Consider the following 56519-nt stretch of genomic DNA (forward strand, 5'->3'; position numbering starts at 1 on the left):
CACTAGTCGGCAGGCGGGACGACATCAACGGCGCAGAGGCTGGTGCTTCTGTCTCTTCTCTTCCCTTCTCTTCCCTCGGTTTTCACTGAGTGCGCGCAGCGCAGCCGTAGGCGTCCTACCGATGGCGGGGTTAGGAGGAGCCACCAAGTAATCCGGGTTCGCTCGTCTGACGTGTCTATCCTGATCATCTACGCGGCAGGCAGTGTGGCTATGCCCTGTACCGTCTTCACCACCACGGGCCGTTCGTCGACCACGAAAACGCGTTTTTGGTTACTTTTGTCGCGAGACAAAAGTAACTCGCCGGCTACGCCGGCGAAACAGCCGCGCCTGCCAAGAGCGATAACTCCCACTCAATCAAAACCCTGCCGGCTACGCCGGCGAAACAGCCACGCCCGCCAAGAGCGATAACTCCCACTCAATCAAAACCCTGCCGGCCACGCCGGCGAACCAGCAGCGCCCGCCAAGAGCAAAAACTCCCACTCAATCAAAACCCTGCCGGCCACGCCAGCGAACCAGCAGCGCCTGCCAGGAGCAAAAAACTCAGCCCACTCCGGCAAGCCCCTCCAATCCCCCTCTACTCCACAATCGCCGGATGCACCCCCGGCGGCCCCCCCAATGCCTGCCGGTACGAAGGCGGCTGCACCCCCTCCGCATCAACAATCCCATACCCCATCGCCGCTTCCGCCACGATCAGCACCTGGCCCGACTTTTCCATCAGGCCAGGATCGCGATACAGCGCGTCAATGACCTTCCCGGTGAACTCCGGAGTCTCCGCCACCGGCGCAAACGACGCGTACTTGTCCGGATGCTGCTCCCACACCCGCAGCGTGCGCGCGGTGCGCAGCGGCCCCATCCACAACGAAACCGCCGCAACCCCATGTGGACGCAGGTCAACCGCCATGTCATGCGCGAATTTGTCTATCCCCGCCTTCTGCGCACCATAAGCCGGCCCGTGCATATAGCAATTGGCACCGAAGGAAGACGTAAAGACAATCAACCCCCGCCCGCGCGCTGCCATCATCGGCGCTGCATGCCAGCTCGCCACGTAGCCTGAACGCAAGCCTACGTCCAGAATCCCGGTCATCTCCAGCGGCTTCTGCCAGAACGGCCCCGGCATGATGAGTTCGTCATGCAGGAAGGTGGCGTTGTTGACGAGGATGTCGATCTGCCCCGCCTCCTCGCGCACGCGCGCAAACAGCTGTGCCACCTGCGCATCGTCCCGATGGTCGCACGCGACCGCGATGCCGCGGCCGCCCAGCGCATCGATCTCGCGTGCCGTGGCGTGGATAGTGCCGGGCAGCGACGCGCTGCCTTCCTGCTCGGTGCGCCCGGTCACGTACACCGTGGCGCCGGCCGCGCCAAGCGCCAGCGCGATGCCCTTGCCGGCCCCGCGCGATCCGCCCGTGACGACCGCGACGATGGCCTGTTCCGCCTGCTTCATGTCTGTCTCCTGTATCAGTGATGAGCGGGCGACATTCGGACTGCCCGCGCTCGCTAAAGCTTGGGGCGGCCGTCGCCCGGGTACATCCTTCGTTCGGACTAAGCGGTACCACGGGCGGCTACTCCACGCGGACGATGGCCGCCGGCGCGGCAAGGCTGACGATGTCTGCCATCCCAACGGCCGGCCAGGCGCTCAGCAATGGCGCCGCCGGTCATAACCAAGGAGTGAGCCTGGCCATGTCCGAACTGGAACACAAGCAAGCCATTCACGCGCTGACCTGCCGCTATGCGCAGGCGGTGGACCGGCGCGATTTCCCAAGCCTGGCGGAACTGTTTACGCCCGATGCCCGGCTGACCGGGCCGGGCTTCCGCCTGGACGGACCGCAGGCGATTGCCGGCGGCATGTCGGCAATCGGCCAGTACAGCGCCACGCAGCACCACGTGCACCAGCAACTGGTGACGCTCGATGGCGATACCGCGACCGGCGAGACTTACTGCGTCGCCAACCACCTGTATGAGCAGGACGGCGTGCAGCGCAAGCTCGACTGGGGCATCCGCTACCAGGACCGTTTCGAGCGGTCGCTGGGGCAGTGGCGCATCGCATCGCGCGAACTGGTGGTGGACTGGACGCAGGACCTGCCGCTGCGGGGGGCATGATGACGAACGCTCGTGTACTGGAAGGCAAGACAGCCCTCGTCACCGGCGGTGCCGGTGGCATCGGCGCGGCCAGCGCGCTGGCGCTTCTGCGCGATGGCGCGGCGGTGGTGCTGATGGGCCGGCGCCGCGAAGCGCTGGAAGCGGCACGGCGCGACCTGCTCGCGCAAGTGTCCGGCGCCACGATCGCCATCAGCGCCGGCGACGCTTGCCGCGAGGACGACGTGCAGGCTGCGCTCCGCCAGGCGTGGGCGCTCGAGCGCCGCCTCGACATCGTCGTGGCGACCGTCGGCGGCGGCGGCTTTCGTCCCATGCTGATGCATGACTCGGCGTCACTGATGGCGGAGCTGGAGCTCAATATCGCCAGCGCGTTCCTGGCCGTGCGCCACGCCTCGCCGCTGATGGCGCCGCATGGCGGCTCGATCGTCTGCATCTCGTCGAACGCGGCGCGCATGACCTGCCGCTGGCTGTCGGTGTACTGCGCCGCCAAGGCGGGCCTCGAAGCCTTCGTGCGCGGCGCGGCCGAGGAACTGGCCGGATGCGGCATCCGCGTCAATGCGGTGCGCCCCGGGCTGACCCGCTCCGGAGCCACCGGGCCGATGTTCGACAATCCGGCCATCCTCGACAAGTTCGTGGCCCAGATGCCCCTGGGCCGCGCCGGCGAGCCGGACGATATCGCCAGTGCCGTGCGCTACCTGGCCGGGCCGGAATCGGGCTGGGTCACCGGCCAGAGCCTCGCCGTCGATGGCGGCAGCGAGCTGCGCGGCAATCCCATCCTCGATGAAACCGTGGCGGCGATATATGGCGAAGCGGCACTGCGCGCGGTGCTGGCCGGCACGATTCCCGACGCGGCGTGAAGCAGGCTATCCAAGGAGAGAAACGATGAATCAGGTCAAGGGCAAGGTCGCGCTGATCACCGGCGCGGCCAGTGGGGTGGGGCGCGCCGATGCGCTACTGCTGGCGGCGGAAGGCGCGCGCGTGGTACTCGGCGATGTCGACGAGGACGCCGGGCGCGCGCTCGCGCGCGAGATCGGCGATGCGGCACTGTTCGTCCGCCACGACATCGCCAGTGAAGATGACTGGCGCCAGGCGCTGGCCGCCACGCTGGACCGCTTCGGCCGGCTCGACGTGCTGGTCAACAATGCGGCCATCTGTCCGCTGGGATCGGTCGAGGAGACCTCGCTCGACTGCTGGCGGCAGGTCTTGCGCGTCAATGCCGACGGCTATTTCCTCGGCTGCAAGTTTGGCGTGCAGGCGATGAAGGGCAATCCGGGCGGCGGCTCCATCATCGTGATGTCGTCGGTGGCGGCGCTGGGCGGCTTGCCGATGATGTGCGCGTACAGCGGCGCGAAAGGTGCCGTGACAGCGCTCACGCGCAGCGTGGCCGTGCACTGCAAGCGCAATGGCTACCGCATCCGCTGCAATTCCATCCACCCCGATGGCATCTGGACGCCGATGACGCAGGCACTGGTGCCCGACCTGGACCCGGTGGCGCTGGGTATCGGCACGGACCCGATGGCGCGCATGTGCGAGCCGGAGGATGTGGCCAACCTGGTGCTGTTCCTGGCATCGGATGCGTCGCGCTTCATCAATGGCGCGGAACTGCGCATCGATAACGCGCAGTTGATCTCCGGGCTGTAAGGCCGGGTGCGGCGGCCCGCTTGCGCGGACCGCCGCTGTGCCCGCTTACTGGTACTGCGCCACGATCTCGCTCACCGTGCGCAGGATGTCGCGGCGGCGATAGCCGAGCAGGGCGGTCTCGGCCGCGTCCGGCTCGTAGTAGAGCGTGTTGCCACGGCCGAAGCAGATCGCCGAATCAGGCAGCAACGGATGCTCCTGGTCGATGACCGGCGGCACCGGACGGCCCGCATCCCGAAAGAACGCGCCGAAGTAGTCCTGGAAGCTCAGGTTCTCGTCGCCGACGAGATAGGCCTTGCCGTTCTCGCCGCGCAACAAGGCACCTTCGATCGCCTCCGACAGCGACATGGCCGAGATGAAATTGACGCCGCCCGGCGGCGCGAAGTCCGGCATCGGCGCAAAGCCGCCCCTGGCGTAGTCGGTATAAGCCTTGAACATCGGGACCGTCAGGCCCGGCACCGTGCCCACGACGAACGGGGCATTGACGCTGCTGACGCGGAACGCATCCGTCGCCAGCGCCCGCACGCCTTCGTCGGCCAGCTTGCGCGAGCGGATGTACGGGTTGTCCTCGACCAGGCGCGGTGCCGCCTGCGGATAGAAGCTGCCGACATGCACTGCGACGCGGATGCCGGCATCGCGCGCGGCGCGGAAGAAGCGCGGCACGCCTTCGACGTTGGCGCGCTCCCAGTGTGCGGCTTCGTCGCCGCCGGGCGGCACGTGGCGCACATCGTTGCCGGCGGCGAATACCAGCGCATCGAAGGCACCGAGCTGCGCCGCGAGGAGGTCATTGGCGATGTAGTCGCAGCGCAGGAAGTCCAGTTCGCCCAGCGGGGTGCCGGACGCGGGGCGGTTGCGGCCGGCGACGGTGACTTCGTGTCCGCGGCTGCGCAGGTGCAGGGCCGCGTGGCCCCCGATCATGCCGGCGCCGCCGACGATCAGAATCTTCATGCTTGTCTCCTTGGTGGGATGGTGTGGCCGCGTGGCGGCCATCAGAGGTTCATGCCGTTGCCGCCGATGACCGGCATGTTGGTCCACGCGCCCTTGGGGTCGCGGTACCAGCCTGCGGCGGCCAGCGCGCCGCCGTTGACATGCAGCGCCGTGCCGGTGATCCACGCGGCGCGCGGGCTGGCCAGGAACAGGATGCCGTCGGCAATGTCCCGTGCCGTGCCGAAGCGGCCCAGCGGGATCCAGCGCGGGATATGGTGCTGATGCTCCGCTGCGACCATCTGCGACACGGGAACTTGCGGGGTTTCGGTGGTCTCGGGGGCGATCAGGTTGACGCGGATGCCCGCCGGCGCCAGCTCCAGCGCCAGGCTCTGCGTGAAGCCGGTAATGGCGGCCTTGAAGGCACCGTAGACGCTGCAGTAAGGAATGCCGCGGAACGCTTCGATCGACGACACGCTGACGATGCTGCCGTCCGCACTGCGTCGCAGCAGCGGCAGCATGGCGCGCGTGACGGTGAAGACGTGGCCGAGGTTGGCGGCGTAGAGACTGGCGATCTCGTCGTCGGTGTAGTGCTCGAACGGCTTGGCGATGCGCAGGAAATCGCCGACGTTGTTGACCAGCACGTCGAGCCGCCCGAAGCGCTGCTCGATCTGCGTGGCGGCATTGCGTATGGTGCCGGCATCGGCGGCGTCGCCCTGTACCACCAGCACGTCCGCGCCGGCCTTGCCCAGCAGCGTGTGGGCATGGTCGGCGCGCTGCGCGTCGATCTCGATGATCGCCACGCGCGCGCCCTGATCCAGAAAGGCTTGCGCGGTGGCGAGCCCGATGCCGGCGCCGCCGCCAGTGACCAGCACGGTCTTGTCGGTGAAATCCATCTCGGTTGCTCTCCTTCGGTTGCACTGCGGGAATGCGGGCATTTGATCCGCGGAGGCTGGGACGGACATCGTCCGATTGCAGGTCAGGGAAAACACCGAGGACCGTCCATGGTCGGGCAGCGTCCCTATAATCTGCGCTGCCCCCAGGTGCCGCAGAGCGCCGGCGGGTACACACGTGGTGTGGAATCAGGAGACAAAGTATGTTGATGGCGACCGTTGGGGCGCAGGAAATGGCGTCGCCCTTGCTTGCGCAGTCGGGCTTGAGCGTCACGCAATTCGGCGCGCTGCTGGCCGCGGTCTATGAAGGGCCGATGGAACCCGTGCCCTGGGGGCACGCGCTTGAAATGCTGCGCAAGCAACTTGACGCCAGCTATGTGAGCTTTATCCTGCGCTCGCCCGCCAGTGACCGCAGCGGCCTGGCGGTGCATGCTTCGGAGCACGGTACCTCGCTGGAGGCGGAGGCGTCGTACAACAGCTACTACTACGCGATCGATCCCTTTATCAACCTGCCCACCGACCGGGCGGTGACGGTAGACGAGGCGCTGGGAGCCGGCAACTGGTGCCGCAGCGAGATCTACCGCCAGTTCCTGCAGCCGCTCGGCGTCCGCTACCTGCTGGGCGCGGATATCCGCACCGACGATGGCGTGGAGTGCCGCCTGCGCATCTGCCGCCAGGTCGACGCAGAGGATTTCTCCGAAGTCGACAAGGCGACCTGCGGGGCCATCCTGCCGCACCTGAAGCGCGCGATCCGGCTGCATTCCCGGCTCGATGTGGTCGAATCGGAGCGCTCGCTCTATGCGGGCGCGATCGACCGCATGCTGGTGGGCATGGTGATCCTCGACGCCGCGGGCAAGATACTCAAGAAGAATGCGGAGGCCGACGAGATCCTGGCGGATAACGACGGCATCCGCCTGAACGGGAACACCTTCGAGATTGCCTACGCTCAGGAAAGCCGCAAGTTCCAGTACCTGCTGCGCCGCGCGCAACTGGGACACCACGGCACCGAACCGGCGCTGGCGGAAGCCATGTCGATCACCCGACCGTCGGGGCGCGGCAAGCTAGGCGTGCTGATCCGCACCATTCCGCTGAGCGAATGGTCGGAGGAGAACCGGCACCGGCCCGCCTGCGCGGTCTTTATCCGCGATCCCGAGCGCAAGTCGCGCGCCTCGCACGAGGTGGTGCGCAAGCTGTTCGACCTCACGCCCGCCGAAACCGCGCTGGCACTGGTGCTTGCCGACGGCATGACGCTCGAAGAAGCCGCCGAGGCACTTGGCACCAGCAAGAACACGGCACGTGCCCACCTGCGCTCGATCTTCTCCAAGACGGGAGTGACGCGGCAGGCCACGCTGGTGCGCATGCTGCTGAGCAGTGTCGTGACGCTCGGCTGAACGCCGCCGCGCGGTACCACGGCAGGCCGATCGGCGGATGAGCGCTGCCGTCCGCGCGCCCGGCAGGCGAGGAGCATTGCATGCGTCCGCCTCGTCACGGAACCCCCGCCGATCGGCGATACACGCTTCCCGGCCGCGCCAGGCGAGCGCGCGCCCGGCATTGCGCGACTGGCCTTCCTGAGGCGGCCGCCCCACCCCAGCGCAACGTCCAGACCATGATAGGGGGCCGCCAGCGCCTCATCGACGTCGACAGGATCCTCGCGGTTCCGGCCAGCCGGTACCTCGTCCGCCGCGCCAGCGCCTGAATCCGGCACCGGATCGGCTAGTCCCACTGGACGATGTGCCGGGTAGCCGTGCACGGAAGAATAGGTCTCATCAGCCAGCAGTGGCAACGAACCTGAGGAGACCCGCATGTTGGATATCCGTGCGCTTGGCTACATCGTGGTCGAGTCCACCGACCTGGGGCAATGGCGGCAGTATGCGGAGCAGGTGCTCGGCATGACCTGCTCCGGCGCCCCCGGCGGTGCCCTGTACGTGAAGATGGACGAGCGCGACTACCGCTACCTGTTGGTGCCGGGCGCGCGCGACCGCTACCTGGCATCCGGGTGGGAACTGGCCGACGAGCTGGCCTACCGGCACGCGCTCGAGACGCTGCGCCAGGCCAGCGTGGAAGTCGTGCATGCCAGCGCCGCGGAAGTGGCGCAGCGCCGCGTGCAGGCCATGGCATGGTTCACCGATCCGTCGGGCAACCGCCACGAGATCTCCTGGGGCATGCGTTCGGACTTCCTGCGCTTTGTCTCGCCGGTCGGCGTGCCCCGCTTCATCACCGATCCGATGGGCGCGGGCCATGCCGTGCTGCCGGCACCGGCATTCGACGAGACCTACGCCTTCCTGCGTGACGTGATGGGTTTCGGCCTGTCCGACATCTTCCGCGTGCGCTTTACCAGCGATCCCAACGAGCCGGAAAAGCGCATCCATTTCATGCACTGCGCCAACGGCCGCCACCATAGCCTGGCGATCTTCGAGATGCCTTCCGAGGCCGGCTGCATCCACGTGATGGCCGAAGTGCCGGACATGGCCGAGGTAGGCCGTGCGCTTGATCGCGTGCAGCAGCACGGCGTGAAGCTGTCCGCCACGCTGGGCCAGCACTGCAACGACCGCATGACCTCGTTCTACATGAAGACCCCCGGGGGCTTCGACCTCGAATACGGCCATGGCGGCCTGGTGGTGGACTGGGGCCACCACGCCGCCTACGAAGCCACGCGCGTGAGCCTGTGGGGACACGACTTCAGCATCGGATACCGCTAAAGAGCGCCAAACACCGCTACAACGCCATGACCAAGACTATCGACAAGACCATGAGCGCGGCCGACGTGGTCGGCCAGCTCCACGATGGCATGACCATCGGTATCGGCGGCTGGGGCCCGCGCCGCAAGCCGATGGCGCTGGTGCGCGAGATCCTGCGCTCGCCGCTGAAAGACCTGACCGTGGTCGGCTACGGCGGCCCCGAAGTGGGCATGCTGTGCGCGGCCGGCAAGGTGCGCCGTCTGGTATTCGGCTTCGTCTCGCTCGACGTGAATCCGCTCGAGCCCTACTTCCGCCAGGCGCGCGAGCGCGGCCTGCTGGAGGTAACCGAACTCGATGAAGGCATGCTGCAACTCGGCCTGCGCGCGGCTGCCGCGCGCCTGCCGTTCCTGCCGACGCGCTCCGCGCTGGGCACCGACGTGCTGGCGAAGAACCCGCAGCTGAAAACGGTGCGCTCGCCCTATGCCGACGGCGAGGTGCTGGTGGCGATGCCCGCCATCGCGCTCGACGCCGCGCTGCTGCATGTGAACGAGAGCGACGTGCTTGGCAATACCCGCATCGACGGCCCCGATCCGTTCTTCGACGAATGGTTCGCGCGCGCTGCGCAGCGCTGCTACGTGAGCTGCGAAACGCTGCACCCCCGCCTCGAGGAAGTAGACCTTGCACACGCTCGCAACAACCCGTTCGAACGCTCGCTGGTGACGGGCGTGGTGCACGCGCCCGCCGGTGCCCATCCCACTTCCTGCGCGCCCGCGTATGGCTGGGACCTGCCCGCGCTGAAGGCGTACTGCGCCAGTGCCGAGGCCGACGACGGTTTCCGCAAGTATCGCGATGAGGTGGTGGGCGCCAGCGAGGCGGCCTACCTGGAGCGCATCGGCGGCCTCGGCCACGTGCATGACCTGCCGCTGCCCGTCCTTTGAACCGCCGTTTGAACCCGCCAACCCAAGGAGCGACCGTGAGCGCCACTTATGAATTCACCCGCGCGGAGCTGATGATCGCCGCCGCCGCCCGCGCCTGGACCGACGACGGCGAAGTGCTGGCCACCGGTATCGGCACCGGCCCGCGCATCGCCGCCGGCCTGGCGCGGCTTGCGCACAACCCGGGCCTGCTGATGACCGACGGCGAAGCCTATTTGGTCGAGACGCCGGTGCCGCTGGGCCCGCGCGAGCCCGGCTACAAGGTACGCGCCAGCGGCTGGATGGGCTATTCGCGCGTGTTCGACTGCCTGTGGGGCGGCCGCCGCCACGCGCTGGTGATGCCGACCCAGATCGACCGCTTCGGCCAGGCCAATATCTCGTGCCTGGGCGGCACGCATGCGCAGCCCAAGACCCAGCTGCTGGGCGCGCGCGGCTTTCCCGGCAACAGCATCAACCACGCCAATTCCTTCTTCGTGCCCGGGCACAGCACGCGCGCGTTCGTCGGCGGCGAAGTCGACATGGTCTGCAGCGCCGGCTACAACCCGGCGCGCCAGATCGAAGGCATGCGCAGCTTCGTCGACCTGCGCGTGATCGTCACCGACCTGTGCGTGATGGACTTCGGCGGACCTGACCATGCGATCCGCGTGCGCTCGCTGCACCCGGGCGTGAGCCTCGAGCAGGTGCAGGCGGCCACCGGCTTTGCGCTGGCCAATGCCGCCGGCGAAGCCTTGCCGCAAACCGCGCCGCCGACGGCCGAGGAACTGCGGCTGATCGCTCTGCTCGATCCGCACAACCTGCGCGCCACGATCGTGCGCGGCAACCCTTCCGGACGCGCCTGAGACCGACATGACAACGCCAGCCATCGAACCCACCGAAGCCGTTGCCCTGGGGCCCAACGCCGAGGTGCTCTACAGCGTCGCGGACGGCATCGCCACCGTGACCATGAACCGGCCGCAGTACCACAACGCGCAGAACTCGAAGATGACGTATGCGCTGGACGAGGCCTACCGGCGCGCTGCCGCCGACGACGCGGTCAAGGTGATCGTGCTGCGGGGCGCCGGCAAGCATTTCTCGGCCGGGCACGACATCGGCACGCCGGGGCGCGACATCAACGAATCGTTCGAGCGTGCCTCGCTCTGGTATGACCACGTCAACAAGCCCGGCGGCGAGTTCCTTTATGCACGCGAGCAGGAGGTCTACCTGGGCATGTGCCGGCGCTGGCGCGAACTGCCCAAGCCCACGATCGCGATGGTGCACGGCGCATGCGTTGCCGGCGGGCTGATGCTGGCCTGGGTGTGCGACCTGATCGTGGCCTCGGACGATGCCTTCTTCGCCGATCCCGTGGTGCGCATGGGTATTCCCGGCGTGGAGTACTTCGCGCATCCATACGAGCTGCACCCGCGCATCGCCAAGGAATTCCTGTTCCTGGGCGAGCGCATGGGCGCCGAGCGCGCCGAGCGCATGGGCATGGTCAACCGCGTGGTGCCGCGTGAAGCGCTGGAGGAGTCGGTCTACGGCATGGCAGCCAAGGTCGCGCAGATGCCGCGGCTGGGCCTGACGCTGACCAAGCAGGCGATCAACCATGTGGAAGACCTGCAGGGCAAGCGCACGGCGATGGACGCGGTGTTTGCCTGGCACCACTTCGCCCATGCGCACAACGAACTGGTCAGCGGCGACAAGCTCGGCGGCTATGACGCGCGTGCTATGGCGGCCTCGCAACGCACCGGCGGCGAGGACAAGGCATGAGTAACACGAGCCTGCACACCGTGCTGTGCGACCTGCTGGGCTGCCGCTATCCCATCGTCCAGACGGCGATGGGCTGGGTGGCGGACGCGAAGCTGGTCGCGGCCAGCGCCAACGCCGGAGCGTTCGGCTTCCTGGCCGGCGCAACGATCCCGCCCGGCGAGGTCGAGCGCGAGATCCTGCGGGTCCGCGCGCTCAGCGACCGGCCGTTTGGCATCAACTTCCACATGTTCCAGACCAACGCGGACGAAGTCATCGAGATGGCGATCCGTCACCGGCTGCGCGCGGTCAGCTACGGCCGTGGGCCGGACGCGAAGATGGTCGGCCGGCTCAAGGCGGCGGGCATCGTTTGCATGCCGACGGTCGGCGCAGCGAAGCACGCGGCCAAGGCGGTCGAACTGGGCGCGGATGTGGTTACGGTGCAAGGCGGCGAGGGCGGCGGGCATACCGGCGGCACGCCGACGACCTTGCTGCTGCCACAGGTGCTGGACAGCGTCAGCGTCCCCGTGGTGGCGGCTGGCGGTTTCTACGACGGCCGCGGGCTGGCCGCGGCGCTGGCATACGGCGCGGCCGGCGTGGCCATGGGCACGCGTTTCCTGATGTCGGCCGAGTCGCCGGTGCCGGCGCAGACGCTGGAGCGCTACGTCAAGGTGCGCGACCCGGGCCAGATCCGCGTGTCGCTGGCCATCGACGGGCTGCCGCAGCGGATGATCGACAACCCCTTGCTGCTTGAACTGGAGAAGGCAGGTCCCTTGCGGCGCACCTGGCTGGCGCTCGCGGCCGCGCGCAAATGGCAGGCGCGCACCGGTATGCGCAGCGCGCAGATGCTGGCCACCGCCTGGCGCGCCATGCGCGAGCAGGACTACAGCGCCGCGCAGACGCTGATGGCCGCCAACGCGCCGGTGCTGATCCAGCGCGCGATGGTGGAGGGCTGCCCGGACGAGGGCGTGCTGCCCAGCGGCCAGGCTGCCGCCGCCATCGGCTCGATCGAATCGTGCGAGCAGATCGTGTCCGGCATTGCCGCGCAGGCGCAGGCACGGCTTGCGGCGCTGGCGGGGACCGCACTGGCTGCAGCGGCCTGATCTAGAGACAGAGGAAACCATGCAAACGAATCACAAGACCGGGCCTTTCCGTATCGACACCGCCGATGGCATTGCCGAACTGGTGATCGACCATCCGCCCGTCAACGCGCTCGACAACGCCGGCTGGCACGCGCTGGCCGCCGCCATCGACCGCCTCGGCGCCGACCCCGCCGTGCGCGTGATCGTGCTGCGCGGCGAAGGCCGTGGCTTTTGCGCGGGCGTCGACATCAAGGAGCTGTCGGCGCACCCGGAGCGCATCGTTGACGTCAACGCCGGCAACTACGCCACCTTCCGCGCTGTGCACCGCAATCCCAAGCCAGTGATCGTGGCCGTGCACGGCTTCGTGCTGGGCGGCGGCATCGGCATCTGCGGCGCGGCCGACATCATCGTGGCGTCGGAGTGCGCGCGCTTTGGCGTGCCCGAGATCGACCGTGGAGCGATGGGCGGCGGCGCGCACCTGCAGCGCATGTTCGGCGTGCAGAAGGTCAGGGCGATGTACTTCACCGGCGAGATGATCGATGCCGCCGAGGCCTACCGCCTTGGCGCGGTCGAGCGAGTGGTGTCCCGCGCTGGGCTGCGCGACGCCGCCATGACCCTGGCCCGCCAGATTGCGGCCAAGAGCCCGGCCATGCTGCAGCTGGCCAAGGAAGCGCTCAACGGCGTGGAAGACGGCAACCTCGAGGACAAGTACCGCTGGGAGCAGGGCTTCACGCTGCAGGCCTATATGAGCGCGGACTCCGGCGAGGCACGCGCCGCCTTCGTCGAAGGCCGCGAAGCTGCGTTCGCGGGTTCTGCACAAGGGGCGCGCAATGCAGCTTGAATACACCGACGCCCAGCGCACGTTCCGCGCCGAGGTGCGCGACTGGATGGCCGCGCACGTGCCGCGCACGCCGCTGGCCAGCTTCGATACCGAGGAGGGCTTTGCCCAGCACCGCGCGTGGGAAGCCACGCTCAACCAGGGACGCTGGAGCATGGTCACGTGGCCGGCCGAACTGGGCGGCCGCGGGTGCGACCTGATCGAGTGGCTGATCTTCGAGGAAGAGTACTGGCGCGCCGGCGCGCCGATGCGCGTCAACCAGAACGGCATCTTCCTGCTCGGGCCCACGCTGATGGAGTTCGGCACCGAGGCGCAGAAGGCGCGCTTCCTGCCGCGCATGGCCTCGGGCGAGCATATCTGGGCGCAGGGCTGGTCCGAGCCGAACGCCGGCTCCGACATGGCCGCGATCCGCTGCAGCGCGATCCGCGATGGCGATGACTATGTGATCAACGGCCAGAAGATCTGGTCGACGCGCGCGGTGTGGGCGGACTGGCTGTTCGGGCTGTTCCGCACCGATCCGACCTCGACGCGCCACCACGGGCTCACCTTCGTGCTGGTGCCGCTGAATACGCCGGGCATCACCGTGCGCCCGATCCGCCAGCTCAACGGGCAGACCGGCTTTGCCGAGATCTTCTTCGACGACGTGCGCGTGCCGGTGGAGAACCGCCTGGCCGCCGAAGGTGCGGGCTGGCAGGTGGCGATGGCGACGGCCGGATTCGAGCGCGGCCTGATGCTGCGTTCGCCTGCGCGCTTCCAGGAAACCGCGCGTGCGCTGGTCAAGCTGTACCAGGCCAACCGCGAGGCGGCGGACCGCGACCCCTCGCTGCGCGACGCGGTGTTGCGCGCATGGATGGACGCCGAGGCCTACACGCTGTCCACCTACGCCACCGCCAGCCGGCTGGTGCGCGGCGGCCATATCGGCGCGGAGTCGAGCACGAACAAGGTGTTCTGGTCCGAACTGGACATCCATATGCACGACACCGCGCTGGCCATCCTCGGGCAGGCGGCGGAAGTCGCGCCCGCTGGCCAGCCGCCTGGTTCGCTCGGGCACTGGCTGGACGGGTTCCTGTTCTCGCAGGCCGGGCCGATCTATGCAGGCACCAACGAGATCCAGCGCAATATCGTCGCCGAGCGCCTGCTCGGCATGCCGCGCGCATAGCGAAGCATCAGGGCACCCGGGGGAAACACGATGGATTTCACACTGACTGAAGACCAGGAACAGTTCGCCGAGGCGATCCGGCGCTTCCTGATGACAGAGATGACGCCGGAACTGACGCGCGAACTCTGGAACACCGACACGGGCCGCTCCGATGCGCTGTGGCGCCAGCTTGCCGACCAGGGACTGGCCGGCCTGATGGTGCCGCAGGAGCAGGGTGGACTGGCGCTGGGAGAGGTGGAGTGGGCGCCGCTGGCGCAGGCATGCGGCTATTTCGCACTGCCCGAGCCCTTGCTCGACACCGCGCTGGTGGCGGCCGGGCTGCTGCGCGATGCCCTGGCCGTCGCTCCACATGCGTCGGCGCGCGAGCGCTGCGCGACGTTGCTTGAGCGCATTGCCTCGGGCGATGCCCGCGTGGCGGTCGCGCATCCGCAGGAGCGGCTGGTGGCCGACGCCCATGTCGCCGACGCCATCCTGTGCGCTCACGAAGGCGCTGTCCACCTGCTGCGGCAGGACCAGGTCACGCTGACGGCGCGTACCGCGCTCGATCCTTCGCGCCGGCTGTTCGAGCTGGCGTGGACGCCGACCGCGGAGACGGAACTGATCCCCGCCGGCACCGGCCTGTGGGACATGGCGCTGAACCGCGGTGCGCTCGGCGTGGCCGCGCAGCAGCTGGGGCTGACGCAGCGCATGCTCGACCTGGCGATCGACTACAGCGCGCAGCGCAAGCAGTTCGGCAAAGCCATCGGCGGCTACCAGGCAGTCAAGCATTTGCTGGCCGACGTGGCGATCCAGCTTGAGTTCGCCAAGCCGGTGCTGCTGCGCGCCGCGGCCGCGCTCGCGCATGGCCTGCCCGATGCGGGCTTGCACGTTTCACATGCCCGCGTAGCGGCTGCGCGCTGTGCGTGGACCGCGGCGCGCCAGGCTATCCAGGTGCATGGCGCGATGGGCTACACCTGGGAACTGGACCTGCAGATCTTCACCAAGCGGGCCTGGGCGCTGGCGGGAAGCTGGGGCGACCGCGCTTTCCACAAGGCACGCGTGGGCGCGCACATCCTGGATGGCGCATACGACATCGGCGCCGGAGCGACCTTCGCCTGAATCCAAAGAGAGCAATGAACATGAAAGACGCCTATATCGTTGATGCCCTGCGCACGCCCACCGGGCGCCGCAAGGGCGGACTGTCGCACATGCACGGGGCCGACCTGGGCGGCTTCGTGCTGGCCGAGCTGGTGCGCCGCAACGGCATTCCGGCAGAGGATTACGACGACGTGGTGTTCGGCTGCGTCGACACCATCGGGCCGTTGGCTGGCAATATCGCGCGCAGCGCATGGCTGGCCGCTGGATTGCCGCTGACCGTGCCGGGCGTGACCGTGGACCGCCAGTGCGGCTCCTCACAACAGGCCGTGCATTTTGCTGCGCAGGCGGTGATGAGCGGCACGCAGGACGTGGTGATCGCCGGCGGCGTGCAGACCATGACGCAGATCCCGATCTCGTCGGCCATGCTGGCCGGGCAGGCACTGGGCTTTGCCGACCCGTTCTCGGGCAGCAAGGGCTGGCAGGCGCGCTTCGGCGATGCGCCGGTATCGCAGTTCCACGCCGCGCAGCGCATTGCCGACCACTGGAAGCTGTCGCGCGAGGCCATGGAAGCCTATGCGCTGGAAAGCCACCAGCGCGCGGCCGCGGCGATCGAAGGCGGCCGCTTCACGCGCGAGATCGTGCCGTGCGAAGGCGTGACGAAGGACGAGACGCCGCGCCCCGATACCACGCTGGCGAAGATGGCCACGCTGGAACCGCTGATGCCGGGCAGTGCGCTGACGGCGGCGGTGTCCAGCCAGACCGCCGATGCGGCTGCCGCGCTGCTGATCGTCTCGGAGGATGCGCTCAAGCGCTACCAGCTCACGCCGCGCGCGCGCATCGCGCATATGAGCGTGCTGGGCGACGACCCGCTGTGGATGCTGACCGCGCCGATTCCGGCGACGAAGCGCGCGCTGGAACGCAGCGGCCTGCGCCTGTCGGACATCGACGTGGTCGAGATCAACGAGGCCTTTGCCTCGGTGGCGATGGCGTGGCTGGCCGAGACCGGCTACGCGCCCGAGCGCACCAACCCCAACGGCGGCGCCATCGCGCTGGGCCACCCGCTCGGCGCCACCGGCGCGCGCCTGATGACCACGCTGCTGCACGAACTGGAACGCACCGGTGGCCGCTATGGCCTGCAGACCATGTGCGAAGGCGGCGGCCTGGCCAACGTCACCATCATCGAACGGCTGTAAGGAGAGCGCCATGGGAATCTGCGACGGACGCACCGTCATCATCACCGGCGCCGGCGGCGGGCTGGGCCGTGCCTATGCGCTGGCATTCGGCGCCGAGGGCGCCAATGTCGTCGTCAACGACATCCGGCGCGAAGCGGCCGAGGCGGTCTGCGCGGAAGTCCGCGCGGCCGGCGGCACCGCGCTGGCCAGCGATGACGACATCACGCAACTGGCCACCGCGCAGCGCATCGTCGATGCCGCGGTCGAAGCCTTCGGCGAGGTACACGTGCTGGTCAACAACGCCGGCATCTGTCGCGACCGCATGTTCCTCAGCCTCACCGAGGCCGACTGGGACGATGTGATGCGCGTCCACCTGCGCGGCCACTTCTGCCTGGCCAACCTGCTGGCCAAACGGTGGCGCGACGCGGCCAAGGCCGGGCGCGCCGTCGACGCGCGCATTATCAACACCAGTTCGGGCGCCGGCCTGCAAGGTTCGGTCGGGCAGTCCAACTACGCCACGGCCAAGGCGGGCATTGCCGCGCTGACGCTGGTGCAGGCAGCGGAACTGGGCCGCTACGGCATTACCGCCAACGCGCTGGCGCCGGCCGCGCGCACCGGCATGACCGAGCAGGTCTTCGCCGACATGATGAAGGCGCCGGAGGGCGGCTTCGACTACTACGATCCGGCCAACGTCGCGCCGCTGGTGGTGTGGCTGGGCAGTGCGGACTCGGCGCAGGTCACCGGGCGCATGTTCGAGGCGGCCGGCGGCATGGTGTCCATGGCCGACGGCTGGCGCACCGGGCCGAAGGCCGACAAGGGCGCACGCTGGCAGCCGGCGGAAGTCGGCGCGGCGGTGGCCGGACTGCTGGCGCAGGCGCAGCCGCCCCAGCCGGTCTACGGAACCTGAGCGCGACGGCCATGGATTTCTCCATTTCTGTCGAACAGCAGATGGTCCGCGACAGCGCGCGCGACTACCTCGCCACGCATAGCGATTCGGCGGCGGTGCGGCGCGTGACCGAGGCCGGGCCGGCACACGACGACGCGCTGTGGCGCGCGATCGCGGGCGAACTCGGCTGGTGCGGCATCGCGCTCCCGGAAGCCGTGGGCGGTGCTGGCCTGGGCGCGCCCGGGCTGGTGCTGCTGCAGGAGCAACTGGGCCAGCGCCTGGCCTGCGTGCCGTTCTGGTCCACGGCCTGCGTCGCGGCGCCGTGGCTGCAGGGCAGCGTCGCGCACAGCGCGCCATGGCTGGAACGGCTGGCGGTTGGCGAGTGCCGTGCCGCCGCCGTGCTGCCGGGCGACGGCGGATGGCACTACGACGGGGTTGCCATCACTGCGCAGGCAAGCGCGGACGGATTCGCACTGGGCGGCGGCGCCGCGCAGGTCGCCGACGCCGCTGGCGCCGACTGGCTGCTGGTGCCGGCCCGGCTTGAAGACGGCACACCCGCGCTGTTCCTGCTGGAACCTGGCGCGCTGGCGGAAGATGCGCGATTCACACTGGCCGCGCTCGACACGCTCGACCGTACGCGCCCGCTGGCCTCGATGCGGCTGGACGGCCTGGCCGTACCGGCAAGTGCCTGCCTGGCACGTGGCGACGCCGCGGCGCAAGGCCTGGCGCAGGCGTGGTGGCACGGCAAGCTGATGCTGGCGGCGGAGCAGCTCGGCGCGGCCCAGCAGTGCCTGGACCTGACCGTCGCCTACGCATCGGAGCGCATCCAGTTCGGCCGCGCCATCGCCTCGTTCCAGGCGGTCAAGCACCGCTGCGCGCAGATGATGGTGCTGGTCGAGGCGGCGCGCTCGGCAGTGTATGGCGCGGCGCAGGCATGGGAAGCCGCTGACATGGCGGATGCCCGGATTGAAATCGCCGCCGCCGCCGTCGCCGCCGACGAAGCGCTGCGCTTCGGCGCGCAGGAGGCCATCCAGCTGCATGGCGGCGTCGGCTTCACCTGGGAATACGACCCCCAGCTCTATTTCAAGCGGGCGCAGGCCGCCAGCCACTGGCTGGGCGGTGCGGGTGCCGCGCTCGCCTACCTGGCCGATTTCGTCGATACGCCGATAGCGGCTCGCAAGACTGGAGGACAGCATGACCTCGCATGAAGAGTCGGCATTCCGCGCCGAGGTGGCCCAATGGATGGCCACCAACCTGGCCGGTGAATTCGCCTGCCTGAAACACCGCGGCGGTCCCGGCGATGAAGATGCCTTCCCCGAGCTGCGCAAGGCGTGGGAACGGCGCCTGGCCGAAGGCGGCTGGACCGGCCTGGGGTGGCCGCGCGCGCATGGCGGACGTGATCTGCCGGTGATGCAGCAGGTGATCTTCCACGAGGAATACGCGCGCGCCGGCGGCCCGGGCCGCATGGGCCATATCGGCGAGGGCCTGATCGGTCCGACGCTGATCGCCTTCGGCACCGAGGACCAGAAGGCGCGCCTGCTGCCCGGCATCCGCAACGGCACCACGTTCTGGTGCCAGGGCTATTCGGAACCCGGCGCGGGCTCGGACCTGGCCAATGTGCGCACGCGCGCGGTACGCGATGCCGCCAGCGGCGACTGGCTGGTCAGCGGCCAGAAGGTGTGGACGTCCCTCGCACACGATTCGGACTGGATCTTCGTGCTGGCGCGCTGCGAGCCTGGCTCGCGCGGCAGCAAGGGGCTGGTCTTCCTGATGCTGCCGCTGGACCAGCCCGGCATCGAGATCCGCCCGATCCGGCAGATGGGCGGTGGCGCCGAGTTCAACGAGGTGTTCTTCGACGGCGCGCGCGCCGCGGGCGCCGACGTGCTGGGCGAGCCCGGCGACGGGTGGCGCATCGCCATGGCGCTGCTGGGCTTCGAACGCGGCATTTCCACGCTGGGCCAGCAGATGCAGTTCACGCATGAGCTGGAGTGGGTGGCGCAGACCGCGCGCGACAACGGCAGCAGCCGCGACGCACTGGTGCGCCAGCGCATCGCGCGCGCCTGGGCCGGACTGCGCGTGATGCGCGCCAACGCGCTGCGCATGCTGGCTGGCGCGGCGCAGGCCGGCCAGGACGGTGGCACCGCGTTGCAGCGCGAGGCGCTGATCTACAAGTACTACTGGTCCAACTGGCACCGCGACCTGGGCCAGCTTGCGCTGGACGTGCTGGGCCCGCTGGCCAATGTGCTGGATGCCAGCGACGCGCGCCGCACGCGCCTGCAGCAGATGGCGCTGTTCTCGCGCGCCGACACCATCTACGCCGGCACCAACGAAATCCAGCTCAACATCATCGCCGAACGCGGCCTCGGCATGCCGCGCGAAGCCAGAGGGCAGTCATGACACAGAACTACGAAGCACCGGCCGCGCCGGCCTATGTGCCCGGCCACCAATTGCTCGCGGGCAAGAGCGTCCTGATCACCGCGGCGGCGGGCGCCGGCATCGGCTTTGCCGCCGCGCGCCGCTGTGCGGAAGAGGGGTGCCGCGCGCTGATGATCTCCGACGTCCATCCCAAACGACTGGACGAAGCGGTAGCGCGGCTGCGCGAGGAAACGGGACTGCAGGCAGTCTACGGCCAGCTCTGCGATGTCTCGGACGAAGCGCAGGTGCGCGCACTTGTGGCTGCCGCGGAAGAGGCGCTTGGCGGCACCGACGTGCTGATCAACAACGCCGGGCTGGGCGGCTCGCGGCGCCTAGTTGATATGGACGATGCCGAGTGGTCGCGCGTCATCGATATTTCCCTCACCGGCACCTTCCGCATGACGCGCGCGATGTTGCCGCACATGCAGGCGCGCCGGCGCGGGGCCATCGTCAACAACGCTTCGGTGCTCGGCTGGCGTGCGCAGAAGGAGCAGTCGCACTACGCCGCGGCCAAGGCCGGCGTGATGGCGCTGACGCGCTGCAGCGCGATGGAGGCCGCCGAGTTTGGCGTGCGCATCAATGCGGTGGCGCCCAGCATCGCGCTGCACGACTTCCTGAAGAAGTCGGCGCCGGCAGATTTGCTGCGTCAACTGAGCGAGCGCGAGGCGTTCGGGCGCGCGGCGGAAGTGTGGGAGGTGGCCAATGTGATGGTGTTTCTGGCTAGTGAGTATGCGTCGTACATGACCGGGGAGGTGTTGCCGGTGAGTAGTCAGAGGGCTTGAGGAAACAGCAATGCCAACAATCTTTCGCTCCGCCGCGGACATCCACGCCGCCGTCGGCCAGCGCCTCGGCGAGAGCGCCTGGACCCGCATCACCCAGGACCAGGTCAACCAGTTCGCCGATGCCACCGGCGACCACCAGTGGCTCCATGTCGACCCGGAGCGCGCCGCGCAAGGCCCCTACGGCGGCTGCATTGCCCACGGCTACCTGACGCTGGCCCTGGTCAACCAGTTCCTGCCGGAACTGGTCACCGTCGAAGGCATGAAGTTCGGCGTCAACTACGGCTGCGACAAGGTCCGCTTCCCGGCGGCAGTGCGCGTCGGCGCGCGCGTGCGCGGCGTGGGCGAACTGGTGCGGGCCGAGACCCTGCCGGGCGGCGTGCAATCGGTGGTGCGCATGACGGTGGAGATCGAAGGCGAGGCCAAGCCCGCCTGCGTGGCCGAGACGATCAGCCGCTACTACTTCTGACCAGAGGGAATCGAACATGAATGAAGCAGTCATTGTCGCCGTCGCGCGCACCCCCATCGGCAAGGCCTTCCGCGGCGCGTTCAACGATACCGAAACGCCGTTGCTGGGCGGGCACGTGGTGCGCGCTGTGGTGGAGCGCGCAGGCGTGGACCCGGCCGAGATCGACGACGTGCTGATCGGCGCCGCCGCGCAGCAGGGCACGCAGGGCTACAACCTGGGCCGCCTGTGCGCGGTCGCGGCAGGTCTGCCCGACAGCGTGCCGGGCATGACCATGGACCGCATGTGCGGCTCGGGCCTGATGACGATCGCCGCAGGTGCTCGTGCGATCCAGTGCGGCGAGGCCGACATCATCGTCGCCGGCGGCGCGGAATCGATCTCGCTGACGCAGAACAAGCACAAGAACAGTTTCCGCGCCCAGTCCGAAGCGGTGCTGGCGCGGCAGCCGGCCGCGTATATGGCCATGATCGAGACCGCCGAGGTGGTGGCGCGCCGCTACGGCATCAGCCGTGCCGAGCAGGACGCCTACGCCTGGCGCAGCCAGCAGCGCACGGCCGAGGCGCAGCGGCGCGGCGCGTTCGACGACGAGATCGTGCCGCTGGAAACGCGCCGCGCGCTGTTCGACAAGACCGGGGCACAGACCGGCCACGAGAGCGTGACGCTGGCACAGGACGAATGCAACCGGCCCGATACCACGGCGGCCAGCCTGGCGGCCCTCAAGCCGGTCTGGAGCGGCGGGCAGGCGGTGGCCGAGGGCGAGCACATCACCGCGGGCAATGCCTCGCAGTTGTCCGACGGCGCCGCCGCGGTGCTGCTGATGAGCGCCGACGAAGCGCGCCGCCGCGGCCTGCGTCCGCTGGGCCGCTATCGCGGCATGGCGGTGGCCGGCTGTGCGCCGGACGAAATGGGCATCGGCCCCGTGTTCGCGGTGCCGAAGCTGCTGGCGCGCTACGGCATGACGGTGGCGGACGTCGGGCTGTGGGAGCTGAACGAGGCCTTTGCCTCCCAGGTGCTGTACTGCCAGCAGAAGCTGGGCATCCCGGATGCGCGGCTGAACGTGAACGGCGGCGCGATCTCGGTCGGGCACCCGTTCGGGATGTCGGGCGCCCGTATGACCGCGCACGCGCTGATCGAGGGCCAGCGCCGCGGCGTGCGGCAGGCGGTGGTGACGATGTGCATTGGCGGCGGCATGGGTGCTGCCGCGCTGTTCGACGTCCTGTAAGTAGAACCGGCGGGAAAGCGGCGGCGTTCCAACTTCAAATCGCTGCCGAAAGCAGCGCCCGGCACGGACGGCCCGCCACGAGGCCGCCTGCCACCACTCCAAACGGAGGAGACATCATGAAACGACTGATCGGCATCGCCATGTCGCTGGCCGTGCTGGCCACCGCGGTGTGGGCCTTCGCGCCGCGTCCGCTGCCGCCGTTCCCGGCCACCGCGCTGCGCCCCGACGGCCTGCAGATCAACGGCATCGCCCGCGCCGGCGAACGCCTGGTCGCAGTCGGCGAGCGCGGCAACATCCTGCTCAGCGATGACCAGGGCCGCTACTGGCGACAGGCCGCGGTGGACAAGCCGCAAGGCGCCACGCTGACGCAAGTCGCCTTTGCCGACGGCCGCCAGGGCATCGCGGTCGGCCACAGCGGCCTGATCCTGCGCACCGAAGACGGTGGCGCGCACTGGCAGCAAGTCGCCTTCGACGAACAATCGTCCGACCCGCTGCTTGGCGCACTGGCACAGGCCAGCGGCCCATGGTTCGCAGTGGGCAGCTTCGGCCGGTTCCTGGTCTCGCACGACCAGGGCAGGCATTGGGAAGCCGCCGCCGACAAGGTTATGCAGGACCGCCACCTCAACGCCATCGCCGCCGACCGGCAGGGGCGCCTGATGCTGGTCGGCGAAGCCGGCCTGGTGTTGCGCTCGACCGATGGCGGCAGCCACTGGGAGCCGCTCAAGACCCCCTACGACGGGTCGCTGTACGGCGTGCTGCCGCTGCGCGACGGTACCTGGCTGGCCTTCGGCATGCGCGGCAACGCGCTGCGCAGCGAGGACTTCGGCACCAGCTGGCAGGCCGCGGAAACCGGCCTCAGGACTTCGTTCTTCGGTGGCGCCGAACTGGCCGATGGCCGCATCGTACTGGCCGGGCAGGGCGGCATGCTGGTGATGTCCGCCGATGGCGGGCGCCACTTCGCGGCGCTGCCGGCCGGCAGCCCGCAGACCCTGGCCGCGCTGGTCCCGACCGGCAAGGACACGCTGGCACTCGGCGGCAATGGCGGCCTGGCCGGCGCCACGCTCGCCGCCAATCACTGAACCCGCCCGACCGGACGCGAGAACGATCATGACCCGCCCCCATTCCCCCGGCCGCCTGGGCCGCTTTGTCGACGCCTGCGCCAGCGTGCTGTTGCGCCAGCGCCGCCTGCTGATGTTGCTATGCCTGGCCGTGACCGTGGCGCTTGGCTTCTCCGCCACGCGCCTGCGGCTCGATCCCGGCTTCAACAAGATGATCCCGCTGCAGCACCCGTACATGCAGGTGTTCACCAAGTACGCGAGCACCTTCTCCGGTGCCAATACCGTGCTGGTGAGCCTGCGCTGGAAGGGCGACGGCGATATCTACAACGCCGCCTTCATGGACAAGCTGCGCCACGCCACCGATGAAGTGTTCTTCATCCCCGGCGTGGACCGCTCGCGCGTGTTCTCGCTGTTCACGCCGAACGTGCGCTACACCGAGGTGACCGAAGCGGGCTTTCGCGGCGACGTAGTGGTGCCGGGGCGTTTCTCCGGTGCGCCGGACGAACTCGACAAGGTCCGCCGCAATGTGGCGCGTTCCGGCCAGATCGGCCGGCTGGTCAGCAACGACCTGAAGTCCGCGCTGATCCGCGCGGAGCTGCGCGAGACCGACCCGGCCACCGGCAAGACCATCGACTACGGCTCGGTGGCGCGCCAGCTCGAGAAGATCCGCGCGCAGTTCAGCGGCACCGATGTCGAAGTCAACGTGGTCGGCTTCGCCAAGCTGGTGGGCGATGTCGAGGACGGGATCGCGGGCGTGATGGGCTTCTTCGCACTGGCCTTTGCCGTCACGGCGCTGCTGCTGTGGCTGTACACGCGTTCGCTGCGCATCACGGTGCTGGCATTGGCGGTGGCGCTGCTGCCGGTGTGCTGGCTGTTGGGCCTGCTGCCGCTGCTGGGCTACGGCATCGATCCGATGTCGATCCTGGTGCCGTTCCTGATCTTCTCGATCGGGGTCTCGCATGCGGTGCAGATGACCAACGCCTGGAAGCAGGAGGTGGTGCAGGGGCTCTCTGCACTGGATAGCGCCGGCGCGGCCTTCCGCAAGCTGTTCATTCCAGGCACGGTGGCGTTGCTGACCAATGCGCTGGGCTTCATGGTCATCATGCGCATCGAGATCGATATCGTGCGCGAGCTCGGCATCACCGCCTGCCTGGGCGTGCTGCTGATGATCGTGACCAACAAGGTGTTCCTGCCGATCCTGCTGTCGTACACGCGGCTGGAGCCGTCGGCGCTGGCACGCGCGCAGGTGCAGCGTGCCCAGGCCGGCGGCGGGCTGTGGCGCAGGTTCGGCGCACTGGCGCGTCCGGCGCCCGCACTCGGGGTGTTCGTGGCGGCGCTGGCGCTGCTGGCCGTCGGTGCGATCGAGTCGCGCGGCCTGAAGATCGGCGATGTCGGCACCGGTGCGCCGGAGCTGCGTGCGGATTCCCGCTATAACCGCGACAGCGCGAATATCGTGAGCCAGTACAACATCGGCTCGGATGCGTTGACCGTGGTGGTGGAGCCGACCGGCTTCGACGACGGCTGCCTGCACTACCCGGTGATGAGCGCGGTGGAACGCTTCGAGATGCATATGCGCGGCGTGTCCGGCGTGCAGTCGGTGATCAGCGTGTCGTCGCTGGCCAAGGTGGTGATCGGCGCCTACAACGAGGGCAATCCGCGCTGGGAAGCGCTGCCGCGCAGCAGCGACGGCCTGAGCCAGGGCGCCAAGGCCTATGACCCGGACAACGGCATGAACACGTCCAACTGCCAGGCCATCCAGGTGCTGATTTACACCGCCAACCATGAAGGCGCGACGATTGCGCACATCATCCGGGAGATCCGCCGCTTCAACGCCACCGACAAGACGCCCAACGTGGCGTTCCGCCTGGCCGGCGGCAATATCGGCGTGATGGCGGCCACCAACGAAGCGGTGGAAGAGGCCGAGGTGGCGATGCTGCTGGCGATCTTCGGCGCGATCACGCTGCTGTGCCTGCTGACGTTCCGCTCCTGGCGCGCGGTGCTGTGCATCATCGTGCCGCTGACCCTGGTGTCGGTGCTGTGCAATGCGCTGATGGCGCGGCTCGGCATCGGCCTGAAGGTTTCGACCTTGCCAGTCATCACGCTGGGCGTGGGCGTGGGCGTCGACTATGGCATCTACCTGTACGAGCGCATCCAGCACCAGATCCGCGAAGAAGGGCAGTCCTTGCCGCAGGCCTTCGCCGAGGCCATGCGCCAGCGCGGCTCGGCGGCGCTGTTCACCGCGCTGACAATGTGCATCGGCGTGGGCACCTGGGCCTTTGCCGCGCTCAAGTTCCAGGCCGACATGGGCATCCTGCTGGCCTTCATGTTCCTGGTGAACCTGTTCGGCGCGGTATCCTTGCTGCCGGCGCTGGCGGCGTGGCTGGGTGTGGAGGACGAGGAGCGTGCGCGCGCCGCGGCCAGCACTGCCGCGGTGGCCGCAAGCGGCCAGACAGCAGCGCCGGCGCACGCGCTGAAATCGGACGCGACCTGAGCCACGAAACCGACACCGGAGAGACAAGATGCGCGATACCCAGGCATCCGCCGCAGCGGCCTTCACGCCGCTGCGCATCGGCCCGCTCACGCTGCGCAACCGCTTCATCAAGGCGGGCGCGAACGAAGGCATGACGCCACACGGCCTGCCCACGCAGGCGCTGGTCCGGCATCACCGCGATCTTGCCGCGGGCGGCGTGGGCATGACCACGGTAGCCTACGCGGCCGTGGCCGACGACGGGCTGACTTTCCCGCACCAGATCAGCATGCGCGCGGAGCAAGTGCCGCACCTGCGCGTGCTGACCGACGCCGTGCATCGCGAAGGCGCGGCGGCCTGCCTGCAGATCACCCACGCGGGCTCCTTCACGACCATGCGCCACGGCGGCAGCCGCGCGCCGGGCAGCGCATCGTCCGGCCTCAATGCCTTCGGCATGATGCACGGCGTGTATTTCCAGCGCGCCATGCGCGAGGCCGACATGGCGCGGGTCGCCTGTCAGTTCGCCGAGGCGGCGCGGCTGGCGCGCGAGGCCGGTTTCGATGCGGTCGAGATCCACATGGGACATGGCTACCTGCTCAACCAGTTCCTGTCGCCGCTGAGCAACCGGCGGCGCGATCCGTTCGGCGGCAGCGTGGAGAACAGGACACGCTTCCCTGCGGCGGTGCTGCGGCTGGTGAAGGATGCCGTCGGTGCCGGCCTGGCGGTGTGCTGCAAGCTCAGCGTCAGCGACTTCGTGCCGGGTGGCAACCAGCCCGGGGACTCCGCCGCGACCGCGCGCATCCTCGAGGCGGAGGGGGCCGATCTGCTGACGCTCAGTGGCGGGCGCAACGTGGAAAGCCCGTGGGCGCTGTTCGGCAGCCCGATGCCGACGGCGCAGATGAAGGCCGCGGCGCCCACCGCGCTGGCCCGCCTCGGCATCACCATGCTTGAGAAGCGCACGCCGCGCGACCTGGCCTTCCGCGAACTGTATTTCCTTGAAGCATCGCGCGTGGTGAGGCAGGCGGTGCGCATGCCGCTCGCATACGTTGGCGGCGTCAAGTCGATCGGCAATGTGGCGCAGATCATGGAAGAGGGCTTCGACGGCATCGCGCTGGCACGTGCGCTGATCCATGATCCCGCGCTGGTGGCCAACTGGCATCGCGGCACGGTGCAGCGCTCGGCCTGCGACAGCTGCAATGGCTGCGTGGCCCGTATCTACGACCCCGCCGGTGTCAGCTGCGTGCATGGTCCCGGCAACGACCCGGCGCTGGCGCGGATGGTCGCAATGCAGTAGTCCGATGGGACGATGAGCCGCCGCCCGGACGCTCTTATCTTGAAGTTCCCACGGGATATCAAGGAGACACCATGAGCACGAACGGCATCAGCGGCTACAAGATCGAATCACGCCCGCCCGCGGAGCGCTACGCGCGCGGCTGGCACTGCCTCGGGCTTGCCGACGCCTACCGCGACGGAAAGCCGCACACGCTGGACATCTTCGGCCGCCGCCTGGCCGCGTTCGCCGACTCGACCGGCGCCATCCGCGTGATCGACGGCCACTGCCCGCACATGGGCGCCGACCTCAGCACCGGCACCGTGCAGGGCGACAACCTGGTGTGCCCGTTCCACGGCTGGCAGTGGGGCGGCGACGGCGGCTGCAAGTCCATCCCCTACTGCAAGCGTGTGCCGCCCAAGGCGCGCGTCGGCGCCTGGGAGACTTGCGAGCAGAACAAGTTGCTGTTCATCTGGAACGATCCGGAGGGCCGCCCGGCGCCGCCGGAAGTGGCCATCCCGCGCATCGACGCCTGCTATTCGCCGGAGTGGTCGGACTGGGCCATCGACGAGATGGTGATTGGCACCAACTGCCGCGAGCTGGTCGACAACATCTCCGACATGGCGCATTTTGGCGTGGTACATGGCTCGCCCGTCGACTACTTCGCCAACCTGTTCGAAGACCACAAGGCCACGCAGCTGATGATCGGGCGCAGCGCGCGCCTGTCCGGCGATGCGCGGCTTACCGCGCTGTCCACGTATTTCGGGCCGGCTTACCACATCACCGAGATGACGGGCCAGATGGGCGACCAGCAGATCCACTCGATCCTGCTCAACTGCCATGTGCCGATCGACCTGAACAGTTTCGTGCTGCGCTATGGCGTGCTGGTGAAGAAGATCCCGGGGCTGTCCGAGGAACAGAACCGCGCCATGGCGCAAGCGTATGTGGAGCAGGCGCGCGCTGCGTTCTACGAGGACGTGGCGATCTGGGACCGCAAGATCCGCATCGACAACCCGTTGCTGTGCGAAGGCGACGGGCCGATGTACCAGATGCGGGACTGGTACCAGCAGTTCTACACGGACGTGGAACAGGTGCGCGCGTCCAGCGTGGCGCGGCGCGTGGTCGAGATGAACCTGGCCAACATCGAGCAGCCGGTGCTGCGGCACGTGTTCGAGGGTTGACCATGAGGACCGTGGTGGTTACCGGCGCCGCGTCCGGCATGGGCGCGGCGGTGCGCCAGCGCATGCTGGCCGACGGCTGCCGGGTGATCGGCGTGGACCTGCGCGACGCGGACATCCTTGCCGACCTGTCCACCGGGCAGGGGCGCGCTGGCGCCATCGATGCCGTGCTGTCGTGCGCGGGCGGCCGCATCGACCAGTTGGTGTGCTGCGCCGGGCTGGGCCCGCATGTCGACCCCGCCACGCTGGTGGCGTCGGTCAACTACTTCGGCGTGGTGGCCTTGCTCGACGGTTTGTTCGAGGCGCTATGCCAGGGCTCGGACCCGGGCGCGGTGGTGGTGTCGTCGAATTCGGCCACGCTGCAATCGTGGGAGGGCAGTCCGCTGCGCGATGCCTATCTTGCCGGCGACGAGGCCGGCGTGCTGGCCATGGTGGCAGCCGCCGCGCAGGCCGAAGCCACGCGCGACCAGGCCGGCTTCATCGCCTACGCGAGCTCCAAGCATGCGGTCACGGCCGCCGCGCGGCAACGCGCCGCGGGGTGGGGCCGGGCGGGGGTGCGCCTCAATGTGGTTGCGCCGGGCGCGGTGGAAACGCCGCTGTTGCAGGCGGGGCTGAACGATCCGCGCTACGGCGACGCCATCCGCGACTTCGTGCCGCCGCTGGGCCGCCGCGCCCGGCCCGAAGAGGTGGCCGCGCTGATTGCCTTCCTGTGCGGGCCGGATGCTGCCTACCTGCACGGCAACGTGGTGTTCATCGACGGCGGACTCGATGCCGCGCAGCGGCCGCTGATGTTCTGAAGCGCACGCTGGAACCCGTCCTCCTGTCTGACGGAACCTTACGAGTCCCGCCGCGTATCGACGCGCGGCGGGGCATAGTCTGCGCAGACGTTGAGGGAATGCCGTTCAGCTCAGGCTCAGGATTTCGCGAGCCTGGGCCGCGGTCGCGACAGGGCGGGCATACGCTCGCAAAGCTCGGCAACCTGGCGCACGAGCGCGGCATTGGACGGGGCGAGCCTGTTCTTGTCCATGCGCACATTGTCCTCTAGCCCGGTGCGGCAGTGCCCCCGAGTTTGAGAGACCAGCGAGCCATCGTCATCTCATTGCCGGCCGTGAGCGGCCACCGGTGGACACCTGCGTGATCATGCCCGGCGCGTGCTTGCGAATGCCTTCCAGCACCAGTGCGAAACGATCTGGATTTGACGTAGGGGTTTCGTCATCGTTGCGTACGTGGAGATGAACCAGGGTCGCGCCGGCTTCGAATGCCGCCTGGGTCGATTCCACCTGCTCGTTCACTGTGATCGGCACAGCCGGATTGTCTTTCTTGCGCGGCAGTGATCCCGTGATCGCGACAGAAATGATGCAAGGCTTGCTCATGCTTGATCTCAGTAGGTTGGATAGAGGGGCGGGGTATTTTCTGGTGCCTCCGGGGTCACCGGGACGCTGACCTCTGCGCCGGGGCTTCGTCCAACACCGATGGGGTTTGCAATGATACAAAGCGAGTATCGATGGCCACCGCACGCCGCACGCCGCACGCGGAGCGGAAGGTCGGCTGTGGGCTGGTGCGCTGCCTGCGCGCGCGGCGACGGCCCGCGGTCACGATGACGCGGACCGGCGGTGTGAGGCTTCAGCAAAAAAGCCCTTGCCGTGCGGCAAGGGCGGGTGTGGGAAGAACGGCCGGGCGAAGGGTCCGCCCGGCCCGGCGGTGTGCCGCGATCAGGTGCCCGATCCGCGCGCTGCGTCCGGCGAGAAGAGCGCCTCGCTGAATTCCGGGCTGCTGTTGAGCTTTGCCATCGGGCCCTCGTTGGTCAGGCGGTCGGCCAGGTAGGCGCCGGAGATCAGGTCGTGGTAGAACACCGTGGCGGCAGAGAAGCGGCGCGCATCATAGGCGTAGACCAGCGCCTGCAGGTTGGTGCGCCACAACTGGCCGCGGCCATCGTAATTGTCGGCGGCCACCGACTGCCAGGTGTCTTCGTCGAGATACAGCACACGCTTCGCATACTGGTGGCGGAAGCCCGGCTTCAGCGTTGCCTCCAGGACCCATACGCGATGCAGCTCGTAGCGCATGACGTCCGGGTTGGCGTGGCCATTCGTCAGCAGGTCCTTGTACTTGACCGAAGCGCTCATCAGCTTGTAGCTGTGGTACGGGACGTAGATCTCCTTCTTGCCGACGATCTTCCAGTTGTAGCGTTCGCCCGATCCGTTGAACAGGCGGTCGTCATCCACCGTGCGGAAGCCGCCGGGGCCCTGGGGCTGGTCAAAGCCGAACTCCGGCGCCTGGCGTACCCGGCGTGTGCCCGGGTTGTAGATCCACGTGCGGTTGGTGTCCGAACCTTCCTGGTCCCAGACGGTGTACCCCACGATCACCTGGCCGCGGTCACGCAAGGGCAGATCGGTTGCCGTGCGGAAGAAGGTGCGTTCGTTGAGGGGGTTCTTCGGGTCAAATTTGCCGTTGTTGCGCGGTGAAAAAATGCTGTACGAGACCCGGCCCCATGCGATCGATCCGTTCGGATAGACCACGGCCTGGTCGTACTGGGCCTTCTCGGTGCCGATGGCCGCGGAGAATCGCTGGTTCCACAGCAGTTCCATGGCCGTCTTCGGAATCGGGTACGGCACCTGCGGTCCGGCATCCTTCAGGCCATTCGCATCGGGCGTCATGCTGACGGTAGTCGCGTAGGTGCGGATGTCCTTGTACGCGGCGTCCTCGTAGCGAAAGTCGCGATGGCTGGGGTACACCGGCATCTTGAAGGTCTCGGGGTACTTCTTGAACAGCGCCTTCTCGCCTTCGCTCAGGCGCTCGGCATACTGCGCCATGTTTTGCGCGGTGATGACGAACAGCGGCTTCTCGTCGGCATACGGATCGGGATAGCGGTCGCCACGCTGGTATTTGACGTGAGGCGGAGTGCCCTGCCACTTGCCCGACCAGGCCGGGATGTCGCCGTCCTTGCTGCCGGCACGCTCCGCGCCCATGGGGGTAAGGGTGCTGTCAAGCTGCTTGAGTTCTTCCGGGGTGGCCGCTGCCCACGATGCCGCGGCCAGTGCCATGCTGGTGATCAGCACGCTGCCGCGCAACAGGTGTTTTGTTGGGGATGTCATTGAAGTCTCGCTCCTTGTAAGGGATTGCCCGGCGGCGCCCGCGCCGGTACGGAAGCCGTCGGCATTTTCCCGATGGCGGCAGTAGGACCGTCTTGATGGGCTCTACGGCGCACTGTCGGGGACCAGGCACGCGGGGCGTGTGTCGGTGAGGACAGGGTAGAGAGCGGGGGCTGATGGTGAATCGTTGGAATGGACTAGAGGGTTTCCCTAGCCTAGGGCGGGGCGTTCTTGGCACGCGCCGCTGTTTTGCCGGCGTAGCGGCCGGGGCCTTTGGTAAGGACTGGAGGGCCGTGCCTGGCAGGCGCCGCGGTTTCGCCGGCGTAGCCGTCGATGAAGGTCAGTCTTGGCCGAGTTCGGTAAAGGTCTCGGCCGGTCGAACATCTCGTTCCCGCATTCGTCGAACCCGTGATGCGAATCCAGGATAGGGAAGAGGGCATTGCCTACGCGAAGCCGCTGTCGCAGTCGGGCGAGCCCATCGGGCGAATCAAAGTGGCCGGGAGGAGCGTTGATAGCTGGTTCCGGGCCGCCACTGGCCGGGCCGGGCGGGTTCTCGATGGTTTGACGGATATTCAGTAATTTTGAATGACTATGACAGCGATACGTCATTTCCTCCGGGGTGACGGTCGCTATAGTGCTGCACATGGACGGCGAAAAAAGAACCAGCAAGCCAATCAGAGCGCCGGATGCGCGGTCCGGCAAAACCTCAAACTTATTGAATTACCCTTTTATATACCGGAGAACATCATGTCGAACGCCAAACTGCAAGTCCTGACCCCGCGCAACAGCCAGCTCATCATCATCGACCATCAGCCCCAGATGGCCTTCGGCGTGCAGTCGATGGACCGCCAGACCATGAAGAACAACGTCGTGGGCCTGGCCAAGGCAGCAAAAATCTTCGACGTGCCGACCACTATCACCACGGTGGAAAGCGATTCGTTCTCTGGCTACACCTACCCCGAACTGCTCGACGTGTTCCCAGGCAAGCAAACGCTGGAGCGCAGCTCGATGAACTCGTGGGACGACCAGAAGGTGCGCGACGCGCTGGCCGCCAACGGCAGCAAGAAGATTATCGTCGCTGGTCTGTGGACCGAGGTCTGCAATACCACGTTCGCCCTGAGCGCGATGCTCGAAGGCGACTACGAGATTTACATGGTGGCCGACGCTTCTGGCGGCACGACGAAGGAAGCACACGACTACGCGATGCAGCGCATGATCCAGGCCGGCGTGGTGCCGGTGACGTGGCAGCAGGTCATGCTGGAGTGGCAACGCGACTGGAAGAACCGCGAAACGTACGACGAGGTCATGGCCGTGGCCAAGGAGCACTCGGGCGCGTACGGCATGGGCGTTGACTACGCCTACACGATGGTGCACAAGGCCGCCCAGCGCACGCAGACGCCGCACCAATCGATTGCTCCCGTGCATGCGCCGGTGACTGAGTACTGATATCCAAGGTCGGTGGCGCGGCATTGAGAACCGGGCCACTCCGAATACGCGCACTGGAAGGGCGGCAACCGCTATGGCTCGCAATCACAAACTCAGTCGTAAGGTGGAAATGGCCGCGGTCGCCTTCGCGACGGGATTTTCGGCTCACGGGCACACCTCTTCGTCCCTCGGGGTAGTGGCTGGAACGCTGGCGGTTTGCGCCCTGGTCGCACGCAGCGCGTTCAACAAGTGCTCGCCGAAGGCGGACCTGGTGTTGCTGCCCCAGACATGACGATCAACGTCGCGGTGCGCGCGTTTAAAAAAGAGAAATCAATCATGACCAGGCAGTTTCCGACTTTCGTCGATCCCAATCTTGGGCTACCCACCGACGAAGCCGCCATCGGCGAGTTTATTGCCGCACACTCACCTTTACCGCGCGGCGTCGATGAGTTGTGCGAGGCGTCATTCTGTACACCATCTCGGGCAGCATTGCTGCGAGACGAATTTATGCATGACGCGCGGTGCTACGCAGCGCAAGATTCAGTCGGTCAATGAGGGGTACCCAGTCATTGCGTAGCTATGGGCCATGTTCATACGCTTCTCTGACGGGTGAGAGCGGAAGTTACGTGCAGGTGGCTGGGGGCGGCATCACTTGCATGGTCGAGCATTTCGACGCCGGCACCGGGACGCGCTCAAGAGCGTTCCCACGGCAAGCCTAATCTGGTGTTCCCGGACGGGACCATATTGGCCTTCCGGGCGGGAAACATTCCGATGCGCTCCGATGAATGGTTCACGGCGACACAAGTCATCGACATTTTTTCCGCTTTCCTTAACCGCACTTCGCTGCCGGCGTTAGTTCAGTGGAGACCAGCTCCAGGCTTCCGAAATACCAAACTTCTGGTGGGGCGAGCCCCCTGATCGCATACGCTTGAACTGCAAATGTATCCATCGTTAAACCAAGAACAGCGCGTTCTATGTGACCGGTTCAATGCCAAGTTCACCGAATGCGGGTGCCAGCGCGGACGTAGCCGGAGAAGTCAACCTTTCTGCATTACCCATTAAGCGACTGGGAAGAGGGCGTCGATCTTTCGCAATCGGTACTAGTGTGACCGGCAGGGAAAAGTGTCCCTTATCCCTGGCCCTTCAGCAATTTCTTCAACCCCAGATAGACCGCCCGACGCTCCTCCGGCTCCAACTGCCGGATCACGTCCGCCTGCCCGCGCCGCGCCAGCGGCATCACCTCGTCATGCAGGGCAATCCCGGCTTCCGTCACGCTGCAGATCAGCTTCTTGCGCGGCGTGTTCCCTTCTGTCTCCAGCAACACAAGCCCCCGTTCCTCCAATAGCCGCAGCGTGCGGCTGACCAGCGCCTTGTCCGACGTGGACTGCACCACCAGTTCCGCGAAGGGCAGCCGCCGCGCGTAGGCCAGCAGCGCCAGGATGCGCCATTCCGGCACGGTCAGCCCGAACTGTTCGGCATAGGGCTGGGTCACCGTGCTCCTCAGCCGGGTGATGAGCTGGCTCAGCATGGTGGTCAGGAAGTTGTCCACCGTCAGGCCGCTGCCGGCTTCGTCCAGGTCCGTCCAGGGGCTGTCGTCCGTGCGGGGCGCCGGCTGAACTTGCTGGCCTGTTGCAGGCCCGGTTTTTCGGGTCATCGAGTTTTTCCAGTTGAGATGGATTGGACGCACGTGCCGCGCGGGCGGGCTGCAAGCGGCGCGGAGGGCGCCAGATTGTCTCACGGGCGAACGCTTTGCCGGCTTGTGTGCACATTGCGCCTTAGCGTTTCGACAAATGTAAACGTATTCATGTCAATAGGGGATTAACGTAAGTTGAGTAGTCAATAAACGCGACCTACGATAGATGAATGTTCCTGTAGTGAACATGCGTTTTACCAATAAAACATCCGTAGAGATGTTTCCCATCGAGCCACCCCCTGTCTTCGCGTTGAGCACAACCGACCAGATTCCCGCCGCGGAGCGCCCCCACAGGAGCTGTTGATGAATCGAGACCGCCGACTTTTCCTTGCCGCCACTGCCATGGCGGCACTGGCGCTTGCCGCGGACAGCGCGGCCGCCGCCGCAGCCTATCCGACCAAGACCGTGACCATGGTCGTCGCCTATCCGCCGGGCGGTGATACCGACGCCATGGCGCGGCTGTATGCCGACAAGTTGTCCGCGCGCCTCAAGCAACCGGTGATCGTGGAGAACCGGCCCGGCGCGGCGGGTGTAGTGGGAACCTCGTTCGTGAGCCGCGCGCCGGCCGACGGGTACACGCTGCTCTATACGCCGAACCCGTTCACGCTAGCGCCAATGGTGCTCAAGCTGGCCCCGGCGGCCAGTTATGACCCGCTGCACGGCTTCACGCCCGTGATCCAGACCGCGGTGCAGGCGGTGCTGCTGGTCGCCAATCCGGCCGCCGGCGTCAAGACGGTGCCGGAGATGATCGCCGCCGCGAAGGCCGGCAAGAACTTTACCTATGGCAGCCCGGGCGCCGGCTCGCCGATGCACATTGCCGGCGAGATGCTGAACCGAGCCGCCGGCGTGAAGATCCAGCACGTGCCGTACAAGCGCACGTAGAATCCAAGCCTGGCGCGGCTCTCCGGGAAGTTGACGCGATTTTCGATGCGTTCCCGCCATTATCCCGACCTCGCCCGGTTACGTTTTGTCGCGATTTTCTCCCCCTCCGTACCCCGTTTAGGTCTTTTCAGAATCCACCCAAATTTGTAAACGTATGCCAAGCTCCAACCCATTGATTATTCTGGGATTGGCGCCGTTTAGGGGTTTACTCTCAGATGCCCATAGGTACCCGGAGAGCTAGACTGCACGCGGCTTTGGCCGTTTCAAATTTTCAAGGGGGACAGAGATGTACGGATTCGACCAGTCCGACTGGTTCTACCGAACGGACCACCAAGGGAACCGCTTACGCGCGGACATCCCCTACAAAGACCTGGCCGCAATGATCGAGATCGTCGCAGCAGCGCGAAGGGCGAACACCGCTGCCCTTGAAGCCAGGACACCGAAGCGAGCGAGTCTCAAGTCTTCCCTCGGCAACGTTGCCATCAGCACCTACCAGGACGAAGCCGGCGCAGCACCATCAGCACCACCAGATCTCCGGGAGACGATCCTGCGCGCGGACAGCGCCCCCACCGCCAGGAACGGCCGCGATGCCCTCGAGGCGATCTTCAGCGGCACCCCCATCCCGGATAACCTCCTCCCGGCGATACCGCAGGCACCGACACCGGCCGCAGCGAGCGTCACCAGGATCGGTAAGGAACGCATAGCAGACGGCCACACGAAGCCGCGCTACCCCCAGCCGACCCGATTCCTAGAGGCACCGCCAAACCCGGTCCAGGTCGCCATCGACTCCGGCATCCACTACATGCGCGCCTGGCGCGAGCATCGCGGCTACACCCGCGAGGAAGCCGCCGAGCTGTACGGCTGCACCGCAGACAACATCGCCCAGTACGAGTTGCCCATCCGCGCCTTCATGCGCAAAGAACCGATGCGGCGATTTGCCCAGGCATACGACTGCACCGTCGACCAGCTCACGCCGCACCCGAAGCAGCCCCGCTGCAAGTTGGTGGTCGTGCAAGAGACAGGCCGCCAGCCAGCTACGTCGGTCCCTGCGAAAGCGGAAGGCCCGCGTCTCGCTCCGGAAGGCACGCAATGGCCCGACGGCGTTCTCAAGCATGTACGTCGCGGCCTGGGCATGGTCGCAGCCTGGCGCGAGCATCGCGACATGACGCTCAAGCACGCTGCTAAGCAGTATGGCTGCACCGCTCAAGCGTTCAAGGTCATCGAAGGGAACACAAACATGCGAGAAAAGACGCGCGACAAACTCGCTCGCGTCTTCCATTGCAAACCCGAGCAGCTCATGTTGCCGGTTGAGTTTGAACAGCATCAGCGCCGAGTCATGCCGTCAATGAGCATGGCGAGCGCCAGCGCCTAAGCGCTTTTGTCAGACGCGATTACCACGGTCGGGGTTTGGATTAGATCTGGGGGTAAAAACAAAATGATTTTTGAAAGATACGAGCTGACTGCCTCATGGCCGGTGCTCGATGCGGGAATCAGCGTGCTCGAGCGAGGCGTGCGCAGTGAAAGGGCGCAGCGCAACTTCGATCAACTGCTGCCTCGCCTCGCGTTGCGCCGCCTTTTAGAGCGACAGGGATACGAAGCCCTGATGGAGCTTGCCTGCAACCTCGCCGATGAGATCGAGCAGGTCCAGGTCGCGCGCGGCCTCACGACCTGGATCATGGTCTGGTGGTACCTGGCCCGCACCAGGGTACCCATCGAACTGCTTCCCACACACTGCCAACCCTTCGCTGCAGCGCTCCTCGCGATCGAAGCGAAACAAGAGGAGAGCCAACATGAACCGACAATGCACTGAGCATGAACATCATTCCGCTGAGGAATTCTTTCAGCAAGCCTATCTGCTGCTGACCCAGGGCAAGGTAACGCAACACACCTGCGAGGAGTGCCATCACAGGTACTACTTGGCGGTCATGGAGCTGTCGGCATACATGGCATCCTCAGCAGGCGACGCCTACTGCGAACGCACGATGCATACCGCTCTGGACGTCGTCAATGAGATGGGAAGTAAACCAATTTACGACCTCACCCGTAAACGCATTGGATCAGAACCCCCACGTTAGTTTGGCCTCGGTGCCGCGATGTCTGGGCTACCATCGCGGCACCGAACGGCAACAACAAAACCCAATCACCGCCAGGAGCACGACCATGTCACGTCACTACACTGCAGCGAACTTGCGACAGACGGCCGAGGAGGCATTCAAGCTAATGCATGAGCTTCTACATCGCGAGTTCGACCAGCCACACCTCTTAGAGTGTGCGCACTGCAGAGAACGACTCGCACACATGATCGCGGCGCATTGGATGGCCGAAACAGAGAGAGAGCGAAGGACAGCTCATCTCAAGCCAAACGCAACACATCTAAAGCCTGATGAGGCCGCAGCGTACTGCGGCACCACGCCGGCCGTTCTTGGCTCCCTTCGCTATTACGGCAAAGGTCCAGAGTTTGATAAGAGCACGACGAGCGGCCGCATAACCTACTCAGTAGAGGCACTCGATAGATGGTTAAAGACAAAGTCAATGGGATAACAGAGACACCCATCACCACCGATCCGCGTGATGCGGAACTCGACAGACTCACAAGCTTGGTTGCCGCAATGGCATTTGAACTTGGCTGCACGCGCGGCTTGCTTTCACGCGTCCTCAAGTTGCCTCCACCTCTTAAGTCCGACTCAGTCCTCTCTGAGGAGTTAGAGCATTCCGACCATCGCCTCTGCCGCGTCCTTTCACGCGAGACAGTCCTCGCATTGAGCGGATACGCAGCTCCTACGTGCGCTCATACAGTCCAGCGCGTACTGCGACAAACCCGCCGCAGGAAAATTGGTCATCATGAAGGTCCCGATCGAGGTCTACCAGGGGGCCGCGCGTTGAGCCGGAATGAGCCATGAACGATAACGGTCTGAAGCAATGCGCCTACTGCGAGAGCGCCGAATGCATGGTGGTCACGCGCAACGGCGCCTATAGCGGCCATTGCCACCTCTGCGGTGCGCTCGGCCCGCGCATGGAAACCCCACACGAAGCCGCCAGCGCCTGGAATCACAGGCCATTCGAGCTGGTCGCGCTCAAGGCCCAGGCGGAATCGCTTGAGGCGCTGGCCCACTCGAATGCGCACCGGACGCAGGAGCGGCAGTACGCCGAGAAACTGAGCGAGGCCGCCGCCCCCATCGCTCTCTGGTGGACGATGAGCGAGGCCGCGATGAGCCGCGACGGAGAGCCGATGGTGCCGGACCAGGTCGTGCTCCACCAGGCGAGCGCGAGCGTGACGGTCGCCGAGCTGCGCGCCGTGGTCGACGCCATACGCGTGCCCTTGACCGATGCCGAGCGCGAGCAAGCACTGCGCGCGGTCGCCGCGAGGATCCGCCATGAGTTCGGGTTTGACGATCCGGGAGAGAAGCATGCCGATTAAGCCCTGGTCCCCGGAGGATACGCATACTTGTTAGGACGGACCGAGTCTCAGCGCGCGCGGCTCAGAGAAATATTCCGCAAGATGTACGGACACCGAAGCGATATCGTTCATGGACGCGCGGGACAACTGTCAGACGAGCACCGGCGTGCAGGCATGTACGCCACCGATATGCTTGAGGCGGTCCTGGTTAAGGAAACCAATAACCTGCTGAGCTGGTTGCACTCCAGACCAAAGAAGTCATGAACGATCCGGCAGCGCTCCATTCCGCTCGGGCCTGAAATGAAGCCGGATGCGGCCGAAACAGCATCCCAATTGCAACACCAATCTGTTTCATTTGAAACAGCCGCTCACAACGCGCTGTTAACGGACACCGGAAAGTTCTACAATTGCCCGGTCGTCCCCACCAGCACTCACGCACCCTCGGTCGTGCTCCTGGCGGAAATCTACCGAACGGCGTCAGGTGCCCTCGATCACCTGGCGGCGCGGCCGGTGGGGGCGGCTCCCAGCTTGAGGAGAGACGATCTGGACAAACCCGCCATCTGGCGGGTTTTTTTGGTTCATCGCCGATCTGCGGGGTGACTGAGGGTCGCAGAACGACCCAAAGGAGACGGCCGACTTTCCCGAAAGCTGCCACAGTACCTTTCCAGAGCCTGTTCTCTCCAATCAGGAGTAGCGCATGCGGGGCACTTCGAACTTCCCGTCATCTGCAAGATTGCCGTCGCTGACTTTGCGCCAGAAGCGGAAGCTGCCATCGTTGCCCAACTCTTTGCCGACCATGAACACACGGCCGTATTTCACATGCACAGCCGCAGCCTTGGCACGGTCGAAATATTGCAAGTGCGGGCCTTTCACTTCGGATAGCGCGACGCCGTCGCCTTCGGTTCGCTCGTTGACCTGCAGCACAAAGTCAGGAAAAAACCCGATACCGTCGGCCCATTTGTACAGGGCCACACTCGACGGCTTGCGCACGGGATTGCGGTGCCACCAAATCACATCGGGAGATGTGTCCAGTTGCTCGGCAAACTCGCGTTCCTGTGGGCTCATATCGGCCGGGAACACGCCGTAGACGTTGCGGGCCGCAGGCTCCAATGGCGTTTCACTCACCAGGGAGTCCGGGAGGTGGACCATCGCAGCCTGGACCTGCTCCGCTCGCATGCGCTTGTGGGCTTCCTTGACCAGATTGGGGTTCCGAACCAGGACCAGTTCCAACTGGTGAGTCAGCTCTTCATCGGACTCGGGCGGGACATGACCTTCAGCGATGAGAGTGTCTTTGAACCGCTTCTTGAGCGCCTGCAGCATCTCCCGGCGGTCCACATCCTCAAACTCAAACGCTAGCTGGCGAGCCTTTTCGGCAATCATCGGAACAGATACCTGGGCCCAGATGTCTCGGTCCTCCACAGCTTCAGTCGTGTCAAAAACGTCAGTGGTGCGCTCGGTCATCTTCGAGCGCACCTTCAGGCGGTCACCCAGCACCTTGGCAAAGTCGATGCAGCTCACTAGGCGATCTTCGAAGTCGTCCGGCACTGCGGGCAGAGATTCAGTTACCAGCGAGCCCGGCGTGCCTTCACGGCGCTTATAGACGAACTGCTGGTCGTTTTGGGCGTCCAGTTCGAATGCCTTGGTCAGGAGCGTGTGTCCTTCCTTGTAGCCGGGTAAGAAGCCTGACGGCGGAGTGGTCAGCACTTGGAAAAGCGGCGACTGCTCCATCAGAGGTGGAGGCACATAGCTGGGCGTAGCGCCCGGCTTTTCTGCGCTCGGCGCTGCAGTTGGCGTGCTGTCCTGTTGCGGCAGCAGGCTCAGCGACTGGCCTGGCTTGACCACTTGAACAGTTGGTTCGCCGGCCACTACGGTAACCACGGTCGACGCGGCGGCCTGCGCCATCTGCTCCGGCATCTGGTTGATTTGGGCTGCAGCATTCACCAGGCCCTCTTGAGCAGCACTGTTGGCAAGGAAGACATAGCCGTAGCTCAGCAGCTTCGGCGACGTGTCCAAGCGACCCTGGAGGCTGCGGTGCACGCGCATGATGCGGCCAACGACTTGGATACCGAAATCGACATCACGGGTGCCACGCAGGGCTGCCAGGGTGAAGGCGCGGGGCGCATCAAAGCCCGTGGCAATCGCCATCTTGAAAAGAATCACCTCTACGCTGGGGTCATTTGCCAAGGCGTCCAGATTGGGGTCCGGCTCATCGGCGGTATGTTCGCGGACAGCTGACTCGGGGAACTTCAAAACGTCGACCAGGTACGCTTTGGCATCCTTAATGGCCTGCCCCCCGTTTGGCACCTGCACAAGCATCAGTGGCGTCAGGCCGATACCTTCATCCACCAGCGTCCTCTTGATGAGCCGATGCATGGCTGCGCACTCGGACAGCGCAACCTCTTCATAGGCCACAAGTTGAGCATCATCTGCGTTCTGGCTGATGAAGCGAGCCGCTTTGACGGAGCGCTTGAGCAACTGGGCATCAACACCTTCTGTGCGGGAAACGGAAGCCCATTCATTCGGCGAGCCGATGCGGTAGCCCGTCTGCGCGGCGAACTTGCCGGCATCAGCATCGCGCGGTGTCGCGGTCATCATCAGCACATAGTCCGGTGCGAGCACCTGGGCGAAAAAACGGCCTGCTTCGGTAGCACGAACAAAGCCATGGTGCGCTTCATCCACTACCACGCCAATGCGGTATCCCTGGGCACGGGCGGCGCCAATCAGGTCATCAATGGACCAACCTGCATCGCTGTCCTGGCGGGCCAGTCGGCTCTCCTTGCTTCGTGCAGCTACCGTCTGCCACGACAGGACAAAAATGCTGCCGTCAGCCAGCTTGTCTGGGCTGCGGTCAGAGTCAATGCTTAGCAAATTGAGTGTCGGTGCCTGGCGGGTGAGCGCTGCCTTGGCTTGGGCGAGGACCCCGGTAAAGGGAGCAAACCAGAACCAGATGACCCGGTCTTTGGTGGAAAACTCTGCCAACAGTTCGCAAGCCATCAGCGTCTTCCCGATACCGGTCGGTGCCTGGAGCATGACGCAGGCGCCGTTCTGCCGAGCGACAGTCAGCTGTTTCGGGTCCGGCCTCGTGCCCAAGGCGTCATAGGTCGCCTTCAGGTCTTCAAATCGAGCAACTAGTGCGCCAATGTGCTTGGACTGAAACTCCAGTGGCGAAATGCGGCTCATGCCGGCTCCCCTTGATTTTGACTCTCAGATTGTTCTTCTTGGGCATCACGTACGTTGCCTTGCTTAAATGCGCGGCGGAAGTCGTGGGGCACGGAAACCAGGCGGATGCGGTGCATGTGTTCTTCCAGCCGCTCAGCAACCACGGCAGGTGCCCAGGTCATGACCACAGCGACACCGCTATGCTGCGTGATTGCCGCCTCCAGCTTTTCGAGGGTGGCCGTTTTGACATTGCTGCAGTAGGCAACCATGTGCTCGCCTTGGACGGACACTGACAGTCCAGGAGTGGCTGGGGTCAGCGGATGACGACAGGCCTGTAGAGCAAACGTCCAGGCCATGTTATCGGTGACGCCTTCCTCCAAGCGATGCATGGGCACGCGGGTAGCCTTCATATAGGCAAAGTTCCCTCCCAAACCATCAACCTTTTCGCCGCTTCCGTTCTCGTAGCCTTCAATGGCATTTCGCACGCGTGCGGCGCAGACGTCTCGGCACAAGTTCCGCTCAGGCTCATCCACCGTGGCCTCTGTGCTGGATACCAGCACGAATCTGCGCTGCCCACCATCCTCCTTGTTCAATGCCAGCAGCGCTTGAGCCAGCGTACCGGACCCGGCAAAGAAATCGACAACGAGATCGCCAGGTTTAGTTGCCAAGCGCAAGATGCGGTCCATCAGTTGCAAAGGCTTGGGCGTGGAAAACACATCTTCGTTGCGGGACTTGGGGAGTATCGCGTTCAGTTGCTTCTTTGCGTCTTGAGTGTGGCCCACATCGTCGTAAGTCCAAAGCGTTTGCGGTACGACGCCTTGTTTGACTTCCGACAGGAAACGCTTGATGCGCGGGGTGTTATTTCCGTCTTTGCCCCACCAGATGCGCCCATCTTTATCCAGCTCTTCAAACTTGGCTTTGGATACCCGCCAGTAGGAGCCGGCCGGAGGGCCTTCAATTACGCGCCCTGACGGGCAGGTAATTGGGTATCGGCCTTCGCCGTAGAAATTCCGTGCGGCCAAGTCGCCCGATGTCCAGACGCCGCGTGGGTCTTTGTCGGGATTCTTGTAGGCCTTGTCCTGGCCCGCTGATCGCGGAAGCGGGTTGGGCCGCCACTTCTCCTTATTGAGCGCATAGACGAGCACATACTCATGGTCATCAGAGAAATGGACCGCAGTGTTCTTGGGCGAGAAGACTTTCTGCCAGATTGCGTTGGCCACAAAGTTTTGTTCGCCAAACACTTGGTTCATCAACAAGCCAAGGTTGAACAGCTCATTGTCATCAATAGAGATAAAGATGACACCGTCTTCTGCCAGTAGATTCTTGGCCAGGCTTAACCGCTGGTGCATGAACTCCAGCCAAGTGGAGTGCCTGTACCTATTGGTCGCATCAAAGTAGCTGTCGTTGTAAACAAAATCTTTGCGACCCGTGTTGTACGGAGGATCAATGTAGATCAGCTTGACCTGGCCGGCATGGGTCGTCACAAGATGACGCAGTGCATCGAAGTTATCGCCCTCTACGACCACATTGGTCCAGGGACCTTCGCCAACCGACAGCCCAGCATTCAGCTCGAAACCGACAAAGTCTCGGTTGAGTGACTTGTCTTGCGGGATACTGTCGCGCTCCCAGCGCAAACCATAGCGCGCCAAGGCATCGCGCCTTTGCAGCACAGCAATCAGCTCTTCCCGAGTCAGGTTGTCGTAGTTCACGTAGAAACACCAATTTTTGCCAACCGGCGATTTTACTCCAACGCAGGTAATCCGGAAGGCACTTCCTGCGCGACGAAGTTCGAATGTCCGGACCTGGCCGAACTCGGCCGTCGAACTATCGGCCTTCCCGAACACGGCGATGAACCAAAAAGGCAGGGTGGTGTGGATGGGCAGAGTAAACCCTATGCACCGGCAAACTCGCTTGTGACGCGGGATTCATCCGGAAGGCGAAAACGAAAATCAGGGTTCAAGGACGGCCGGCACCGAAATCGAGTTCGACATGGACTCGGTGCCGTGAACGGTGGCGAAGCACAGCACAATGCAGGACGGCAGGAACGCCGTCAGGCGCTGGCGCGACGCGGTGCCGTCGGTGGCGCAGCCGGCCAGCGCGAAAGCGAGAGCGAGCACAGCGGCGCGGCTCATAGCGGATTGACCTCTGGCGTGAGCGGTGGCGGATCGACCGGCTGCCCGCTTTCGTCTACCCATTGGTACGTGTAGGTCGGCTCCTCCGGATCGTCGCCAAGCGGAAACAGCCCCTGCGCGATCGACAGCAGCAGATCCGGGTTCTCGCCCATCTGCGACTGCATGACATTGGCGTCGACATCGAGCGTCTGCAGGTAGTAGTAGGTCATGGCGAGTCCGCGAAATCGATGCCAGGCGTCGGCCAGGTTTGGGTTTGAGGCATGCCAGGCGCCGGCGCGGTGTGTGGCTCGCGCGCCCAGGCGTCCAGCACGCCGCGCGTGCGCTGCCACAGCATGCGCCGCCTAGCCATGTCGGAGAGCCGGCCGAGCAGCGCGGCAGTGCAGCCGTTCAAGTCGTTGGCGTCGGCGTAGGGATTGCAGCGAGCGGCCTCCCACTGATGCGCGGCCGCGTTGGCAGCAGGATCGGCCGCGTCGAGCAGCTCCGGTGTCCCGACCAGGTCCAGGCCGAGCGCCTCGCCGAGCGCCGCGTAGTCGCCCCGACCATAGACCGGCAGCAGACCACGCGGCCGGTAGAGCCAGCCATCGCCTGAGTCCTCGTCGCCGTTGCCATGCTGGCCGGCATAAACGCGGTTGGCCGTGGGCTCGGCCTTGAGCGCGTAGTCGAGCGCCTCGTTCGGATGCGCAAACACCAGCGGCCAGGCGCTGCAGAGATCGTCAGCCGAGAGCGAGAGCTTCGACAGGTCCGGTCCCTGCAGGCCGCGCGAGCTGGCGACGACCTGCACCAGGAACATCGCGACCTGCGTCGACGTTGCAATGCCATGATCGGCGCAGGCCTTGTCGAGCGCGCCCGAGTACTGCTGCGCGCGGCCAGCCGGTACCAGGAGCGCACCGGCCAGCGTGATGATGGTCGGATTCATGCGGCCCCCTTCGCGGGCGACTTCGGCCATTCAAAATCGAGCGGGAAACCCGGCAGCGTGGGAACGTCCCGCAGCGCCTGTCGGTAACGGCGCCACGCCAGCGCCTGGGCAGAATCCCCCGCGTCCTCGCACTTGCTGACCATCGCATCGGCCTCGGCCAACAGTGCCGTGCGATCTCCGCGTGCGGCGCGTGCCGCCAACTCGGACTTGATGGCGGCGCCGTGCTGCGCCCACGCGGCATCGATTTCCTCCGCGCTCGGCTGCGGCTGCTTGCTCAACCACTCCAGGATAAAGGCGTCGCCGCTTTGCTCTGCCGAGTTAGCAGCCCGGATGTGGTGCGCGACGACGAAATCCACTCCGTGCTGTGTTCCCGGCAGCATCCGCTGCAAACACATTGCGAGTTCGGCATGTGAGCGCATTTTAGTAATTCCTCAGTGCCACGCCACGCACGAAAGCCGCGCCGCTGGAGTCCGTCCGAATGCCACAGCACACATACGGCGCTGGCAAATCGCGCGTATTGTTGCTACCCCATCCCCACCCGAGCGTTTCAATGATGCCCGTATTCCAATTGCATGTGGCGCCGCCTATCTTGCCGTTGATTGCATCCCATACATAGCCACGATTACTGCAATATATGTTGCCGTCAGACAAAAATTCGATGGCTACTCCACTAGCAGCACACAAAAATCCAAATCTATTATCACTAGCTCTCCAATTGTACATGCGCCAGTGATAATCTTCGCCAGTACCTGCGATGGAGAAATCTAAGTAGGGTCCATCCCACCGCCTGATTTCCATACTTCCGGGAAACACCTGAATTTGATTGTTAGTATCGGTGCCAGCGGTAACGACCCCGCCAGTTTGTAGAGCACCTGTGATATTGGCATCCCCATTATCGTAACTTCTAAACGTCCAATTGTTTCCCGCATTGTTAATGAAGCCGAGGAAATTACCACCGGAATCATTGCGGATATATCGCTGATTGAACCGGATAGGATTGTCGCCGCTCATGTTCAGCGCGCCGGTCATCGTATCGCCGCTCTTTGATACCTTGTTATTGATTGCGGTTGTGTTGCTATCAATCTTTGCATTGACTGCGGCAATGTCGGCGGCTTCTTTCGTCGCGAGGTCGGCTAGCCCTTGCGCGGTGGCAAAGTACGTTAGCGTTTTGCCGCTCAACATTTCCGAGTTCAACCCGGTATTGAGCGTGCCGTTGCTGATCGGGATTTGTCCCGCGCCATTGCCCGCCGCATAGCCCCCGAGCTTCGCCACGTTGATAGCGTATTGCGCGGCCAGTTCGAGCCAAGAGGAGCCATCGTACTTTTCCCATCGCACGTTGGTCGTGCTCCAGCGCTTCGCGCCGGCCGGCAGATTGGGCGGACTGAGGTCGTCCAGCTGCGTCGCCAGCGCGTCCTGGTTGTCGCGCACCTCCGCGAGCACCGTCGCATAGTCGTCGGTCAATACGGGTTTGTCGAAATCAGCGGCCATGATCACACTCCTCTCGCAGTCCACGCGACCTGACCGGCGACAGGATTGCCGTCGAGGTCGAACAGATAAACGGTAAAGCCCAAGGGATAGGGCAAGTCTTCGAAATCGACGGCAAACAGGCGCGGCTGATCGCCAAGCGGTGTCACCACCACGCTCATGACGTCGATGAATGCCGTGTTGAACGGAACGAACGTACCAGCCGGATCGGCACTCACGTCCGCGATACCTTCGTCGGTCTTGCGCTCCACCGCGAGCTTCACGTTCAGCCCCGTCACAAGTGCCAGGTCGTTACCCCCGGAGGCCTCAAAGTCGTAATGCACTTTGATGAACTGGAAGTCCGTCAGGAAAGCCTGCGCCACGCCATGCAGGTCGATCCACGGATCGCTCTCGAGCTTCTTGTATGAGAGCGTCGGGACCACGTTCACGCTGCCGTACAGGATCCGCCAGGTCAGCGTCGCGGACACGGTCGTAGGTGGCTGCACCGCGCCGTAATCGAACACCTGGTCGAACGTGCCCAAGTCTGGCGATGGCTGGATGTAGATCGGAAAGCCGGCAGCGACCTGATCTTGCGGAGCGTTCCAACCATTCGTGACGTAGTGCTCCTCCCAGGTTTCCCGGTCTACCGGAATCCAGATTTGCTGCCCCTCGCGATAGCCATCGACCAGGACGGCATACGCAAAGTCCGCATCCCAGTCGTAGCGCAGCACGTAGTCCGGTGGCTGCGCAAGCCGCACCGTCACCGAGAGCGCCGGTCCCGCGTTGCCAGCCGTATCGATGGCGCGGACCCAGTACGTGTACAGACCGGCCGCCTGCTCGAAAAAATTGATCGCGCGGCCATTGCCCACGTTGGCCTTGCCGGTCGAGTCCTCCCACGTCTCGCCGAGCCGAATCTCGTAGAACTGGATCGGCAGCGTCGATGCTGCATCGACCCAGCGCAGCATGACGTTGTTCCCAAGGATCTGCGCGACCGGCTGCGTCGCGTTCGGAACCAGCACGACATACGAGACGATGCCCATGCTGGAGCGGTTCCCCGCCACGTCGACGGCGACCACGCCATAGTCGATTTGCCCGAGCGCGATCAGCTTCTCGCTAAAGCTCGTCGTCTTCGCGCTCGCGATGTATTCGCCATCGCGATACAGGTCGTAGTGGTCGACGGCGAACGAACCGCGCGAGGCGTCCCAGGAGATGACGATATCCGGCCCGGTCACGCCGGCCACGATGTTCTCCGGCGTGTTCGGCGCCACCAGGACCACGTCGATCTCGGTGCGGTGCGCGCTCCAGTAATCGAGCACGTTGTGCGCGCGGATCCCACAGCGCCAGGTGCCGGCCTGGCGCATCTGCCAGCGATAGGCCGAGGCCAGCAGGAACACCGGCAGTCCGCCTTCCTGGATCGTGTCGGCCAGCGGCTGCGCATCGCGGCCGCTGGCCGACTGCGGCGAGATGTACTCGAGCAAGTAGCCGTCGAGGTCGACATTGATCACCGGCTCCCAGGCGAAGCGCACCGCGTAGGACTCGACCACGTAGGTGAGATTGAGCACGTCCTGCGGCGGCGTGCTGTCGCGCATGATGGTCCAGTCGATCTCGACCGGCACGGTTTGCCGGCCGGTCTTCGTGATGCCGATCACGCGATAGCGCACCGGCATGCCGGCGTCTTTCGGGATCTGCCGCTGGTCGTAGTTGACCAGCACCGCGAGCTGCGTATCGGTCGGCGTGCCAACGTTCTGCCAGGAACCATCTGCCGCGAGTTTGTCCACGCTGTACCAGACCAGCGAGGATTGCGCCGGCTTCTGCCAGGACAGCGTGACCGACACCACCGGCGTCGACGAGTAGTGCGAATAGATATCCGAATGCACCAAACCCTGGATGGGCGGCAGACTGGTATCGCCAGCAGGACGGCCGTCCGTGCTCGGGTAGTACGGAGGGATGGGTCCGGTATCGGCGCCATAGACACCAGGCGCCTGCTCGACCAGCTCGAGCGTGGCGCTGTCGTCGCCGGCCGGCATGACGCTCTTCACCAGGTAGTAGGCCGTCACCGATTGCGGCAGGCCGATCACGACCAGGTCGCCGATATCGTAGATCGGCGTCGGCCCATACGGTGCAAAGTAAAAAACGTCTGTGTCGCCTTCGTTCGGGTAGCACATGTAGATGTCCGAGCCGCCAGGGTAGGTCGCGTTGCGAACCCGCATGCCGAGCTGCGTGCCGGCATTGACCAGGATCGTCTCGTCCAGCTGGAACATCCACACACCCGAACCGATATCCGGCTCGTACCATTTGTTCAGGACGCGCGCCGGCTTGCCTCCGCTTTCCAGGACGTCATGCGCGAACGCGACCAGGTCGCCGCGCGTGCAAATCAGGTTCTCGACATCGACACCGACGGTCACGGTCTCGCGCCGCAGGTAGCCCTGCGCCAGGTAGTAGCGCCCATCGCGCCAGGCCTGCCCAGGACGCGTACAGCCGAACATCGTCATGTCTTCGATGAGGTAGGCGTTGTTCTGGTCGTAGCCATCCATGTAGACCATCTGGTCGCGCTGCTGCCAGTTGGACTGCGGATCGATGAACTTGCAGCGCAGCGCCTGCGGCAAATCCGGAAACGGCCGCACCACGCTGAACGACGTGGTATTGCGCGTGGTGAACATCTGCACCGGCACCGTGCGCTGCTGGTCGATGAGCACGCTGTACTTGCCATCGCGCATCGATGGCGTAGCGCGCCCACAGGCCGCGACGTTTGACAGGAGATCCCACACGGTCGTTACATTGTCGATCACCGTGTCGCAGTACGAGTACGGCAAGCCGTCATGCGCCGCGCGCTCGCAGTACGCCCACCACTCATCGAACGCGGCGTAGTCCATGCGCGAGGCCGGCACGCGGCGCGGATTGGCGGTGCCGGTGAGGATGTCCCAATAGATATGCTTCGGATTGCGCGTAGCGACCTGGCGACCATAGCCATCGTCCAGGATCGACGTGGCAATGCAGGACAGGTTCTGAATGGTGCCGTTCAGTTGGTCGGTAGCCTTGACCTCCAATTCAATGAGGGTATGCGGCACGGTCGGCGCGACCGGCGCACGGTAGGTCACCGATTGCAGACCATCCCAATTCGCATCGCTGACGATGCGACTCGGATCGTGGCCAGGAATCAAGGTAGGACTGTGGCAGATGCCGATACTCCAGCGCCCACGATACGGAAAGCGAATCTCGACGGAGGCCTGCAGCGCGCGACGCTGGCCTGGTTGTTCGGTTCGGAAGGTCACGCCTAGACCATCGGCCCAGTAGGCGCCGGAGCCATTGACCAGGGACGCATTGACGAAATTTCCCGCGCCGAGCCGATAGGTCGGACCACCGTTCTCCTCCGTCAAGTAGAAATCGAACCAAGCCTGCTCGCCGAAAAACGCGCCGTTGTCGTCGTAGTAGTAGAGGCCGCCAGGGAACGACAGATTTAGTACGGCGCCATCTGCGTCCGCATGGGAGTAGAACGTGCGGCATTCCCCGCGATTCAGCGACATGCCAACGTTGTCGTAGTAGTTGTCGTTGGCGTAGATCGACAAACCCATGCCGGCCACGTAGGACGGAATCACGTTGAGCCGGATCCCTTGATACAGGCCGATCGGGTTATCGCCGATGCGAATGTCCTCGAGCGCGAGCGGACCATAGCCGCAGTCGTAGAGACACTGCAGCCAGGCGACGCCACCGCGCACGAACACCTTCGGCGTCGCGGCCACGCGCGGGAAAATCTTGTGCCGGCCGTAGACGCGCTGCACCGCGCCGTATGGCGTGGCCTGGTTCGATTGCGACGAAAGCGAATAGGCCGGAGTGTCCTCGATGCCTTGCGTGGCGCCGGCATTCGGCGTCGGCGGTTTGAACAGCGCACCGACGATCAGCGAGCCGACCAGACTGAGGCCCATCGAGACGGCACCGACAGCGAGTGCAGAGGAGCCGAGGCCGATCGCAGGCGCGATGAGCGGCGCGGCGTAGAACGCAACCACGGCCACCGCGATCATGGCGATGGCACTCAGGACGCCTTTCGCTCCCTTCTTGCCCCCGGTCGGCACGATGCCAATGTAGACGTGCCGGCCGGCCTTCGGCGTGACCAGGTGCCAGTGCTTGCGAGCGACGTAGACGTCCTCGACCCAAACGCTCGCCAGCTCGCGCTGCTCCGGCGCATAGACGTCGACCATCTGCGCGATGGTCAGGCCTTCAGGACTCTGGACCTCGGTCTGCCCGCTCGATGACAGGACATGCGGACGGATAACTAGTTCGGCCATCTGTAGAACCCCTCAATGCGGCCATGCCAAATCGGCCGCGTGTAGTCCTCGCAGGAGACGCCGCGCTTGGCAAAGATATGCATGAACACCCCAGGCGCGACGATGACGCCGCAGTGCGTCGGCGTGCCGATCAGCTCGAACACGACCACGTCACCAGGCTGCACGTCCTCCTCCCGGATGCTGATCCAGTCGCGGCAGAACGTGCCGATCGCGCGCGCTGCGGTTTCGTCCGCGCTGTCGATATAGGCCGCCGCATAGCTCGGTACGCGAAGGCCGAACTCCTCCAGCAGCACCAGGCGCACCAAACCCCAACAGTCGACGCCACCGCGATCGCGTCCGCGATCCTTGAACGGCAGCAGCATGTAGCGCGCGAAGTCCATGATCAGAAAATCCCAGGGAACTCGGCCGGACTGTAGGTGTGGCCCGGAAACTTCGCATGCAGGACGTCCTCATGCGTGAGGTCGAAACTGACCTTCTGCGCGTCCCAGTTGGCATTACGCAAGCGCCAGTCGGACGTGGTCACCTCCACCGTATCCGGCCGCGAGAGCGCGATCAGCTCCATCGCAGCCCAAGCGGCCTCCTTCATGGCGCGCAGATACGGCACCAGCAGCATGTCGATGTTGTCGATTTCGAGTACCAGGTTCGGTTGGTTCTGGTCGGAGTCCTGCGGCAGTACCAGGTTGAACGGGAACGCCGTGAACGTCCGGCCGCGCGAGACGACATCGACCGTGTTGTTGACCAGGTAGAACGTATGGTCGGCGGTCGGGAATTCGACAGAGTAGATGCGCAGCAGCCATAGCCAGGCCTGGCTGACATCGGATTGGTACAGCTCCGCGACGGTCGAGCTGGTGATGGAACGGCTCACGGCAGGCACTCCCAGGTCATCGACACGTTGATGGCGAGCGCGCCGAGCGGCTCGTACTTGGGCGGATCCACGAAGCGGAACTTCATGACCTCGCCGCTCCAGGGATGGGTGAAGTTGAAATAGCCAGTGCCGCCCATCAGAGACGTATCGAAGAAACTGCGCAGCGTCAGGTACTGGCTATCGTCGGGCAGGATCATCTGCACCTCCACGCGACGGATCGGTGCGCTGTAGCGGCGCCGCGTTTTGGGCGGCCCGCCCTCCATCGAGGTCCGGATGGTCACCGGCTCGTTTTGTTCCTGCCAGTTCTGCACGCACTGCGGCAGCGTGCCAGGCCACGGCAGCGGAACAGCGGCGAGTTCGATATCGGCCATGTTCGTCAGCTCCGGTTCAGCGGCCACGCCGCGACAGGCCATAGGTCGTGCCAAAGGCCTGGTCGTAGGCGCCGCTGGCAATGCCCTTATTCACGCGCTGGTCGATGAGCACATCGATCTGACGACTGCCATCTGAGCCGCGCTGCTCGGTCACGGTCGCCTGCGCGCCGGAATTGTTAATGACGTTGACCACCACGTCCGAGCCACCCGAGCCATCGCTCGAGACGCCGAGCTTTCCGTCCGGCCCGCGCGAGAGCGGCAGGATCGCCTCGGTACCGGCCTCGCCGGCCAGACCGACACCCTGCGCAAACGGGAACAGGATCGGACCAGGCGTCAGGCCTCCATTCGGCCCAAGGATCCCGCCAGCAGCGAACGCATGCACGCCACCGGAGAACGCGTTGCCCTTGGCAGAGAACAGCGAGGTCATCAAACCCATAAAGCCGCCACCACCGGACGCGGCCGAGGATTTGAGCGAGGACTTCAGGCTATCCACCAGCGGCTGCACGATCAGCAGCTGCAGCACCATCTGCGCGATATCCTTCAGGACGCCGGACACCATGTCCCCGAACGCGTCGCCGAACGACTTCGTGCTGTCGACGGCATTGATCAGCGTGCCGGAGATCTGCTTGCCATAGCCATCGATGGCCGAGAGCACCTGGTCGAACGCGTCGGTCGTCTTGCCGTTGATCAGGTCGTCGACCTTTTGCTTGGCAGCGGTGAGCGCCTGCGTGGCAGCGAGCGAGGTGTCGCCGGTCTGCTCGATGATCTGCTCCAGGCGGTACCAGGTATCGATCGCGGCCTCCAGCTGGCCGGCCTGGGTTTGCGATTTCTGCTGGTCCAGGAAAGCCGCCTGCGCCGTGATCTGTTCCTGCTGCGCCTTGGTCGAGTCCTCGAGCGCCTGCTTCCGAGCCTTCTCGGCCTCGACGTCGCGATTGGTCGCGTCGACCAGCGCGGCCGTCATGTAGAGCTGATCGGCCTCGGCCTTCGTGACCTTGATGATTCCGTTCTCGATGTCGTAGGTCAGCTTGCCCACCGCGGTCTCCGCGGTTTCCGGCTGCGACGCCTTGAACAGTTCTTCGTTCAGGGACTTCAAGCGCTTCTCGAAGTCCGACACCTTCTGCGCGGCCGCTTTCGTCTTGCCACCAAAATCATCGACAGCGGCGCCGCCTTTCTTGGTTGAGTCGGCCAGGCCTTTGCCGATGATGTCCGACACGTCGCGCGTCGGTGTCGCCAGGTTGATGAGCGCGAGGTTTGCCGTCTGCCCGAGCTTGTCCACGTCGGAGACGTAGGTGCTAAAGATCCCCGAGAGGTCGCCGAAATTGCCATGCACGATCGCGGACGCCGCGTCGCCAATCATGGTGAGCGTGCGACCGAACGCTTTCAGCGTTGCCACGCCCTTGATGGTGATGCCGGCCGTCCATAGGATGACGTCGCCGATGTCCTTGCCTACCTGCTTGAACGCTTCGCCGCGCGAGTTCACATCGCCCATCGAGTCGAACAGCTGGTTCAATGCAGGCAGCAAACCCTCCACGATGTGCATGCCAGCGGCCTGTACGCGCTTGCGCATCATGTCCATCTGGTCGTTAAAGGCAGCGGCCTGCTTGATGGTCGAGCCTTCGATGACCAGACCCATCGCCTCGGCCTGCTTCTTGAACTCCTCCAGGCCATCGGCGCCGGCATTCAGGAGCGGGATCAGCTTCGCCCCTTCCTTGCCGAACAGCTCGATCGCCTTGGCGGTTTTTTGCGCGCCGTCCGGCATCTTCGCGAAGCCGTCCGCGAGCTTCTGGAAAACGACGTCGGTGCCCTGCGCGACGTCCTCGGCGGTCACGCCCAAACCCTGCAGCGCCTGGGTGGTCTTGGCGTTGTCGTCGGCGAAGTTGTCCATCGCGACCGAGAGCTTCCCGAGCGCCTTGCTCAAGGTCTCGGCATCGGTTCCGCTCATCTGCGCGGCATAGCCCCAGGCCTGCAGGTTGTCGGTGGAGACGCCCAGGCGCTCGCTTTCGTCGTTCAGGTTGTCCAGGGTATCGACCAGAGACGTAAAGGCCGAGATGACAGCACCGACCGTGATGCCGGCAGCGATTCCGCCGAGAAACGACTTCATGGCGGACGTCGCCGCGCTCGCGCTCTTCTCGATGCCGCCCAGGGACTTCTCCATCTCCTTCATCTGCGAGATCGCAGACTGCGCGATCTTCGCCTCGATGCTGATGACACGTCGCACGTCAGCCATCACAGCCCCCTACCTTTGAAGCCGATCGCGACGGCCGGTACCGCATTCGCACCGGCACCCGTATAGGCGCGTTGCCCAGGGATGGTCCCCGGAATAGAAATCCAGCGGAACGACATGTAGACGTTGCGCTTGAACGGCGAGAGCGCCCGTCTAACCCTCGTGTGGATGGTGTCGCGCTGATGGCGCAAGGCGACGGCTGGGATGTCACCCACGAGGGCACGTCGAGGTCGCACTATGACACTCAAAAGGAGGCTATCGCTGCTGGCTTGCAGATCGCCAGCCAAAACGGCGTGGAACTCTATGTTCACGGCCAGGACGGCAGCATCCGAAGGGGCGCGGCAAGTAAAGCCACAACCTGCGTGACACCAAGGGCTGACGTGCCGCCATAAGGCCTCCACCGTCAGCGAGTTAGGCCGGCCCAGTCTGCGACGCTCACTCGGTCGTCGTTGCTTCGTTTGCAACGCCTCCGCTGCTCACGCAGCCTTTAGTGTGCTGCCAGCCTCCCACTGTTTCCCGGAGCCTACCGACCCACTCTGTCCGAATCAGGCAGATTTCGGACAGGGCGCGAAATTGGAAGGCGCTTGCTGAGGGGTACTCGATCTCGTTAGCCTAGAGTGATTGGGGCAGGAGTCTAGCGTGAACGAGGATCTAATCGCAGTCGCAGTTCGAGTGTCGGAGGCACACTGTATTCAATGCAAGAATCAGATTCGAGCATTGATTCGAGCGATCCGCCTAGACCGAAGCCGCGGATCTGACACCGCTAGTGCAGAGCATCTCCTACGGCTGTATCTCCGATCCCTAGCGGCCCTTAGGCATGCGCGTAAGCTTCAGGCCCGTTCGAGTCACAGCAAGGCTGGTCTTGGTCAGATGCGCTGTTTGCGACCCATGATGAGCGTAGGAGTTGGGACAGCAGTCGAGCGAAACAACTCGCCAGTTGCGGACGGGACGATTTGGAGTGCGCGCGGCTTCTTCGCGGACGTGCACACCAGGCCCCATGACAGCACCAATCCATAGCGACCAGATGAACTTGAGGGCGATAAGGCGACCGAAGTTGGCTGCGGATTCAACCGGTCGATTTATGCCAGCGAGGGATGCATCTCCGACGAGCTGAAACTGTGATGTTCATGCGGCCGCTTCGCACCGGAAGCTGCCGCCGACTTTCTGTGTGCCCGAAGGGCGCTTCAGGGTCGTTCTGAGACGATTCCAGACCCGTAAATCGACGAAGAGCCAAAAAAAATGCCACTCCTGCGAGTGGCATTTTTCATGAGGGGAGAGAGAGCGATCAGGCCGCGCGCTTCACGCGCACCGCATCGATCAGGTCGTCGTCGAGCGTCGTCACGTAATGCTTCTCCAGGATCTTCGTGTCGGCATGGCCGGTGATCCGTTTGAGCGTGTCCAGCGGCATGATGCGCGCCAGGCGCGAGGCGGCTTCGTGCCGGCAATCATGGAACACAATGTGCCGCAGGCCGGCCGCAGCGCGCGCCCTGGTCCAGTAGTCCTGCAGCGAGCGCGCGATGATCGGATGGAACACCCGCTGCGATTCCTCGTCCCGCCCCTCCCACAGCAGACGGAACACCGCGAGGACTTCATGAGTCATCGGGACGCGGCGGCCCTTGTTGGATTTCGTCTGGCCGTCATGCAGGTAGAGCATGCCGCGATTGAGGTCCACGTCGCGCCAGCACAGACCCATGATCTCACCACGGCGCATGGCCGTGTTCAGCGCGACATAGAACGCAGCGCCCACGAAATGCTTCTCCGTCGACGGCACCAGGTCCGGCGTATAGGCGTCCAGGTGCGCGCAGATCGCAGCGAAGTCCGTGTCGGACACTGCGATCTTGCGCGCGTCTGAGTCGGCCGGCTTCTCGACCTTGTCGAACGGGTTCGCGTCGCAGATATCCCAGGCCTTCACCGCCTTGGTGTAGGCATGCGAGAGCGTGACCATCTCGCGGCGCACGGTCGCGGTAGAGATGCGCTTGCCCGCGTACTCCTGCTTCAGGCGCGCCTTCATCCAATCGCGCCAGTCCTGCGGAGAGATCTCGCGCGCCGGCCGATCGGCCAGTTTCCGGTTGCGTTCAATGAACGACTTGATCCGGATGCGCTCGGACTGCGCGCCCTTCTTGGTACCGGACACCTCGGCCGCGTACTTCTCCAGCAGCGCGCGCAGCGTGGTGAGCGCGGCATTGCCCGAAGCCTCGATCGCGTCCTCCAGGGACTTCGCCCAGGCCTCGGCCTCGCGGCGCGTGGCAAAGGACTTGGCCTGGCGATGCAACTCGCCATTCACGGTCACGGAAATCGATGCGCGGATCTTGGTCGCCTTCTTGCCGACCACTGCGGTAAAACTCGCCATGGGACACCTCCTCGATAAGGTTTGAGACAAGGCCCAATCGGTTAGCTGGCGGACGCCGAAAGGGCAGGTGAATAGGTTAGCGTACTTGGCGCGATTCCTGGTGCGATTTCGCGCCGGGAAATGGTTGTGAGTGCCTGGGGTTTGCACGGCGAGTGCCGGAAATCGCGAGCGAATATAATCGCGATAACCCCATGTTTCTAGGCATTTCCCGAGCAAACCTCAGGCAAACCCCATGCACTCGAAATCAAGGCTAAAATCGGCTCACGTGCCGTACAAGGGCGTGGCACCGGCCGTCAACGACGTGGTGGCCGGTCAC

52 protein-coding genes and 1 pseudogene (1 of these 53 running past the window's edge) are annotated in these 56519 nt (G+C 65.2%); 33 read left to right on the forward strand and 20 right to left on the reverse strand.

The features are described 5' to 3' along the window. Nucleotides 1-574 precede the first annotated feature (574 nt). Complete coding sequence (locus tag AC3FKG_RS26415) at nt 575-1441, reverse strand: SDR family NAD(P)-dependent oxidoreductase (RefSeq protein ID WP_488744547.1); 867 nt, start codon at nt 1439-1441, stop codon at nt 575-577. A gap of 236 nt (nt 1442-1677) precedes the next feature. Here AC3FKG_RS26415 and AC3FKG_RS26420 point away from each other — a divergent pair, with 236 nt between their 5' ends. The 3 genes from AC3FKG_RS26420 to AC3FKG_RS26430 are packed head-to-tail and all read left to right on the forward strand — an operon-like array spanning nt 1678 to nt 3735. Then, on the forward strand, nt 1678-2097 hold the full coding sequence (locus AC3FKG_RS26420; protein ID WP_483712107.1) for a nuclear transport factor 2 family protein: 420 nt from the start codon (nt 1678-1680) through the stop codon (nt 2095-2097). Continuing rightward, entirely contained in the window at nt 2094-2951 is an 858-nt protein-coding gene (locus AC3FKG_RS26425) for an SDR family NAD(P)-dependent oxidoreductase (protein ID WP_488744548.1), read from the forward strand. The genes AC3FKG_RS26420 and AC3FKG_RS26425 overlap by 4 nt, the downstream gene beginning before the upstream one ends. A 25-nt stretch (nt 2952-2976) precedes the next feature. Further along, entirely contained in the window at nt 2977-3735 is a 759-nt protein-coding gene (locus AC3FKG_RS26430; RefSeq protein WP_488744549.1) for an SDR family oxidoreductase, read from the forward strand. A 45-nt stretch (nt 3736-3780) separates the two neighbouring features. On the opposite strand, the gene AC3FKG_RS26435 is transcribed toward AC3FKG_RS26430, so the two are convergent. Next, a complete protein-coding gene (locus tag AC3FKG_RS26435; protein WP_488744550.1) occupies nt 3781-4680 on the reverse strand; it encodes an NAD-dependent epimerase/dehydratase family protein in 900 nt (299 codons plus the stop codon). Between the two features lie 41 nt (nt 4681-4721). Then, nucleotides 4722-5552, reverse strand: a complete 831-nt coding sequence (locus tag AC3FKG_RS26440; protein WP_483712103.1) for an SDR family NAD(P)-dependent oxidoreductase — start codon at nt 5550-5552, stop codon at nt 4722-4724. A gap of 200 nt (nt 5553-5752) precedes the next feature. Here AC3FKG_RS26440 and AC3FKG_RS26445 point away from each other — a divergent pair, with 200 nt between their 5' ends. From AC3FKG_RS26445 to AC3FKG_RS26545, 21 genes are all read left to right on the forward strand, one after another. After that, complete coding sequence (locus AC3FKG_RS26445) at nt 5753-6940, forward strand: helix-turn-helix transcriptional regulator (RefSeq protein ID WP_488744551.1); 1188 nt, start codon at nt 5753-5755, stop codon at nt 6938-6940. Between the two features lie 411 nt (nt 6941-7351). Next, on the forward strand, nt 7352-8248 hold the full coding sequence (locus AC3FKG_RS26450; protein WP_483712101.1) for a VOC family protein: 897 nt from the start codon (nt 7352-7354) through the stop codon (nt 8246-8248). Nucleotides 8249-8274: 26 nt separating this feature from the next. Continuing rightward, nucleotides 8275-9165 carry a CoA transferase subunit A gene (locus tag AC3FKG_RS26455; RefSeq protein ID WP_488744552.1) on the forward strand — a complete coding sequence of 297 codons (891 nt, stop codon included), beginning with the start codon at nt 8275-8277 and terminating at the stop codon, nt 9163-9165. Between the two features lie 35 nt (nt 9166-9200). Next, complete coding sequence (locus AC3FKG_RS26460; RefSeq protein ID WP_483712099.1) at nt 9201-10001, forward strand: CoA-transferase subunit beta; 801 nt, start codon at nt 9201-9203, stop codon at nt 9999-10001. A 7-nt stretch (nt 10002-10008) separates the two neighbouring features. Continuing rightward, nucleotides 10009-10908, forward strand: coding sequence for an enoyl-CoA hydratase (locus tag AC3FKG_RS26465; RefSeq protein WP_483712098.1), 900 nt, complete (start codon nt 10009-10011; stop codon nt 10906-10908). Beyond that, nucleotides 10905-11987: an NAD(P)H-dependent flavin oxidoreductase gene (locus AC3FKG_RS26470; protein WP_488744553.1), complete on the forward strand. Its 1083-nt coding sequence runs from the start codon at nt 10905-10907 to the stop codon at nt 11985-11987. Before AC3FKG_RS26465 ends, AC3FKG_RS26470 begins: the two co-directional genes overlap by 4 nt. Nucleotides 11988-12006: 19 nt before the next feature. Further along, nucleotides 12007-12807 (forward strand): enoyl-CoA hydratase family protein, encoded by an 801-nt coding sequence (locus AC3FKG_RS26475; RefSeq protein ID WP_488744554.1) that lies wholly within the window; start codon nt 12007-12009, stop codon nt 12805-12807. After that, nucleotides 12797-13963 carry an acyl-CoA dehydrogenase family protein gene (locus tag AC3FKG_RS26480; protein ID WP_488744555.1) on the forward strand — a complete coding sequence of 389 codons (1167 nt, stop codon included), beginning with the start codon at nt 12797-12799 and terminating at the stop codon, nt 13961-13963. The genes AC3FKG_RS26475 and AC3FKG_RS26480 overlap by 11 nt, the downstream gene beginning before the upstream one ends. 30 nt (nt 13964-13993) lie before the next feature. Beyond that, complete coding sequence (locus AC3FKG_RS26485; RefSeq protein WP_483712094.1) at nt 13994-15061, forward strand: acyl-CoA dehydrogenase family protein; 1068 nt, start codon at nt 13994-13996, stop codon at nt 15059-15061. A gap of 20 nt (nt 15062-15081) precedes the next feature. Further along, nucleotides 15082-16233, forward strand: a complete 1152-nt coding sequence (locus AC3FKG_RS26490) for an acetyl-CoA C-acetyltransferase (RefSeq protein WP_483712093.1) — start codon at nt 15082-15084, stop codon at nt 16231-16233. Between the two features lie 10 nt (nt 16234-16243). Continuing rightward, nucleotides 16244-17119 carry an SDR family oxidoreductase gene (locus AC3FKG_RS26495; RefSeq protein ID WP_483712092.1) on the forward strand — a complete coding sequence of 292 codons (876 nt, stop codon included), beginning with the start codon at nt 16244-16246 and terminating at the stop codon, nt 17117-17119. Nucleotides 17120-17130: 11 nt separating this feature from the next. Next, nucleotides 17131-18306 (forward strand): acyl-CoA dehydrogenase family protein, encoded by a 1176-nt coding sequence (locus AC3FKG_RS26500; protein ID WP_488744556.1) that lies wholly within the window; start codon nt 17131-17133, stop codon nt 18304-18306. Then, nucleotides 18293-19495 carry an acyl-CoA dehydrogenase family protein gene (locus tag AC3FKG_RS26505; RefSeq protein WP_488744557.1) on the forward strand — a complete coding sequence of 401 codons (1203 nt, stop codon included), beginning with the start codon at nt 18293-18295 and terminating at the stop codon, nt 19493-19495. The genes AC3FKG_RS26500 and AC3FKG_RS26505 overlap by 14 nt, the downstream gene beginning before the upstream one ends. After that, nucleotides 19492-20295, forward strand: a complete 804-nt coding sequence (locus AC3FKG_RS26510) for an SDR family oxidoreductase (RefSeq protein ID WP_483712089.1) — start codon at nt 19492-19494, stop codon at nt 20293-20295. The genes AC3FKG_RS26505 and AC3FKG_RS26510 overlap by 4 nt, the downstream gene beginning before the upstream one ends. 10 nt (nt 20296-20305) lie before the next feature. Continuing rightward, nucleotides 20306-20761: a MaoC family dehydratase gene (locus tag AC3FKG_RS26515; protein WP_483712088.1), complete on the forward strand. Its 456-nt coding sequence runs from the start codon at nt 20306-20308 to the stop codon at nt 20759-20761. Between the two features lie 16 nt (nt 20762-20777). Beyond that, on the forward strand, nt 20778-21980 hold the full coding sequence (locus AC3FKG_RS26520; RefSeq protein ID WP_483712087.1) for an acetyl-CoA C-acyltransferase: 1203 nt from the start codon (nt 20778-20780) through the stop codon (nt 21978-21980). 116 nt (nt 21981-22096) lie between these two features. Beyond that, complete coding sequence (locus AC3FKG_RS26525; RefSeq protein ID WP_488744558.1) at nt 22097-23059, forward strand: WD40/YVTN/BNR-like repeat-containing protein; 963 nt, start codon at nt 22097-22099, stop codon at nt 23057-23059. A 28-nt stretch (nt 23060-23087) separates the two neighbouring features. After that, complete coding sequence (locus tag AC3FKG_RS26530) at nt 23088-25529, forward strand: efflux RND transporter permease subunit (protein ID WP_488744559.1); 2442 nt, start codon at nt 23088-23090, stop codon at nt 25527-25529. Nucleotides 25530-25557: 28 nt separating this feature from the next. Beyond that, complete coding sequence (locus tag AC3FKG_RS26535; RefSeq protein ID WP_488744560.1) at nt 25558-26799, forward strand: NADH:flavin oxidoreductase; 1242 nt, start codon at nt 25558-25560, stop codon at nt 26797-26799. 71 nt (nt 26800-26870) lie between these two features. Beyond that, entirely contained in the window at nt 26871-27956 is a 1086-nt protein-coding gene (locus tag AC3FKG_RS26540) for a 3-ketosteroid-9-alpha-monooxygenase, oxygenase component (RefSeq protein WP_483712083.1), read from the forward strand. Between the two features lie 2 nt (nt 27957-27958). Beyond that, nucleotides 27959-28750, forward strand: coding sequence for an SDR family oxidoreductase (locus tag AC3FKG_RS26545; RefSeq protein ID WP_488744561.1), 792 nt, complete (start codon nt 27959-27961; stop codon nt 28748-28750). Nucleotides 28751-28866: 116 nt separating this feature from the next. Here the strand turns inward: AC3FKG_RS26545 and AC3FKG_RS26550 are convergent, their stop codons facing one another. From AC3FKG_RS26550 to AC3FKG_RS26560, 3 genes are all read right to left on the reverse strand, one after another. Beyond that, nucleotides 28867-28980, reverse strand: coding sequence for a hypothetical protein (locus tag AC3FKG_RS26550; protein ID WP_483712081.1), 114 nt, complete (start codon nt 28978-28980; stop codon nt 28867-28869). Nucleotides 28981-29044: 64 nt separating this feature from the next. Continuing rightward, nucleotides 29045-29326, reverse strand: coding sequence for a 3-keto-5-aminohexanoate cleavage protein (locus AC3FKG_RS26555; protein ID WP_488744562.1), 282 nt, complete (start codon nt 29324-29326; stop codon nt 29045-29047). Nucleotides 29327-29665: 339 nt separating this feature from the next. Further along, on the reverse strand, nt 29666-31045 hold the full coding sequence (locus AC3FKG_RS26560) for a DUF1329 domain-containing protein (RefSeq protein WP_483712080.1): 1380 nt from the start codon (nt 31043-31045) through the stop codon (nt 29666-29668). A 744-nt stretch (nt 31046-31789) separates the two neighbouring features. Between AC3FKG_RS26560 and AC3FKG_RS26565 the strand changes: the two genes are divergently transcribed. Beyond that, entirely contained in the window at nt 31790-32488 is a 699-nt protein-coding gene (locus AC3FKG_RS26565) for a hydrolase (protein WP_483712079.1), read from the forward strand. A gap of 267 nt (nt 32489-32755) precedes the next feature. After that, on the forward strand, nt 32756-33022 hold the full coding sequence (locus AC3FKG_RS26570; RefSeq protein ID WP_488744563.1) for a DUF2789 family protein: 267 nt from the start codon (nt 32756-32758) through the stop codon (nt 33020-33022). Between the two features lie 574 nt (nt 33023-33596). Here AC3FKG_RS26570 and AC3FKG_RS26575 read toward each other — a convergent pair. After that, nucleotides 33597-34121: a MarR family winged helix-turn-helix transcriptional regulator gene (locus AC3FKG_RS26575; protein WP_483712077.1), complete on the reverse strand. Its 525-nt coding sequence runs from the start codon at nt 34119-34121 to the stop codon at nt 33597-33599. Nucleotides 34122-34463: 342 nt separating this feature from the next. Here AC3FKG_RS26575 and AC3FKG_RS26580 point away from each other — a divergent pair. From AC3FKG_RS26580 to AC3FKG_RS26600, 5 genes and pseudogenes are all read left to right on the forward strand, one after another. After that, nucleotides 34464-35033, forward strand: a pseudogene (locus AC3FKG_RS26580) (tripartite tricarboxylate transporter substrate-binding protein); the annotation flags it as partial. Between the two features lie 295 nt (nt 35034-35328). Continuing rightward, entirely contained in the window at nt 35329-36414 is a 1086-nt protein-coding gene (locus tag AC3FKG_RS26585; protein WP_488744564.1) for a helix-turn-helix transcriptional regulator, read from the forward strand. Nucleotides 36415-36477: 63 nt separating this feature from the next. Then, complete coding sequence (locus tag AC3FKG_RS26590; protein ID WP_488744565.1) at nt 36478-36852, forward strand: hypothetical protein; 375 nt, start codon at nt 36478-36480, stop codon at nt 36850-36852. Further along, nucleotides 36833-37117 carry a hypothetical protein gene (locus AC3FKG_RS26595; RefSeq protein ID WP_488744566.1) on the forward strand — a complete coding sequence of 95 codons (285 nt, stop codon included), beginning with the start codon at nt 36833-36835 and terminating at the stop codon, nt 37115-37117. The genes AC3FKG_RS26590 and AC3FKG_RS26595 overlap by 20 nt, the downstream gene beginning before the upstream one ends. An 821-nt stretch (nt 37118-37938) precedes the next feature. Beyond that, nucleotides 37939-38460 (forward strand): hypothetical protein, encoded by a 522-nt coding sequence (locus AC3FKG_RS26600; protein ID WP_488744567.1) that lies wholly within the window; start codon nt 37939-37941, stop codon nt 38458-38460. Nucleotides 38461-39123: 663 nt separating this feature from the next. Here the strand turns inward: AC3FKG_RS26600 and AC3FKG_RS26605 are convergent. The 12 genes from AC3FKG_RS26605 to AC3FKG_RS26660 all read right to left on the reverse strand — a co-directional run bounded on the left by AC3FKG_RS26605 (nt 39124) and on the right by AC3FKG_RS26660 (nt 53856). Next, nucleotides 39124-41619 carry a DEAD/DEAH box helicase gene (locus AC3FKG_RS26605; protein ID WP_488744568.1) on the reverse strand — a complete coding sequence of 832 codons (2496 nt, stop codon included), beginning with the start codon at nt 41617-41619 and terminating at the stop codon, nt 39124-39126. Further along, entirely contained in the window at nt 41616-43307 is a 1692-nt protein-coding gene (locus tag AC3FKG_RS26610; RefSeq protein ID WP_488744569.1) for a site-specific DNA-methyltransferase, read from the reverse strand. The genes AC3FKG_RS26605 and AC3FKG_RS26610 overlap by 4 nt, the downstream gene beginning before the upstream one ends. 240 nt (nt 43308-43547) lie before the next feature. After that, nucleotides 43548-43730: a hypothetical protein gene (locus AC3FKG_RS26615; RefSeq protein WP_488744570.1), complete on the reverse strand. Its 183-nt coding sequence runs from the start codon at nt 43728-43730 to the stop codon at nt 43548-43550. After that, nucleotides 43727-43939, reverse strand: a complete 213-nt coding sequence (locus AC3FKG_RS26620) for a hypothetical protein (RefSeq protein ID WP_488744571.1) — start codon at nt 43937-43939, stop codon at nt 43727-43729. The genes AC3FKG_RS26615 and AC3FKG_RS26620 overlap by 4 nt, the downstream gene beginning before the upstream one ends. Continuing rightward, nucleotides 43936-44676 (reverse strand): hypothetical protein, encoded by a 741-nt coding sequence (locus AC3FKG_RS26625; RefSeq protein WP_488744572.1) that lies wholly within the window; start codon nt 44674-44676, stop codon nt 43936-43938. The genes AC3FKG_RS26620 and AC3FKG_RS26625 overlap by 4 nt, the downstream gene beginning before the upstream one ends. After that, complete coding sequence (locus AC3FKG_RS26630) at nt 44643-45065, reverse strand: XkdW family protein (protein ID WP_488744573.1); 423 nt, start codon at nt 45063-45065, stop codon at nt 44643-44645. The genes AC3FKG_RS26625 and AC3FKG_RS26630 overlap by 34 nt, the downstream gene beginning before the upstream one ends. Before the next feature lies 1 nt (nt 45066). Then, nucleotides 45067-46134 (reverse strand): hypothetical protein, encoded by a 1068-nt coding sequence (locus tag AC3FKG_RS26635; RefSeq protein WP_488744574.1) that lies wholly within the window; start codon nt 46132-46134, stop codon nt 45067-45069. Between the two features lie 2 nt (nt 46135-46136). Next, complete coding sequence (locus tag AC3FKG_RS26640; RefSeq protein ID WP_488744575.1) at nt 46137-50393, reverse strand: host specificity factor TipJ family phage tail protein; 4257 nt, start codon at nt 50391-50393, stop codon at nt 46137-46139. Next, a complete protein-coding gene (locus AC3FKG_RS26645; RefSeq protein ID WP_488744576.1) occupies nt 50381-50773 on the reverse strand; it encodes a C40 family peptidase in 393 nt (130 codons plus the stop codon). Before AC3FKG_RS26645 ends, AC3FKG_RS26640 begins: the two co-directional genes overlap by 13 nt. Before the next feature lie 2 nt (nt 50774-50775). Further along, entirely contained in the window at nt 50776-51258 is a 483-nt protein-coding gene (locus AC3FKG_RS26650; RefSeq protein WP_488744577.1) for a DUF1833 family protein, read from the reverse strand. After that, a complete protein-coding gene (locus AC3FKG_RS26655) occupies nt 51255-51629 on the reverse strand; it encodes a hypothetical protein (protein ID WP_488744578.1) in 375 nt (124 codons plus the stop codon). Before AC3FKG_RS26655 ends, AC3FKG_RS26650 begins: the two co-directional genes overlap by 4 nt. A 16-nt stretch (nt 51630-51645) precedes the next feature. Next, a complete protein-coding gene (locus AC3FKG_RS26660) occupies nt 51646-53856 on the reverse strand; it encodes a phage tail tape measure family protein (protein WP_488744579.1) in 2211 nt (736 codons plus the stop codon). Between the two features lie 179 nt (nt 53857-54035). Here AC3FKG_RS26660 and AC3FKG_RS26665 point away from each other — a divergent pair, with 179 nt between their 5' ends. Further along, nucleotides 54036-54245, forward strand: a complete 210-nt coding sequence (locus AC3FKG_RS26665; RefSeq protein WP_488744580.1) for a DUF2188 domain-containing protein — start codon at nt 54036-54038, stop codon at nt 54243-54245. An 893-nt stretch (nt 54246-55138) separates the two neighbouring features. Here AC3FKG_RS26665 and AC3FKG_RS26670 read toward each other — a convergent pair. Beyond that, nucleotides 55139-56203 (reverse strand): tyrosine-type recombinase/integrase, encoded by a 1065-nt coding sequence (locus tag AC3FKG_RS26670; protein ID WP_488744581.1) that lies wholly within the window; start codon nt 56201-56203, stop codon nt 55139-55141. A 232-nt stretch (nt 56204-56435) separates the two neighbouring features. On the opposite strand from AC3FKG_RS26670, the gene AC3FKG_RS26675 reads away from it, so the two are divergent. After that, a protein-coding gene (locus AC3FKG_RS26675; RefSeq protein ID WP_488744582.1) for a Bug family tripartite tricarboxylate transporter substrate binding protein crosses the window boundary here: on the forward strand, nt 56436-56519 show its beginning. It continues 378 nt past the right edge of the window; 84 of the gene's 462 nt are visible here — the first part of the coding sequence; it begins with the start codon at nt 56436-56438; its stop codon lies beyond the right edge, outside the window.

The sequence above is a fragment of the Cupriavidus sp. 22TCCZM04-2 genome (assembly GCF_057798895.1).

Excerpts from the sequence above, each read along its gene's own strand:
- AC3FKG_RS26600 (WP_488744567.1), top strand. The coding sequence starts at position 37,939 with ATGAACGATAACGGTCTGAAGCAATGCGCCTACTGCGAGAGCGCCGAA.
- AC3FKG_RS26645 (WP_488744576.1), bottom strand. The coding sequence starts at position 50,773 with ATGGACTTCGCGCGCTACATGCTGCTGCCGTTCAAGGATCGCGGACGC.
- AC3FKG_RS26590 (WP_488744565.1), top strand. The coding sequence starts at position 36,478 with ATGATTTTTGAAAGATACGAGCTGACTGCCTCATGGCCGGTGCTCGAT.
- AC3FKG_RS26595 (WP_488744566.1), top strand. The coding sequence starts at position 36,833 with ATGAACCGACAATGCACTGAGCATGAACATCATTCCGCTGAGGAATTC.
- AC3FKG_RS26475 (WP_488744554.1), top strand. The coding sequence starts at position 12,007 with ATGCAAACGAATCACAAGACCGGGCCTTTCCGTATCGACACCGCCGAT.
- AC3FKG_RS26420 (WP_483712107.1), top strand. The coding sequence starts at position 1,678 with ATGTCCGAACTGGAACACAAGCAAGCCATTCACGCGCTGACCTGCCGC.
- AC3FKG_RS26435 (WP_488744550.1), bottom strand. The coding sequence starts at position 4,680 with ATGAAGATTCTGATCGTCGGCGGCGCCGGCATGATCGGGGGCCACGCG.
- AC3FKG_RS26660 (WP_488744579.1), bottom strand. The coding sequence starts at position 53,856 with ATGGCTGACGTGCGACGTGTCATCAGCATCGAGGCGAAGATCGCGCAG.
- AC3FKG_RS26465 (WP_483712098.1), top strand. The coding sequence starts at position 10,009 with ATGACAACGCCAGCCATCGAACCCACCGAAGCCGTTGCCCTGGGGCCC.
- AC3FKG_RS26565 (WP_483712079.1), top strand. The coding sequence starts at position 31,790 with ATGTCGAACGCCAAACTGCAAGTCCTGACCCCGCGCAACAGCCAGCTC.
- AC3FKG_RS26455 (WP_488744552.1), top strand. The coding sequence starts at position 8,275 with ATGACCAAGACTATCGACAAGACCATGAGCGCGGCCGACGTGGTCGGC.
- AC3FKG_RS26445 (WP_488744551.1), top strand. The coding sequence starts at position 5,753 with ATGTTGATGGCGACCGTTGGGGCGCAGGAAATGGCGTCGCCCTTGCTT.
- AC3FKG_RS26535 (WP_488744560.1), top strand. The coding sequence starts at position 25,558 with ATGCGCGATACCCAGGCATCCGCCGCAGCGGCCTTCACGCCGCTGCGC.
- AC3FKG_RS26530 (WP_488744559.1), top strand. The coding sequence starts at position 23,088 with ATGACCCGCCCCCATTCCCCCGGCCGCCTGGGCCGCTTTGTCGACGCC.
- AC3FKG_RS26655 (WP_488744578.1), bottom strand. The coding sequence starts at position 51,629 with ATGGCCGATATCGAACTCGCCGCTGTTCCGCTGCCGTGGCCTGGCACG.
- AC3FKG_RS26615 (WP_488744570.1), bottom strand. The coding sequence starts at position 43,730 with ATGAGCCGCGCCGCTGTGCTCGCTCTCGCTTTCGCGCTGGCCGGCTGC.
- AC3FKG_RS26635 (WP_488744574.1), bottom strand. The coding sequence starts at position 46,134 with ATGGCCGCTGATTTCGACAAACCCGTATTGACCGACGACTATGCGACG.
- AC3FKG_RS26585 (WP_488744564.1), top strand. The coding sequence starts at position 35,329 with ATGTACGGATTCGACCAGTCCGACTGGTTCTACCGAACGGACCACCAA.
- AC3FKG_RS26540 (WP_483712083.1), top strand. The coding sequence starts at position 26,871 with ATGAGCACGAACGGCATCAGCGGCTACAAGATCGAATCACGCCCGCCC.
- AC3FKG_RS26430 (WP_488744549.1), top strand. The coding sequence starts at position 2,977 with ATGAATCAGGTCAAGGGCAAGGTCGCGCTGATCACCGGCGCGGCCAGT.
- AC3FKG_RS26630 (WP_488744573.1), bottom strand. The coding sequence starts at position 45,065 with ATGCGCTCACATGCCGAACTCGCAATGTGTTTGCAGCGGATGCTGCCG.
- AC3FKG_RS26485 (WP_483712094.1), top strand. The coding sequence starts at position 13,994 with ATGGATTTCACACTGACTGAAGACCAGGAACAGTTCGCCGAGGCGATC.
- AC3FKG_RS26525 (WP_488744558.1), top strand. The coding sequence starts at position 22,097 with ATGAAACGACTGATCGGCATCGCCATGTCGCTGGCCGTGCTGGCCACC.
- AC3FKG_RS26575 (WP_483712077.1), bottom strand. The coding sequence starts at position 34,121 with ATGACCCGAAAAACCGGGCCTGCAACAGGCCAGCAAGTTCAGCCGGCG.
- AC3FKG_RS26450 (WP_483712101.1), top strand. The coding sequence starts at position 7,352 with ATGTTGGATATCCGTGCGCTTGGCTACATCGTGGTCGAGTCCACCGAC.
- AC3FKG_RS26515 (WP_483712088.1), top strand. The coding sequence starts at position 20,306 with ATGCCAACAATCTTTCGCTCCGCCGCGGACATCCACGCCGCCGTCGGC.
- AC3FKG_RS26545 (WP_488744561.1), top strand. The coding sequence starts at position 27,959 with ATGAGGACCGTGGTGGTTACCGGCGCCGCGTCCGGCATGGGCGCGGCG.
- AC3FKG_RS26425 (WP_488744548.1), top strand. The coding sequence starts at position 2,094 with ATGATGACGAACGCTCGTGTACTGGAAGGCAAGACAGCCCTCGTCACC.
- AC3FKG_RS26560 (WP_483712080.1), bottom strand. The coding sequence starts at position 31,045 with ATGACATCCCCAACAAAACACCTGTTGCGCGGCAGCGTGCTGATCACC.
- AC3FKG_RS26520 (WP_483712087.1), top strand. The coding sequence starts at position 20,778 with ATGAATGAAGCAGTCATTGTCGCCGTCGCGCGCACCCCCATCGGCAAG.
- AC3FKG_RS26640 (WP_488744575.1), bottom strand. The coding sequence starts at position 50,393 with ATGGCCGAACTAGTTATCCGTCCGCATGTCCTGTCATCGAGCGGGCAG.
- AC3FKG_RS26555 (WP_488744562.1), bottom strand. The coding sequence starts at position 29,326 with ATGAGCAAGCCTTGCATCATTTCTGTCGCGATCACGGGATCACTGCCG.
- AC3FKG_RS26665 (WP_488744580.1), top strand. The coding sequence starts at position 54,036 with ATGGCGCAAGGCGACGGCTGGGATGTCACCCACGAGGGCACGTCGAGG.
- AC3FKG_RS26670 (WP_488744581.1), bottom strand. The coding sequence starts at position 56,203 with ATGGCGAGTTTTACCGCAGTGGTCGGCAAGAAGGCGACCAAGATCCGC.
- AC3FKG_RS26415 (WP_488744547.1), bottom strand. The coding sequence starts at position 1,441 with ATGAAGCAGGCGGAACAGGCCATCGTCGCGGTCGTCACGGGCGGATCG.
- AC3FKG_RS26625 (WP_488744572.1), bottom strand. The coding sequence starts at position 44,676 with ATGGCCGAAGTCGCCCGCGAAGGGGGCCGCATGAATCCGACCATCATC.
- AC3FKG_RS26620 (WP_488744571.1), bottom strand. The coding sequence starts at position 43,939 with ATGACCTACTACTACCTGCAGACGCTCGATGTCGACGCCAATGTCATG.
- AC3FKG_RS26440 (WP_483712103.1), bottom strand. The coding sequence starts at position 5,552 with ATGGATTTCACCGACAAGACCGTGCTGGTCACTGGCGGCGGCGCCGGC.
- AC3FKG_RS26550 (WP_483712081.1), bottom strand. The coding sequence starts at position 28,980 with ATGGACAAGAACAGGCTCGCCCCGTCCAATGCCGCGCTCGTGCGCCAG.
- AC3FKG_RS26605 (WP_488744568.1), bottom strand. The coding sequence starts at position 41,619 with ATGAGCCGCATTTCGCCACTGGAGTTTCAGTCCAAGCACATTGGCGCA.
- AC3FKG_RS26480 (WP_488744555.1), top strand. The coding sequence starts at position 12,797 with ATGCAGCTTGAATACACCGACGCCCAGCGCACGTTCCGCGCCGAGGTG.
- AC3FKG_RS26490 (WP_483712093.1), top strand. The coding sequence starts at position 15,082 with ATGAAAGACGCCTATATCGTTGATGCCCTGCGCACGCCCACCGGGCGC.
- AC3FKG_RS26510 (WP_483712089.1), top strand. The coding sequence starts at position 19,492 with ATGACACAGAACTACGAAGCACCGGCCGCGCCGGCCTATGTGCCCGGC.
- AC3FKG_RS26470 (WP_488744553.1), top strand. The coding sequence starts at position 10,905 with ATGAGTAACACGAGCCTGCACACCGTGCTGTGCGACCTGCTGGGCTGC.
- AC3FKG_RS26570 (WP_488744563.1), top strand. The coding sequence starts at position 32,756 with ATGACGATCAACGTCGCGGTGCGCGCGTTTAAAAAAGAGAAATCAATC.
- AC3FKG_RS26500 (WP_488744556.1), top strand. The coding sequence starts at position 17,131 with ATGGATTTCTCCATTTCTGTCGAACAGCAGATGGTCCGCGACAGCGCG.
- AC3FKG_RS26505 (WP_488744557.1), top strand. The coding sequence starts at position 18,293 with ATGACCTCGCATGAAGAGTCGGCATTCCGCGCCGAGGTGGCCCAATGG.
- AC3FKG_RS26495 (WP_483712092.1), top strand. The coding sequence starts at position 16,244 with ATGGGAATCTGCGACGGACGCACCGTCATCATCACCGGCGCCGGCGGC.